The organism is Amycolatopsis sp. CFH S0740 (genome assembly GCF_004522315.1).
GTDB lineage: Bacteria > Actinomycetota > Actinomycetes > Mycobacteriales > Pseudonocardiaceae > Amycolatopsis > Amycolatopsis nivea.
Genome location: NZ_SDLS01000016.1, coordinates 173,014 through 217,501 on the forward strand (window position 1 = coordinate 173,014; position 44,488 = coordinate 217,501).

General features: G+C 66.4%; 46 protein-coding genes (1 of these 46 cut by a window edge). 24 read left to right on the plus strand and 22 right to left on the minus strand.

What is annotated here, in order from left to right; genetic code table 11:
* The 3 genes in view from EIZ45_RS26075 to EIZ45_RS26085 are tightly spaced (at most 10 nt apart) and all read right to left on the minus strand, a layout consistent with a single transcriptional unit that may run on beyond the window.
* Positions 1-1,846 carry the 5' portion of a dipeptide/oligopeptide/nickel ABC transporter permease/ATP-binding protein gene (locus EIZ45_RS26075; protein ID WP_051171843.1) on the minus strand. It extends 83 nt beyond the left edge of the window, so 1,846 of the gene's 1,929 nt are visible here — the first part of the coding sequence; the start codon lies at positions 1,844-1,846; its stop codon lies off the left edge, out of view.
* The gene (locus EIZ45_RS26080; protein ID WP_037817424.1) at positions 1,843-2,781 is read right to left on the minus strand and encodes an ABC transporter permease; all 939 of its coding nucleotides are present in this window, start codon (positions 2,779-2,781) and stop codon (positions 1,843-1,845) included. Before EIZ45_RS26080 ends, EIZ45_RS26075 begins: the two co-directional genes overlap by 4 nt.
* A gap of 10 nt (positions 2,782-2,791) precedes the next feature.
* Entirely contained in the window at positions 2,792-4,375 is a 1,584-nt protein-coding gene (locus EIZ45_RS26085) for an ABC transporter substrate-binding protein (protein ID WP_158242529.1), read from the minus strand.
* 380 nt (positions 4,376-4,755) lie between these two features.
* On the opposite strand from EIZ45_RS26085, the gene EIZ45_RS26090 reads away from it, so the two are divergent.
* The 4 genes from EIZ45_RS26090 (at position 4,756) to EIZ45_RS46935 (ending at position 8,226) form a co-directional block, all read left to right on the plus strand.
* Complete coding sequence (locus tag EIZ45_RS26090; protein ID WP_037817322.1) at positions 4,756-5,781, plus strand: LacI family DNA-binding transcriptional regulator; 1,026 nt, start codon at positions 4,756-4,758, stop codon at positions 5,779-5,781.
* A 69-nt stretch (positions 5,782-5,850) separates the two neighbouring features.
* A complete protein-coding gene (locus EIZ45_RS26095) occupies positions 5,851-6,840 on the plus strand; it encodes a glycosyl hydrolase family 32 (protein ID WP_078870641.1) in 990 nt (329 codons plus the stop codon).
* Positions 6,818-7,768, plus strand: a complete 951-nt coding sequence (locus tag EIZ45_RS26100; protein WP_037817323.1) for an alpha/beta hydrolase — start codon at positions 6,818-6,820, stop codon at positions 7,766-7,768. Before EIZ45_RS26095 ends, EIZ45_RS26100 begins: the two co-directional genes overlap by 23 nt.
* A 284-nt stretch (positions 7,769-8,052) precedes the next feature.
* Positions 8,053-8,226 carry a hypothetical protein gene (locus tag EIZ45_RS46935; protein WP_199817961.1) on the plus strand — a complete coding sequence of 58 codons (174 nt, stop codon included), beginning with the start codon at positions 8,053-8,055 and terminating at the stop codon, positions 8,224-8,226.
* A gap of 526 nt (positions 8,227-8,752) precedes the next feature.
* On the opposite strand, the gene EIZ45_RS26110 is transcribed toward EIZ45_RS46935, so the two are convergent.
* The 18 genes from EIZ45_RS26110 to EIZ45_RS26195 form a co-directional block, all read right to left on the minus strand.
* Positions 8,753-9,310, minus strand: coding sequence for a helix-turn-helix transcriptional regulator (locus EIZ45_RS26110; protein WP_037817324.1), 558 nt, complete (start codon positions 9,308-9,310; stop codon positions 8,753-8,755).
* A gap of 74 nt (positions 9,311-9,384) precedes the next feature.
* A complete protein-coding gene (locus EIZ45_RS26115) occupies positions 9,385-10,296 on the minus strand; it encodes a Scr1 family TA system antitoxin-like transcriptional regulator (RefSeq protein ID WP_037817326.1) in 912 nt (303 codons plus the stop codon).
* A complete protein-coding gene (locus EIZ45_RS26120) occupies positions 10,293-10,754 on the minus strand; it encodes a hypothetical protein (protein WP_205671779.1) in 462 nt (153 codons plus the stop codon). The genes EIZ45_RS26115 and EIZ45_RS26120 overlap by 4 nt, the downstream gene beginning before the upstream one ends.
* Positions 10,751-11,740, minus strand: coding sequence for a hypothetical protein (locus EIZ45_RS26125; protein WP_134662603.1), 990 nt, complete (start codon positions 11,738-11,740; stop codon positions 10,751-10,753). The genes EIZ45_RS26120 and EIZ45_RS26125 overlap by 4 nt, the downstream gene beginning before the upstream one ends.
* The gene (locus EIZ45_RS26130) at positions 11,707-12,039 is read right to left on the minus strand and encodes a hypothetical protein (protein ID WP_037817329.1); all 333 of its coding nucleotides are present in this window, start codon (positions 12,037-12,039) and stop codon (positions 11,707-11,709) included. Before EIZ45_RS26130 ends, EIZ45_RS26125 begins: the two co-directional genes overlap by 34 nt.
* Before the next feature lie 239 nt (positions 12,040-12,278).
* On the minus strand, positions 12,279-13,112 hold the full coding sequence (locus EIZ45_RS26135; protein ID WP_134662602.1) for a hypothetical protein: 834 nt from the start codon (positions 13,110-13,112) through the stop codon (positions 12,279-12,281).
* 54 nt (positions 13,113-13,166) lie between these two features.
* Positions 13,167-13,607 carry a hypothetical protein gene (locus tag EIZ45_RS26140; protein ID WP_037817333.1) on the minus strand — a complete coding sequence of 147 codons (441 nt, stop codon included), beginning with the start codon at positions 13,605-13,607 and terminating at the stop codon, positions 13,167-13,169.
* A 713-nt stretch (positions 13,608-14,320) separates the two neighbouring features.
* Complete coding sequence (locus EIZ45_RS26145; protein WP_037817335.1) at positions 14,321-14,668, minus strand: hypothetical protein; 348 nt, start codon at positions 14,666-14,668, stop codon at positions 14,321-14,323.
* 602 nt (positions 14,669-15,270) lie between these two features.
* Positions 15,271-15,915, minus strand: a complete 645-nt coding sequence (gene tmk / locus EIZ45_RS26150; protein WP_037817337.1) for a dTMP kinase — start codon at positions 15,913-15,915, stop codon at positions 15,271-15,273.
* Positions 15,896-16,471, minus strand: a complete 576-nt coding sequence (locus tag EIZ45_RS26155; RefSeq protein ID WP_037817339.1) for a PolC-type DNA polymerase III — start codon at positions 16,469-16,471, stop codon at positions 15,896-15,898. Before EIZ45_RS26155 ends, tmk begins: the two co-directional genes overlap by 20 nt.
* On the minus strand, positions 16,468-17,619 hold the full coding sequence (locus EIZ45_RS26160) for a hypothetical protein (protein ID WP_063697754.1): 1,152 nt from the start codon (positions 17,617-17,619) through the stop codon (positions 16,468-16,470). The genes EIZ45_RS26155 and EIZ45_RS26160 overlap by 4 nt, the downstream gene beginning before the upstream one ends.
* A 128-nt stretch (positions 17,620-17,747) precedes the next feature.
* Entirely contained in the window at positions 17,748-18,659 is a 912-nt protein-coding gene (locus EIZ45_RS26165; RefSeq protein WP_051172796.1) for a helix-turn-helix transcriptional regulator, read from the minus strand.
* On the minus strand, positions 18,601-19,056 hold the full coding sequence (locus EIZ45_RS26170) for a DUF6879 family protein (RefSeq protein WP_235146981.1): 456 nt from the start codon (positions 19,054-19,056) through the stop codon (positions 18,601-18,603). Before EIZ45_RS26170 ends, EIZ45_RS26165 begins: the two co-directional genes overlap by 59 nt.
* Before the next feature lie 64 nt (positions 19,057-19,120).
* Positions 19,121-19,372: a hypothetical protein gene (locus EIZ45_RS26175; protein ID WP_240690585.1), complete on the minus strand. Its 252-nt coding sequence runs from the start codon at positions 19,370-19,372 to the stop codon at positions 19,121-19,123.
* 136 nt (positions 19,373-19,508) lie between these two features.
* Positions 19,509-20,738 carry an FAD-dependent monooxygenase gene (locus EIZ45_RS26180; RefSeq protein WP_051729333.1) on the minus strand — a complete coding sequence of 410 codons (1,230 nt, stop codon included), beginning with the start codon at positions 20,736-20,738 and terminating at the stop codon, positions 19,509-19,511.
* Positions 20,735-21,880, minus strand: a complete 1,146-nt coding sequence (locus EIZ45_RS26185) for an MAB_1171c family putative transporter (RefSeq protein WP_043836227.1) — start codon at positions 21,878-21,880, stop codon at positions 20,735-20,737. Before EIZ45_RS26185 ends, EIZ45_RS26180 begins: the two co-directional genes overlap by 4 nt.
* Positions 21,877-22,431, minus strand: a complete 555-nt coding sequence (locus EIZ45_RS26190) for a hypothetical protein (RefSeq protein WP_037817345.1) — start codon at positions 22,429-22,431, stop codon at positions 21,877-21,879. Before EIZ45_RS26190 ends, EIZ45_RS26185 begins: the two co-directional genes overlap by 4 nt.
* Positions 22,432-22,510: 79 nt before the next feature.
* Positions 22,511-23,005, minus strand: coding sequence for a helix-turn-helix domain-containing protein (locus EIZ45_RS26195; protein WP_235146979.1), 495 nt, complete (start codon positions 23,003-23,005; stop codon positions 22,511-22,513).
* Positions 23,006-23,192: 187 nt separating this feature from the next.
* Here EIZ45_RS26195 and EIZ45_RS26200 point away from each other — a divergent pair, with 187 nt between their 5' ends.
* Both EIZ45_RS26200 and EIZ45_RS26205 read left to right on the plus strand, forming a co-directional pair.
* Positions 23,193-23,813: a GGDEF domain-containing protein gene (locus EIZ45_RS26200; RefSeq protein WP_081685026.1), complete on the plus strand. Its 621-nt coding sequence runs from the start codon at positions 23,193-23,195 to the stop codon at positions 23,811-23,813.
* Positions 23,814-23,979: 166 nt separating this feature from the next.
* Positions 23,980-24,510 carry a helix-turn-helix domain-containing protein gene (locus EIZ45_RS26205; RefSeq protein WP_199817963.1) on the plus strand — a complete coding sequence of 177 codons (531 nt, stop codon included), beginning with the start codon at positions 23,980-23,982 and terminating at the stop codon, positions 24,508-24,510.
* Between the two features lie 147 nt (positions 24,511-24,657).
* On the opposite strand, the gene EIZ45_RS26210 is transcribed toward EIZ45_RS26205, so the two are convergent.
* Positions 24,658-25,308, minus strand: coding sequence for a prepilin peptidase (locus EIZ45_RS26210; RefSeq protein WP_051172788.1), 651 nt, complete (start codon positions 25,306-25,308; stop codon positions 24,658-24,660).
* A 307-nt stretch (positions 25,309-25,615) separates the two neighbouring features.
* Here EIZ45_RS26210 and EIZ45_RS26215 point away from each other — a divergent pair, with 307 nt between their 5' ends.
* The 18 genes from EIZ45_RS26215 (at position 25,616) to EIZ45_RS26305 (ending at position 44,468) form a co-directional block, all read left to right on the plus strand.
* Positions 25,616-26,173, plus strand: coding sequence for a hypothetical protein (locus EIZ45_RS26215; protein ID WP_199817964.1), 558 nt, complete (start codon positions 25,616-25,618; stop codon positions 26,171-26,173).
* A gap of 1,173 nt (positions 26,174-27,346) precedes the next feature.
* Positions 27,347-28,072, plus strand: coding sequence for a hypothetical protein (locus EIZ45_RS26225; RefSeq protein ID WP_037817354.1), 726 nt, complete (start codon positions 27,347-27,349; stop codon positions 28,070-28,072).
* An 820-nt stretch (positions 28,073-28,892) separates the two neighbouring features.
* A complete protein-coding gene (locus tag EIZ45_RS26235) occupies positions 28,893-30,368 on the plus strand; it encodes a CpaF family protein (protein ID WP_235146977.1) in 1,476 nt (491 codons plus the stop codon).
* Positions 30,365-31,270: a type II secretion system F family protein gene (locus EIZ45_RS26240; protein WP_199817965.1), complete on the plus strand. Its 906-nt coding sequence runs from the start codon at positions 30,365-30,367 to the stop codon at positions 31,268-31,270. Before EIZ45_RS26235 ends, EIZ45_RS26240 begins: the two co-directional genes overlap by 4 nt.
* Entirely contained in the window at positions 31,267-32,160 is an 894-nt protein-coding gene (locus EIZ45_RS26245) for a type II secretion system F family protein (protein ID WP_037817356.1), read from the plus strand. Before EIZ45_RS26240 ends, EIZ45_RS26245 begins: the two co-directional genes overlap by 4 nt.
* A 93-nt stretch (positions 32,161-32,253) precedes the next feature.
* Positions 32,254-32,385, plus strand: coding sequence for a hypothetical protein (locus tag EIZ45_RS47405; RefSeq protein ID WP_255443401.1), 132 nt, complete (start codon positions 32,254-32,256; stop codon positions 32,383-32,385).
* Complete coding sequence (locus EIZ45_RS26255) at positions 32,382-32,858, plus strand: TadE/TadG family type IV pilus assembly protein (protein ID WP_235146976.1); 477 nt, start codon at positions 32,382-32,384, stop codon at positions 32,856-32,858. The genes EIZ45_RS47405 and EIZ45_RS26255 overlap by 4 nt, the downstream gene beginning before the upstream one ends.
* Positions 32,855-33,325, plus strand: a complete 471-nt coding sequence (locus EIZ45_RS26260; protein WP_078870644.1) for a TadE family protein — start codon at positions 32,855-32,857, stop codon at positions 33,323-33,325. The genes EIZ45_RS26255 and EIZ45_RS26260 overlap by 4 nt, the downstream gene beginning before the upstream one ends.
* On the plus strand, positions 33,325-33,771 hold the full coding sequence (locus EIZ45_RS26265; protein ID WP_051172783.1) for a hypothetical protein: 447 nt from the start codon (positions 33,325-33,327) through the stop codon (positions 33,769-33,771). Before EIZ45_RS26260 ends, EIZ45_RS26265 begins: the two co-directional genes overlap by 1 nt.
* 36 nt (positions 33,772-33,807) lie before the next feature.
* The gene (locus tag EIZ45_RS26270) at positions 33,808-34,737 is read left to right on the plus strand and encodes a hypothetical protein (RefSeq protein ID WP_134662601.1); all 930 of its coding nucleotides are present in this window, start codon (positions 33,808-33,810) and stop codon (positions 34,735-34,737) included.
* Between the two features lie 163 nt (positions 34,738-34,900).
* Positions 34,901-35,311: a hypothetical protein gene (locus EIZ45_RS26275; protein WP_078870645.1), complete on the plus strand. Its 411-nt coding sequence runs from the start codon at positions 34,901-34,903 to the stop codon at positions 35,309-35,311.
* Positions 35,312-35,361: 50 nt separating this feature from the next.
* Positions 35,362-38,442 carry a BTAD domain-containing putative transcriptional regulator gene (locus EIZ45_RS26280; RefSeq protein ID WP_158242530.1) on the plus strand — a complete coding sequence of 1,027 codons (3,081 nt, stop codon included), beginning with the start codon at positions 35,362-35,364 and terminating at the stop codon, positions 38,440-38,442.
* A 1,853-nt stretch (positions 38,443-40,295) separates the two neighbouring features.
* Positions 40,296-40,454 carry a hypothetical protein gene (locus tag EIZ45_RS46220; RefSeq protein ID WP_158242531.1) on the plus strand — a complete coding sequence of 53 codons (159 nt, stop codon included), beginning with the start codon at positions 40,296-40,298 and terminating at the stop codon, positions 40,452-40,454.
* A 35-nt stretch (positions 40,455-40,489) separates the two neighbouring features.
* Complete coding sequence (locus EIZ45_RS26285) at positions 40,490-41,245, plus strand: hypothetical protein (protein WP_134662600.1); 756 nt, start codon at positions 40,490-40,492, stop codon at positions 41,243-41,245.
* Positions 41,246-41,402: 157 nt separating this feature from the next.
* Positions 41,403-42,407, plus strand: coding sequence for a DUF932 domain-containing protein (locus EIZ45_RS26290; protein ID WP_037817361.1), 1,005 nt, complete (start codon positions 41,403-41,405; stop codon positions 42,405-42,407).
* Positions 42,408-42,537: 130 nt separating this feature from the next.
* Positions 42,538-42,990, plus strand: a complete 453-nt coding sequence (locus EIZ45_RS26295) for a hypothetical protein (RefSeq protein ID WP_043836101.1) — start codon at positions 42,538-42,540, stop codon at positions 42,988-42,990.
* A gap of 245 nt (positions 42,991-43,235) precedes the next feature.
* On the plus strand, positions 43,236-43,817 hold the full coding sequence (locus EIZ45_RS26300; protein ID WP_134662599.1) for a hypothetical protein: 582 nt from the start codon (positions 43,236-43,238) through the stop codon (positions 43,815-43,817).
* A 75-nt stretch (positions 43,818-43,892) separates the two neighbouring features.
* Entirely contained in the window at positions 43,893-44,468 is a 576-nt protein-coding gene (locus EIZ45_RS26305) for a DUF3560 domain-containing protein (RefSeq protein ID WP_043836097.1), read from the plus strand.
* The last annotated feature ends 20 nt before the right edge of the window (positions 44,469-44,488 follow it).

Here is a 44,488-nt window from a genome sequence, read left to right on the forward strand (position 1 = left end):
GAACTTCTCCGGCGGTGCACACGTCGCGGACGTGGGCGCACCGTGCCGCGAACCGGCAGCCGGACGGCCACGAGCCCGGCGGCGGGACCCGACCGGGCAGCGTGGGCAGGCGCGCGCCCTCCGGCGCGCTGTTCGGGTCGGCCGCCAAAAGCGCCGCGCTGTAAGGGAACCGGGGTGCTCGGAACAGCGTGTCCACATCGGACTGTTCGACGACCTCGCCGGCGTACATGACGACGGCGCGGTCGGCGATGTCGGCCACCACGCCCCAGTCGTGGGTGATCAGCAGGATCGCCATGCCGGTGTCTTCCTGGAGTTCGCGCAGCAGGCGCAGGATCTCCGCCTGCACGGTCACGTCCAGCGCGGTGGTCGGCTCGTCGGCGATCACCAGCCTGGGCCGTCCGGCGAGCGCCAGCGCGATGTTGACCCGCTGCGCCATGCCGCCGGAGATCTCGTGCGGGTAGGAGGCGAGCACGCGGTCGGTGTCGGTGAGGTTGACCTGGTTGAGCAGCTCGACGGCCCGGGCGCGGGTGTCCCGCGCGGAGAGCCGGTCGTGGCAGCCGATGACTTCCTTGAGGTGGCTGCCGATCGTGTGCGTGGGGTCGAGGCTGCCCAGCGCGTCCTGGGCGATGTAGGCGATGCCGGATCCGCGCACCGCGCGGTACGCCTTCGGCCCGCCGGCCACGAGGTCGGTGCTGTCGAAGATCACTTCCCCGCCGTCCGCCCGCACCGCGGCGGGGAGCAGGCCGAGCACGGCCAGCGCGGTCATCGTCTTGCCGCATCCGGACTCGCCGACGAGCGCGACCGTCTCGCCGGCCCGAACCTGGAAGGTCGCATCGCTGACCAGCGCGGTGCCTGCCCCAGCGGAGACGTTGAGACCCCGGACGTTCAGCAGGGCATCGCTCGTCGCGTCCACAATAGACAACTTCGGCTTCGGATCACGGGCTTGCTTGGCGGTCCGCCTGGTGACGGTCGCGGGTTCTCCGGATGTCAGGTCGCGAATGGAGTCCCCGAGCACGCCGAACGCCAGAACGGTGAACGCGATCGCCAGACCAGGGGGGACGAGCAGCCAGGGGTTCGTGGTGATCACGGTCGAGGCGTCGCCGATCATCGCGCCCCAGCTCGGGCGGTCGCCCCCGGACGTCACGCCGAGAAAAGCCAGTGCGGCCTGGAAGGCGAGGCTGATGCCGGCGAACACCGACGCCTGCACCAGCACTGGTCCGAGCGTGCGGCGCAGCACGTGGCCGCTCATGATCCGCCACGGCCGCACGCCGGCCACGCGGGCGGCGGTGACGAAAAGCTCCTCACGGACCACGAGAGTCACGCCGCGGGTGACGCGAGTCAGGCCGGGCGCGCCGAGCACTCCGAGGGCCACCATCGCAGCGGTGGGGCTGGAGGAGAACACGGCGAGCACGACCAGCACGATGATGATCGCGGGGATGCCGAGGGCCAGTTCGGCGATCCGGCTGATCGTCGCGTCGATCCATCCGCCCCGGTAACCGGCGAGGATGCCGAAGGGGACGCCGAGCGCCAGGAACACCACCAGCGCGGTGACCGTGTTCACCAGCGAAGGATCGATCCCGTACAGCAGTCGGCTGAGCACGTCCCGGCCGAGGCTGTCGGAGCCCAGCCAATGCGCGGCGGACGGTCCGCTGAGGACAGTGGTGAGGTCCTGCGCCTGCGGGTCGTACGGCGCGAGCGCGGGGGCGAGCAGCCCGGCCAGCACGAGCAGGATCAGGTAGCCGACCGCTGCCACGCCCAGCGGCTGGTGGCGCAGCGCGCGCCGCAGCCAGTGCGGGCCCGCTCCGGAGGAGGCAGGGCGGACGTCCATGGTGAGGGTGGTGGTCATGACCGGCGGGTCCTCGGGTTCAGGTAGCCATAGGCCACGTCGACGAGCAGGTTGACCGCGATGACGATGAGCGTGAAATACACGACGACGCCCTGGATCAGGGGCAGGTCGTGCGCGGAGGTCGCTTGGACGGCGGTGCCGCCGAGTCCGGGGATGGCGAAGATGAACTCGACGGCGACCGTTCCGCCGAGCGCGCCGACGAACACCATTCCGATCACGGTCAGCACGGGGATGGCGGCGTTCTTCAGCGCGTGCCGGTAGACCACTGAGAACTCCGTCACGCCCGCGGCGCGCAAGGTCCGCACGAACGTCTGGTCCAGCGCGCTCGCGACGGCGTCCCGGGTCTGTTTGGCGATCACCGCGGTAGCCGGGACCGCGAGCGTGACGACCGGCAGCACCAGCGAATTCAGCCATCCCGCCGGATTCTCGCCGAGCGGGACGTAGCCGGTGGGCGGGAACACCGCCAGCTTGACCGCGAACAGCACGACCAGCATCAGGCCCAGCCAGAAGTCCGGCAACGCGAGCCCGACGATGGCCCCGGTCTGCACGATCCTCCCCAGCGCGCCCCGGCGGGCGGCCCGCACGCCGAGCAGGACGCCCACCAGCGTGGCGACCAGCACCGCGCCGATGATCAGCGACAGCGACGGGCCGAGCCGGTCGTTCAGCTGCTCGGCCACCGGCTGCCGGTTGATCAGCGAGCTGCCGAGGTCGCCCCGCACGGCTCCGGACAGCCATTTCCCGTACTGGACCCACAACGGCTGGTCCAGGCCCAGCTGCTGGCGGGCCGCGTCCAGTTGCTCCGGGGTCGCGTTCGGGCCCAGCAGCGAGCGGGCGGCATCGCCGGGCAGCAGCGCCACCAGGACGAACGAGACCACGGAGGCCACGAGAGCCAATGGCACCGACCACGCCAGCCGGCGTGCGACGAGTTTCAGCATCATGGCCGCCTCAGGCGCCCGGCCGCAGCTCGGTCAGCCACGGGACGCCGGAATTCGCCGCCGTCGCGTCGAGACCGGTGACGCCCTTGGCCAGGTAGTAGCTCAGCGGCGCACCCACCACCGGCAGCGTCCAGGCCTGCTGCACCAGGTAGGCGTTGATCTGCTTTTCCAGCGCGGCGCCCTTCTGCGCGTTGGCCGCGAAGTACTGCTGATACAACGCGTCCAGCTTCGGATCGGCCGTGTGGAACGGGTTGAACGGTCCCTTCGGGTTGACGAACCCGACGTACAGCGAGGCCATGTTCGCCAGCCCGTACGGAATGGCGGTCGCCGGGAACTGTCCCGACTGCAGCGCGACGAAGAAGTCGTTGGCCGTCGCCTTCGTGGTCACCTGCAGCTTGACGCCGACCTTCTCCAACTGGCCGCCGACCGCCTGCACCATCTTGTCGAGCCCGACGAGCGTGGAATCCACGACCGGCAACGTGAACCCGTTGGCGTACCCGGCTTCGGCGAGCAACTGCTTGGCCCGGTCCGGGTCGTAGGGGTAGGTGTTGTTCAGCGAAGGGTCGTAGCCGGCCTGGCCGGGCAGGGCGTACTGGCTGATCGTGAGGTTCTCGTCGCCGTAGAGGGCCTTGGCGATCGCCTTGCGGTCGACCGCGTAGTTCAACGCCTGCCGCACCCGCACGTCGCTCAGCGGCTTGGCCAGCGTTCCCGCCCGGTCAGCCAGGTTGAGCCCGGTCATCGCCTGCGGCGGGGCCAGCACGGTGAGCCCGGCGCCCTTCGCGGCCTGCAACGTCGTCGGGTCGCCCAAGGCGGCCTGGACCTGGCCGGCCCGCATCGCCTGGATCATCGACGACGGGTTGGGAATGACCCGGATCGTCACCGTTTTCCAGTGCTGGCGGCCCTTGTTCCAATAGTTCGGGTTCGGCACGAACGTGTAGTGGTCCCCCGCCACGGTCCGCGCCGCGTCCAGCATGTACGGGCCGGCGCCGGCGGTGCCCTTGTCGAGCGCCGCGGGAGCGGCCACCGCCTTCGGGCTCGCGATGTTCCCGGCCCCGAACGCCTGCGCGAAGTTGAAGGTCAGGCTGGGGTCGGACTTGCTCAGGCTGAGCCGCACCGTCCGCGGTCCGGTCACCTCGACCGAGGAGACATTGGCCAGCAGTTGGGCCGTGGAGCCGGTCTTCTGGGTCCGCTCGTAGTCCAGAAAGGTCTTCAGCGCCTGCGCGTCGAGCACAGTGCCGTCGCTGAACTTGACCCCGTCCCGCAGCGTGAGTTCGTAGGTGCGGTTGCCTTCGCCGACATAGCCCCACTTGACCGCCAGCCCGGGGCCGAACGTGCCGTCTGGCTGCATCACCACGAGCGGGTCGTAAGCCCACTGGTAGAAGGCGTCGTAAGCAGGATCGCCGACGGCCGGGTTCAGGCTCGGCGGCGACAGCGGGGAACCGAAGACGAGCTCGCCGCTTGCCGCACTGCCGCTCGCCGACGACCCGCCTCCCCCGCAGGCAGCGGTGGCCAGTGCCACGGCGGCGGTCAAGGCGACCGCGGCCAGCCGGGTTCGGCGGACTCGGCGCCCGCCTTGGGACAGAAGACCAGACACAGTCATCTCCACATCGAGATAGGTGCTGAAACAGTTGAGCCCCGGCTCCCCGGGTCGTGCCCGAGCCGGTCGCAGGTGGCAACCGGACAACGGCGGAGGAAGGACGAGCCGCGCGACACGAAGACACGACCGTCCGCAATGGACGGACGGCGGCGAGCCGCCCCGGCCCGCCTTCCCGGCGGGCGGCCATGCACTGCGATCGACCACTTCTTCGCGGCCATGAAAGTCCTTCGTTTTTGCTGCTGCCCCGCGGTAGCGGGCCGTGATACGGTTTGCGCAATGGATTTAGCAGAAGGATGCGTGTCGGGAACCGGGATGTCAACCCCGCGTAGGATGTGCGGGATTCACGACCTCGGGGCACGACAAGGGCGGAGAGGTGCATGGCTCAGCGAAGGGTGACGCTGGCGGACGTGGCCGAGCGGGCCGGGCTGTCCACCACCGCGGCCTCGCGGGTGCTCAACGGACGCGAGGGCACCCGGCTCTCCGAGGACGCGAGGCAGCGCGTGCTCGCGGCGGCCAAAGAGCTCGGCTACCGGCCCAATCCCGCGGCCCGCAGCCTGCGGCTGAACAAGACCGCGACCATCGCGCTGATCTCGGACACGGTGGTCACCACGCGCTTCGCGGGCGCGATGATCCGCGGCGCCCTCAACGCCGCCCGCGAACGGGACCACGTCGTGCTGATCACCGAAACCCAGGGCGATCCCGACATCGAGCGCGACGCGATCGACGCGATGCTGCACCGGCAGGTCGACGGCGTCATCTACGCGGCGATGTCCAGCAGGCGGATCACCGTGCCGCCCCAGCTGCTCACGCTGCCGACCGTACTGCTCAACGCCACCAGCAACCGCCGACTCCCCGCTGTCCTGCCCGCCGAAGAGGAAGCGGCCTACGCCGTGACCTCGGCAGTCCTCGATCGGGGACACCGGAACGTGGCGGTCCTCGGGCGCAACGAGGCGTACGAACGCGATGCTCACCTGTCCCTCGCGGCGAAACTTCGCATGCAGGGTATCCGGAAAGCGCTGGCGGATCACGGCCACCGGCTCGCCGCATCGGAGTACACCGAGGACTGGGACGTTCCCGGCGGCTTCGACGGCATGACCGCCCTGCTGCGCCGCCCCAACCGCCCCACGGCAGTCATCTGCATGAACGACCGGCTCGCCGTGGGCGCGTACAACGCGGCCAGCGAAGCCGGGCTGAGCATCCCCGCCGATCTCTCGGTCGTGTCCTTCGACGACGACCCGATCGCCGAAGCGTTGCGCCCCGGGCTCACGACCGCCGCGCTGCCCCATGAGGCAATGGGCCAGCTCGCGGCCGAGCTCGTGCTCGACGCGAACCCCGAACCAGGCATCCGCTGGGTGCCGATGCCGCTGCGCGAACGCTCCTCCGTAGCCCCTCCGGCAGGCTGAGCTGCGCCGCCCGCCGCTTGCCGATCTCACGCACCCCTGTGCTAAATCGATTAATCTAGGAGAACTGCGATGCTGCGCCTGCCTGATTCGTGGATCTGGGACAGCTGGTACACGCGCGACGACGACGAACGCCATCACGCGTTCTTCCTCCGCGCCTCTCGCGCCCTGCTCGATCCCGAGCGCCGCCACCGGCGCGCCTCGATCGGCCACGCCGTGTCCGACGACCTGCGCACCTGGGACCTGCGCGCCGACGCACTCGTCCCGTCCGACGGACCCGCCTGGGACGACCTCGCCACCTGGACCGGCAACGTCGTCCGCGGACCGGACCAGCGGTGGTACCTCTTCTACACCGGCGTCACCCAGTCCCGCGACCGTGCCGTGCAGCGCATCGGGCTGGCGATCTCCGACGATCTGGAAACCTGGCACCGCCACGGAAACAGACCGCTGGTCGAACCAGACCCGGCCTGGTACGAGGACCACGACGCGAGCGACTGGGCCGGCGAGGCCTGGCGCGACCCCTGGGTCTTCCCCGACCCCGCCGGAGACGGCTGGCACATGCTCGTCACCGCGCACGCCAAGGACGCCCCGCCGGGCAGCCGCGGCGTCGTCGGGCACGCCCGCTCGGCAGACCTGCTGCACTGGGACGTCGGTCCGCCGTTGACCGAACCGGCCGGGTTCGGCCACCTCGAGGTCCCCCAGGCCGCCGTCGTCGACGGCCAGCCGCTGCTGTTGTTCTGCAGCAACCTGTCCGAACGCGACGACGCCGACCAGCTGCTGTGGACGGTGCCCGGCGCCTCGGTCACCGGCCCGTGGGACCTGTCGCTGGCCCGGCCGGTGCCGGTGCCCAACCTGTACGCCCCCCGGCTCGTGCAGGACGCAGCCGGCTCCTGGTGCCTCCTCGGTTTCGTCGAGCGCCGCGAGGGCCGGTTCGCCGGCGAACTGTCCGACCCCGTCCGCGTCCGCTGCGCCAACGGATCCCTCACCCCGGTCAACCCGGTCCGGGACCGCCTGTCACTGCTCGAGACCAGGAGGCACGATGCCGCTCGATCCCTTCGCTGAATCCCTGCTCCTCTCGCTCGAACCGCTGCCGGAGCAGATCGACTTCCCCGCCTTCCGCGCGAAAGAAGCGGCCCAAGCAGCCGCTCTCGCCCAGCAGCTCGCACAACCCGGGCCCCCGATCAAGGAACGCCGCGAGGTCACCATCCCGGTCGACGGCGGAACCGTCGACCTCGTGATCCACCGGCCCATCGCCGACACTCGCCTGCCCGCCCACCTGTACCTCCACGGCGGCGGCTGGATCGGCGGCAGCGCCAAGAACCCCTTCATCGACATCCTGGGACAAGAACGCGCCGCAGGCGCCGGGTGCGTCGTCATCGCCGTCGACTACCGCAAAGCACCGGAACACAAATACCCCACCGAACTCAACGACTGCTACGCCGCACTGCTCTGGACCGCCGAGCACGCCGAGGAAATCGGAATCCGCCCCGACCTCATCACCGTCGGCGGCGGCTCCGCAGGCGCCAACCTCGCCGCGGCACTGACCTTGAAGGTGCGCGACGAGGGCGGCCCGCGGATCGCCTTCCAACTGCTCGAAGTGCCGTGCGTCGACCTCACCGGCAGCTTGCCGTCCCACCGGTCCAACGGCACCGGGTACGGCCTCACCACAGCCGACATCACGAGGCTGCTCGACTACTACCTGCCGTCCCCCGAGGAAATCAACGCGCCGTACGTCTCGCCGCTCCTGGCCCCCGACCTCTCCGGATTGCCGCCGGCACACATCATGTCCGCCGAATACGACCCACTGCGCGACGACGGCGAAGCATACGCACAACGCCTCAACGACGCCGGCGTCCCCGCGACATTCACCCTCGGCCGAGGCCACATCCACATCAGCCCTCCCTTCACGAAAACGATGGCGAGCGCACGAGCCTGGCGCGACGAAGCTGTCGCCGTCCTCCGCCAAGCACACCGCTCCCACTCGTCCTGAACGAGGGCCATTGGGATCAGGGTGAGCAGGTTCTGCTTCCACAGTTAAATCGCCTTGCGGGCCATTTCTGCGAATGTGTTGGCGCGCCGTTCGCCCGACGGGCCTTGTCAGTCATATTCACGGCCTTGCTCAGTTTTACTGGCTTCAGGCGAGGCGCGAGCAGGTCGGTGCCGGAGTCGCGCCGCAAGTCCGGTCTTCCGCCTCACCGGCAATTGGCGCTGGCAGTAGGCGCGCCAGGACGGCTCTAGTCGCGGATGGCTGCCCGGAAGGCCATTTTGTGGCCGATGACGTTCCCCAACGACCGGCCGGCGGAGGCGAAGTTCGACATGCCAGTTGTCTTGGAGAGGATCGAGGGGGCTGTGCTGCTGCGCGTGTCGGGCGACGTTGACAATGTGACGATGCCGCAGCTCAAGGCAGCGTTCCTGCGGCGCTGGCTGAGCGTCCGGCACCGCGTGTGATCGATTTACAGGAGGTGACGTTCTTCGGCTCGGCGGGGCTGACCTTGCTGGTCGAGGCAAAGAGCGGGGCAGAGGAGGGGACTTGGGTGCGCGTTGTTGCTTCGTCGGCGGCGTTGCGACCAGTGCAGCTGTCCGGGCTCGAAGGCGCCTGGAGATCTATTCCACCGCCGGTCAGGCGCTGGCCGATCCTCCTGGCCGTGTAGGTCGATGAGCGGCTGGCGAGCCTGGCAGGCGTGGCAGGCACACCACAATCGAGCGATATGCTTCGAATTCGGTCGTGCGAGCCTATAGTCGCCGTGCTCGGACAGGAGGTCGATGTGGGGTCGGCGAGGGTTTCGGCGATGTAGACGAGCTTGACGTTGAGGGCCCGCGACGGGCAGCTGCGCTGGTCCCGGGATCCGCGTGTGCTGCAATGCGCGTCGGCGGGCCGCCCAGACAGACCGAGTCTGCGGACAGGATTCCGGTTGTCCGCAAGGGTCCCGGCGTGCCTTGGCCGGCGGCGATGCGCTTGGGTTTGGTGCCGCCGTCACACGGATCGGGTGTACGGGTCGCGCACGTGGGGTGTGTAGGCCTTGCCTTCGTGGGCGTACCGGTCACGGCGGAGCTGGTCGCACATGGCCACGATCAGCAGCTCCGTGCGCGGCAGGTCCAGGGCGTCGGCGATCTTCACGACGGTGGGGATTGACGGCGCGGCCGTCATGCGTTCGATTCGTGACAGCCGTAAGCGGTCGGTGTCCGACAGTCGGGCGACGTGGGTCAGAGTGCGATGGTGCTTGGTGCGCCACAGGTAGAGCACTTCGCCGAAGCAGACCGCGGATCGGCGCGGGCTCGCGATGTCGGCCACGGTCGTGGGGCGGTGTTCCCGGCCGCGGTCTGAGTGCGAAGCTGGCGGGAAACCGCGGCCTGCGGCGATCACGAGCGAGTACGGGTCGGCTTTCAGGGCATAGGCCAAGGCGGCCGTGGTCCACAGCGATCGCAGTGGGGTGCGACCCCGTTCGAGGATCCCGATGGTGGAAGCGCTGATTCCGGAGCGGCCGGCGAGGTCGTCGATGCTCAGGTTTAACGCCTGCCGGTGCCTGCGCACGAACGCTCCCGCTGTCTCGACCGGTTCGCCAGCAGCATCCGGTGTGCCCGTGTCACCGACGGCGGAGCGGGGTGTCATGAGCGGGCCTCGCTCGCCGCGGGCGTGCAGGGAGGTTCTGTCGCCGGGGAGGGTGTGTCGAGTTCCTGGATGCGGTCGTTGATCGCCTGCCGAGAGTCGTTTGTGGACAGTGCGAGCAGGCGCAGGTCTGCGGTCAGTCGTCGGTAGGCTCCGTGGTCGGGGGCGAAGACGCCGGCGCTGTGGTGCGCGAAGTAGGCGACCGGGCCGGCGGATGTCTCGTAGCAGGTGAACGGGTGCCCCAGCGTCGGGCGGGCGCAGATTTCCGGTGAAAGGACGCGCACCCTGACCATGGGGTTCGCGTTTCCCAGTGCGCGCAGGAATCGGAGCTGGCCGAGGATGATGTCCGGTGCCGGGGCGGGGCCGGACAGGGCGGGTTCGCCGATGAAGATCTCGACTTGTTTCCTGCGCGATTGCGTGGTCGGGGTCTGCAGAAGCCGTCGCTGTGCCGCCTGGGCGTTGACGAACTCCCCGATCTCTCCGGGGGTGGCGCCGTGGTCTTTCAGGACGGCGCGTGCGTAGTCGGATGTCCACACAGACGCGGGTATCAGCGTGGGATGGTAGTCCACGAAGGACCTGGCGAGTTGGTTGAAGTGTTTTCGTGCCTCGGCATGGTGGCGGTGGTGTGCCGGTTGGAGGATGACCACGCTGGGGTCGGTGGTCCTTGCGAGGCTGGAGATGTAGGCATGGTCGTCTGGGCAGATGCGCAGGGCGCACAGGATTCCTCCCACGTGCTCGGCGTCGGGCTTGCGGACGCCGAGTTCCCACTGCGCGATTTGCGCGTGGTGTTTGTGGATCAAGTTCCCTACCTCGCGCAGAGTCATCCTGGTCGTGCTGCGTTGTGCGTGCAGGACGGCGCCGAGCAACAGGTGCCGCGGCGATGGCTGAGATGTGTTGTGGCTCTTCGTCACGAATATGTCCATGTTCTTGCGCTGCTGTCGACGTCGGACTTGCGCGGGCCGGTCCCGCGGCGGTGCGGCTTACCGGTTTCGCCGCCTGCGACCGGCGGAGGCGGCTGGCACCGTGCCGCCGGGGTGATTGCGTTTTGTCCGCCGTGGGGCCGGATGGCGACTTTTTCGCGCAGGAGCAGTCGGCGGATCGTGCCGTAGGAGGCGTGGTGGGTATCCGCAACGGTCTGGATGGTGGCTCCGTGCTGATAGTCGCGGACGACTTGCGCGACGTTGAGTTTGCGTTTCACCCCTTGTCGCACAGGAGGCATGGCGATGCCCTGCTGCCGGAGGATCCGGCCGGTCCAGCTCAGCGACAGCCCGTAGGCGGCGGCGATCCACGTGATCGTTTTGCCGTCCCGGTAGTCCTGCGCCATTTGTTCGTTACGGCTCTGCCGCTCAGGGATACGGGTCGGCATCACGGCAGCCGGTCCTCGGTGCGATCCCGCGACGGCTGGTGTCGCGGTGCGCGCGACCCTTCGCGCAATAGGTCCCGGTGCGTGCGGGCCCACTGTAGGGTGCCGCGCAGCACCACGTGCCGACACCCGCCGATGTCCAAGCCCTGTGGGAAGAACCTCCGCCAGCGTCCGGAAGCGACGTTTTCTTCGTAGGCAGCGACCCACGCGGTCAGCTCGTCGTTGCGGGTTGCGGCGGTGATTCCGGAGGATGCGGGGTCTTTCTCGAACCAGTCGCCGGCGTACATGCCGAGCACCAGGTCGTCGTCGGAGAAAGCCGACGCGAGGTGCTCGCGGATCCGGCGGCGGGCCAGCTCGCCCGGGCCGCGGACCTGGTACGGCTCTGCGGGGTCAGCGGCGAGCAGCGGTGGTGCCAGGCCGGCGATCTCGTGCAGTGCGCGGTTCGCGGCGGCGGTGGTCACGCACGGGATCGCCCACCAGGCGGTCCGGTCCGGCAGGTCTCCTTCGGCGATGCACGCGGTCAGGTCGCCGGTGTCCAGGTGCAGGGTCACCGCGACGCCTGAGGCGTGCTGTCGGCCCGGGAGGTGCCGGTGCAGACTGGTCGGTGCGGCTTCGTTGAGCAGTTGGATTCGTGCTTCGGTCGAGGGACGCGCTCCGGCGCGCCGCGGTGGTCTCGCACGGTCGCGCGCGTCCGCGTTGATCAGCGCGGCGGCGGCGTCGAATTCCCGGCCGTCTCCGGTGTGCGGAACGAAGGCGATCTGATCGAGCGCGGCGAGCGGGGCTAGTCGCCATCCTCGGGGATGCGGGTCGCGGGACGTGCCGGCGTCGGCGAACCACATCCGCCATGTTCGTCCGCAATGGTCGGGGGTTTCGTGGACGAAGCCGGGAGCGTCGTAAAGCCGTCGCCATGCCAGCGATGCGGTTCGGTCCCTCGCAACTGGGGTCCCGTGATCGGCCATCAGCAGCTGATCCGGCGTGTACTGGTCGGGCATTTCGTGAGTCCGTGTCTTGTGGTGGTCAGTTCCGTCGTGTTCCATCCGGTTGCCCTGTCGGTCGTGCGCGACCACACCGCGGTGACTGTCTGCGCGGCATCGCCGAGGCCGTAGAGGCCGCACGCGCACGAGATCGAGGCATCGGGTTCGTCAAAGTTGTTGGTGCAGAATTCCTTGTGGTGCGTGTTGCACGTCCAGCCGTTCGGACCGTGGACACTGGTGATCTCGAGGTAGGCGAGCCGGATCGTCCTGGGTTCGGCGCGGTCGGATTCCGCGTCCGCCTTGATTTCCTGGGACAAGGAGCGCAGTCCGCAGCGGCAGGCGTTCAGCGGGTCCCGTCGGCTCTCGTTGGCCGTTGCCGGCCTTCGGTGACCGAGTGCTTCCTGTCGCGGGACATCGTGTCTGTCGCGCAGACGGCGTGTCCCGGCGGTCTTTGCCAGTGGCTGCAATGGTTTCTCTCCTCCTGTCCTTTTCCGGCGGGCCACGCAGGATCTGGCACGGACAGCAGCCCAGCGGCTGCCGTCCGGACGGCAGCGTGCTAGTCCTTGCCGTCGGTTGCCCGCACCGGATTCGTCGTCGGCCGGACGGCCTCGGCGAATACCTCCAGGTCTTCCGGCCAGGGCGCTGGGGGTTCGGTCATGTCTGGGCCGTCGTCCTCAGCGGAGTCCATAGCCGTGTCCTTCTGCGCGTGTTGCGAGAACAGGTTGAGCGGCGGGCTCGGGTGGTTCTCGTCGAACGACCAGTACGTGTCGAGCATGTCGCGGACTGGCACCGAAACTCCTTGTGGCCCCAGGGGAACGGTGACGTCGTCGAGGACCTGCCACAGCGCCCGATCGGCCGGCTCGGGATCGAAGGCGGTGCCCACGGCGCGGCGGTGGCAGTCGATGGCCTTGGCGAGCATCCGCACGGCGTTGCGGTGCCGATGGTTCAGAGCGGCTGCTCTGTGGTTTTCGTCGGCCGTGGCGGCGCGTGTCTGGGACAGCCTGGTCTCGACGAGGCGTTTGAACACGGTGACGCGGCCACGCCACTGGTCGTATCTCTGTTCGTAGGGCGACGTCAGGTCGAGGCCCAGCTTGCTGCGCCGTTCGCTGCGTCTCGATCGTCGTGTGCGGAGGTCGTTGTCGATTCTGTGCTGTGTCGCTACCAAGATCGCCCGGACACGGCCGAGCAGCGGTGGGGCGATCAGGGACTCCCACAGCCCGGCTGCGTCCGGGCCGAGGTTGGCAAGCACCAGTTCTTCCAGTTGCTCGTCGCTGAGCTGGGTCAGCTTTGCGATGTCCGGAAGGACGTCCGTCGCGGCGGTGCGTCGACGGTTCCCTGTCGCTGAAGGTGACGTCAATTGGGCTCCTCCTGCGTGCTTGAGTGCGGGCAATCCGTTGTCCTGCCTCGGCCCGTGAGCGACGGCAGGAGACGGTTCTGGATGCGGTCACGGTGTCCACGCCCGCCAGGGAGCGCCTGCGGATAGGTCGCCGGACCTGAGCGCGTCGGCGATCATTGCCGGACGCAGCAATGCGACATCAGTCTCGCCGGCCCACCGATGCGCATGAGGCCGGCGAGCGGCGATGCGGTCGGTGTCGTCGAGCGTCACGTCAAACAAGAACGCCAGCTCAGACAACGAATTGGGCGGCTCTTTGCTAGCTTCGTGTTCGATCACGGCGCAGAATTCCAGTCCGGCGATCGTTCCGTCGATCTGGTCGCGCAGGGTGCGGCGGAGTGCGTGCTCGACTGGTTCGCCGTCGGGGACCGGGCCGCCCGGCAAGACGAGCGCGCCGGTGTCGTCGGTGATGAACAGGAGGTCTTCTTCACGGCCGATCAGCGCATAGGCCACGACACGCGGACCATGCTCGTGGATGGCGTCGTTGCGCATAACTGGTCTCCGATCACGTCGTGCGGGCTTCAGCCGATAGGTGTGTCCGGGCGAAGCTGGCGGACAACGCCGCCTCGGCTGCGCATGCGGATTCCGGACTCGGACAAAACCGGTGCACGAAGCCGTACGAGCGCCCGTATTCCTGGGGCAAACGAACGAATGCCGGTGCCTTCCTCGTTGTGGACGGAGGAGGCAGAGTTCCTGTCGCGAAATCTCCAGGTGCCCCCGGCCTCGGCGCAGCGCAGGCAACCCTCGCTGTTAGCGGGTGACCGGCAGGAGGTCGAAATCTCCGACCGGCCACGCGATCCCCGTGGCAATCCAGTCGTCCAGAGGGCGCGGGCACGTCACGGAGGGCAGCTCCATCTCGTCCGGTTGGCCCGGGGGTTCTGCGCGTCCTGGGGGAATTCGTGCCGCGTCCTGCGCGGTATGGGGCCAGGCGGTCACGGCTGCTGGCTCCTCTCCTACGCGAGGCGGGCACAGTGCCCGCCGGGAAACATTTGATGCACCACATCGGAACGAGGCCGCCGGGAGGCTCCCCGTCGGCAAGGCACATGACTCCGCATTCGCTGGTCCCGAGCCAGGTGTGTCCGCGGCACAGGATCCGGAGGAGCTTCTGCGAAACCTTGTGCATGACTGCCTCGCGGCGAAGAACGAAAGGGAGAAACCCGAGACACACCTTGTAAGACGCCGCAGGAGGGCTGGTCCCGGGCATGTCAGGCTGCCTTCAGCTCAGCGAGCAGTCGGTTCCTGTTGCGTCCGAACAGTTCGGCGAGCATGTCTTGCGCGGGCAGGCTAACGGGCAGTCGGCCCGTCGAGTACGAGGGAAGCTCCCGCAACCGAAGATCAGCCCAACATGCGAGCAGGTGCCTGGACCGTGCCAATTCCGCCAAGTCCAGAACCAGGATGCCATCGGTGGTCGCCTCGTTGTACACCCGCGCCCTGCCGAGGATTTTCAGGAACTTCGCTTCGCCTTCCGCGGTGCAGTCCCGCTCCCGAACGAGAATCGGCGCGGCAGTCTCGCGTGCGCGGTTGGTCTGCGTTGGCTTGTCGCCGTTGGTCATGACGCCCTCCAAGCATGCTGGCTTCGCCCGTGAACGCGGCGTGGCCAGCGAATCGACCGGGGCCGGCGATGCCGCCCTTCCTGCCCGTCCTTGATGAGCACCAGAACGGCACGCTGCATCTCGCACTGCCGTTCACGCGACTGCTGAACGATTCGAGCGCACGCCGCACACGGGGCACCGGGTGCCGAGATCGCAAGCGAGCACTCCAACTCCCGACCGCAGACGGCGACGAGGGCGACGCCGCGCTGGCGAGCGGCTCGAAACGCCTCATCGGTGATCTCGTGCTGCAGGCCATCGCGCCCGCATGTGTAGGGCGTGGTCCACAGGCGTCGTGTTGCTGGTCCGGCCATTCCGGACACCTCTCGTTCAGGGTGGAACGCGGCGGAGGCGACCGGTCGGGGTCAGCCGCCTCCGCCGCGGCAAAGGGGGCGGCGGACGGGAGAGGGTGCCTGGGCGTGCTGCTACGGGCAGAATGGGCACGCCGTCGGGCTCGACCGCACCCGTCCGCCGCCGATGTCCCCGGAAGGCGTGCGCGCCGTGCAGCAGGCGCAAGAGGCCGCCGGGGTGGCTGCTGCGTCGAAGCCGGACATTGCCGTCACCGATCAGTTTGCTGCGTCAACGGGTTCGATCAGGGCATTCAGTTCGTCGCGGATGATCGCGGCCGAACGCTCGGGCGGACGGTTGGAGCAGTCCACGGCCAGAGTGTGAAAACCCGCCTCGTCCAGCATTTCGTGCGCTTGCCGGTAGAACCTGGTTTCGAGGAGGCTGCTGCCTTGCTGGCGCTGGAATCGGTTGTGCGGCCCGCGTGCTTCCAACCGCTCGGCGATTACGTCGGGGTCGGCATCGAGGATGACCGCGAGGTCCGGTCGTTCGACCTCTTCGTTGAGCTGCCACAAAAACACCGGATCGACGCCATCGAAGCGTTGGACGACCAGCCCCGATGCCAGGAATCGGTCGGAGATCACGATGTGGCCAGCCTGGATGCGCGGCTTGATCTCCGTTTCCACGTGGTGGTACCGGTCAGCCGCGTACAGGCACGCGAGCGCGTGCCCGGTAACAGTCGGCGTCAGCTCGACGGCCAGCTTCCCGATCGGACCGCTCGACGGCTCCGCCGTCACGTGCACCTGCCGGCCCTCCGCGAGGAGCAGCTGTGCCAGATGCCGGACGATCGTCGTCTTTCCCGCTCCGCCCGGGCCGTCGACGCTGACGAGCAGGCCGCGACGGGGATCAGAAGAGGGACGGTTCATCGTCGCCTCCCCGTTTCGACTGGCCCCGGAGTTCCTCGAGTGACCGGCTGCTCGCGAGATGAGCGAAGAGCCGAGCGGTCACGATCGTGTCGTACTCCGCGCGATGCGGTTTCTGCATGTCGGCCAGCCCGTGGTCAAGCCCGAATGCCTCGACGAGCGAGCCGAGTTTGTAGCTCGGCCGGCCGGGCAGGAGGCGTCGCGCGAGCTTGAGCGTGTCGAACACCTCAGGGCATTCCCAATCGCCGAGTTCGCGTTCCAGCACACCGACGTCAACATGAGCGTTGTGGGCGACGAGCGCTGGGGCGTCCAGAGCTTTCCGCACCTCGGCGCTGACCTCGGCGAACGCGGGAGCCGCTGCTACGTGCTCGTTGGCGATCCCGTGGATCTGCTTCGCAAAAGGCGTGATCGGCCGGGGCGGCCGCACCAACCACGAGGCGGGATCGCCGAGGTGCCCGTGTTCAATCCGTACCGCTGCAAGCTCGACCAGGTCCGGCGGTCGCTGTCCGTTGCCCTCGACATCGACGACGACGTAGCTGAGCGCAGCCCAGTCGGTCATGCAGGAACTCCTGTCCATCCGATGTCGGCGCGACCGTGCCGGTGCGCACGGTGCGGATGCTTCACGTCGTGCACCTGGAATCCCAACGCGTGCTGCAGGAAGTACCGCGGCTGCTCGTTTTCCAGACCGGACACGACGACGGCCCGGTCAGAGATGTCTACGACGTTGACGCCGCCCGCCTCTGGCAACACGCTGGCGCAACGGTGTACGTCTTCCGCTCTTGGCACCCGGTGCGCCCCGGCGCATAGTTCGAGCTGGGACAGCGGGCAGATGTCGCAGAGCTCCCGGATGCCGTAGTGACCGTTGTAGTCGGGCAGGCCGTGCACGTACGAGACGGCGCAGGAAGTCTTGCGGAACAAGGCAGTCGAGCTGGCGAACGCGTCGAGCACGCGACGTTCCAGCGTTTCGGGCACGATCTTGCGTCGTGCGGTGTCCGGGTAGGGTTCGGGGAGGCGGTTGGCCTTGTAGTACGCGGCGATCTGGTCGCGGTAAAAGAGCCCGGTGAACACCGTAGCGTCGGCATGCGTGCTCAATTCGCGGGCCACGGCGAGATGCTGATCGGTGTCGTTCAGACCCGGGACGAGCGGACGCCAGTAGAGGATCGTCCGGTACATCCGCGATGCGGGCGCGCTCATCATCTTCAACGACTCGGCTGCGACGTGCGAAGGGTACGGTTCGATCTTCGGGTCGCCGATCCCTGAATAGGTGAACAGCAGCGTCACTTTGAGGTGACGAAGCTGGTTCAACCGGTCGATGTCGTAGGGCTTGAGCTGGTGGCGGGTGATGACCAGCACGTGATTGGTCAGTTCGCGCTCGTCCAGCTCTTCAAGCACCGCAAAGGTGTGCGGGCGGACCCTCGGCAAGAAGGGCTCAGTGGCCCGGTTGAACAACTGGACCGGCGTGACGTGCGGCCGGAAATACTGGTGGTGGACCAATTCTTCCACTGCTTGCGCATCGGACATCAGCGCAACCGGCTGATCCTTGTCCCACAACCCGTAGGTATGCCGGATGCAGTAGGCGCATCCCAGCGAGCATCCCTGGATGTGGTTCAGGCTCAGCCCGCTCTTGCGGTATTCGACCACCTCGCGTGCGCGGTCGGAGAGTTGGTCTATCCGGTCCTTGCTGAGCAGAGGTACTGGGGTGATCACGTCGCTCGTCTCCAAGGTCGGCCGGGGCGGACTCAGGGAGAGTAGGAGGAGATACGATCGCAACGGAAGCAAGTTGCTCATTGTTGCTCGCAACAAACGAGACCGTCGCCTATCAGTGCAACTCAGCGCTAGTCCTGGGGCAGCTGCCCTGCCAGGTCGTCCATGACGCGCGTGATGACGGCGCGGGCGGCCCGGCCGTAGCTTGCGACGGCGGCCAGCTCGCCGAAGACGTTCGAGTAAAGCTCGATCTCCTGGGGCTGGGCGAGATTGAGAGCCGCGGAGTATGTCTCCACTAGGACCTTTTCATCGTCGTACAACCAGAACCCGTGCCACGGCGCCGCGGTGTACTGAGTGTCGAAGCCGATGATCCCGAGCTTGACGTTGGGGAGTGCGGAGATGGAGACCAGGCGGTCCAGCTGGCCGAGCATGACCGGCACAGACGACAGCCGGAAGCGCAGAGCAGCTTCGGTGAGAACGAAGTGGAAGCGCTTGTCCGGCCGGTAGAAGATGTCCTGGCGCTTCATGCGGCCCGCGACTGCGTCGTTGATGTCGTTGGCAAGCTTGAAGACGCGGATGCTTTCCGCGAAGCGCGCGCGAGCGTACTCGGAGGTCTGCAGCAGCCCGGGAATCACGGTGGATTCGAAGACCCGGAACAGCTGTGTCTTTTGATCCAGTTCGGCAAGCGAGTTCTGTCGCGGCCGGATGCCGCCGCGCAGAATTCGCTGCCACTCGGCGTGCTGAACCTCCAGCGTGCGGAGCGAGGCGAGCAGCGCCGGTGCTTCGCCCTCGTGCCCAGTTGCCTTTGTCCAGGCCGTTATGTCGCTCTCGCTGGGTTTCTGCTTCCCGTTTTCGATCTTGGAGACCTTCGAGAAGTGCCACGACAGCGACTCCGCGAGCTTCCTGCCGGTCAGGCCGGCCTGTTCGCGCAGCTCACGGAGCCGACCGCCGAGCGCCATGCGCGCCTCATGGACGTTCGATGGGTCAGAGGCTTTGTTGCTTGGCAAAATCGTCCCGCCGTATGGCGTGATGCCAGGCAGCATCGCGCCAGTAGTTATGGTGCACTACCTGCTCTGGGTCTTCGACGACCTCACCGCCCAAGAATCCCATGTCATCGTCGAAGTGCATCCGAACCAGCTTGCGTGAGTCGAACAACCAGTAGTCGTGCTTCGGCAACCGGTCGGCAAGGCCGCGCGGCAGGTAGCGGATGTCCTCGCCCGCCCCGCCGGTGAACTGCGAACACCACACGCCGAAGCGGCTGTAGTCCGTGAGCGGCATCGAGACGATGCGCACACGGCTGAAGATCCGTCCCTTTGCCTTCGCCTCGCGGATCATGTCGAGCCAGCTCTGCATCCAAGGCAGGTCGTCCGGCTCGCCGGCGAGGAACTTGCGCAGCGACTCGTTCTCGTACGTCGCGTCGTACTGGTCGAAGGTCTCCAAGCGGAAAGCTGTGTGCTCGAAGGTGTGGAAGAGCTGCCTGAACTCTGGTCCCGGCTTGATCAGCTCAGTCAGCGTGCTCCTCCTCCGGCTTGTCCGACGCGTAGCGACGAGCATAGAACTTCAGGACGTCTTCGGGGATCTCGATCAGGGTCTCATGGTCAGGGACCGGGCCGATCGAGGCCAGCGCTTGCGGGTCCGTCACCTTCCATCCTTGTGCGATGTAGGTGACGCGGTCCGTCCGGTCGGTGGCGTAGAGCGTCGGCGAGTTGTCGACCTGCGATTCGGGGTCCTTGCCGAGGAACTTGACGTGCATCATGCCTCCGTTTCGAGCAACTTGCTTCTTGTTGCTCCCATCGTGACGCACGACACCACGGCAGTCAACGGCCTGGAACGGTGAACCGCGCGGAGACGAATGGGCGGCCGTCGGCGTCGCTGATGAACTCGAGCGTCGTTCAGGAACGGTGCGGCGGCGTTTCGACCCGGGTGTCGTCTGGTTGCCTGATGGACTGATTCCAGTCAACGTGGTGGTCAGTGAGCCAGGACGCGGTGTTGCGCGGCCCTTTCTTCAGTTTCCGGGGGAGGACGGCGTCTCGGATCATCCGTTTGACGGGGCCGGGAGTTGCGTTGCCGCCCATGCGAGCACTGGTAGCGACGACCCGTTCGACGCGGGGGCGGCGAATGCGTTCGTAGGCGCTAAAGGCTTGTGCAGCAGGTAGATCGCGCAGACATTGGGCGAGGATGACGCCGTCTTCGATCGCCATGGAGGCGCCGTGGCCGGCATTGGGTGCGGAGACATGGGCGGCATCGCCGATGATGATTGTCGCTCCGGTGTGCCAGGTGGGTGTAGTCGCGATGTCGTAGCCGTTGGCACCGGTGATGCTCCTGTCGCTGGCCCGGACGATGTCGGCAGCTGGTGTCCGGTCGCGTGCGAGGAGTCCGGCGACACGCTGTTGCCATTCCTCGGAGGTGGTGCTGGCGAGTTGTTCTTTGGTGAGTTCGGCGCTGTGGTGGGGGAGGTTGGCGAACCACCAGGTCTGACCGTCCGGTGCGGTGAGGTAGGCGAAGAATACCTTGCGGCCGTAGGTCATCCGAAAGGTGCCGGGTTCGGTCGTGGCCGGAGCGTGGCTCGCGTATCCGCAGACCGTGATGACTCCGGTATAGCGCGGTTTCGGAGCAGCTGGGTCGATGAGCGCGCGAGTGACGGAATGGATGCCGTCCGCTCCGATCAGCAGATCGCCCTCCGCTTCGGTGCCATCGGCGAATTCCGCGGTGACTGGATCGCCGGGTGTGGTGGTCGCGTGGGTGAGGCGTTTGCCGTGGTGGACGGTGACGCCGCGGCGGCTGGCTTCGTCGAGGAGCTCGCGGTAGAGCGTGGACCGTTTGATCATTCGCGGTCCGCGGTCGCCAGCGGACCCGCCGATTGGGGCTTCACCGAGCCGAGTGCCGCGGTGGTTGAAGAATTCAACCTTGCTGGCGGGGAACGAATTTTCGCGCACGACGTCCGCCGCGTCGACGGCGGCGAGAGCGTCGAGTCCGTTGTGCATGATGCTGAGAAACGCGCCGACTCCGTCCGCGCTGGTCGGGTACGCCTCGTAGATTGTCGAGTCGATCCCGGCTTTCTGCAGCGCCATCCCCGTGACGGGCCCGGCGATTCCCCCGCCGATGATCAAGGCCGTGGTCATTTGTCTCCTGTCGAAGTCATGGCAAGCGAGAGGGACACGAGTTCGCGGACATCCGCGTCGAGGCCATCCGCGGTCGCGACGACGACTGGCATCGCGTGGCTCGACCGGGCCGGCTGGCCCGCAGCCCGAGCGGCGAGCGCGTGCTTCAGCGAGCGCGCGAGATCCTCGTAGCGGTGGTTGTCTTCGCGGACGCGAGACGGCAGGTGCGGGCTGATGCGTACCAGGCCGTCGCGGCACTCCACGACACGACGGTAGTAGCGCCGGTGTATGCCGCGGAGCCGGAATACGTCGCGCCAAGGATTCGGGGTGACCCGTCGCAGCTCGTCGTCGGGAAAGTGTTTGTGCAGAATCGTCCACAATGGACCGAGCTGGCGGTAGACGCGACGGTGGCCTGCCCAGACCCGAAGGGCGGTGACGCGCATCGCTGCGGCGGGATAAATGATGCCGGCCAGGAAGATGACCACGCCCGGGAGAAGGAAGACGGCTGCGGCTATCGCGCCGAGAACGGTGGCGGCGGCACCGCTGGTCTCAGCCAGCGCGGAGGGGGACGATGCACCTGCCCAGCGCAGGATGATCTCCGGGATGAACACGCAGTTCGCGACCACGATTGCCGCGAGCCCGACTGAAGCGATTTTCAAGCCGCGCGCGAGCCGTGGGTTGGCTTCGCGAGCGTAGCGGCGTGCCCAGAGGAACGCTGTGGCGAAGCCAAAGGCCAGATACAGGTCCGCAGTGATGGTGAACACCGCGCCCGCGGGCGATGAACTGCTGTGGACGCTGGGAGGGGCGAGTGCCGCCGTGACGACCAAGATGGCTTCGGCCGCGACGAGCGGCACGGCGAAGCGGCGCGCTCGCGGCCACGCCTTGTGCTGTTCGAGAGCAGAGAAGAGGAAGAAGAAAACGAGGCACGTCACCCCAATCAGCAGTGCGCCGTGCTGAATCAGGCGGGACATCATCGGCGGGAGTCCGACCACGGTCGCCTCGCGGTCGGCGGCGAGGCCGAAGGGGAAGGCGATAGCGAGGCAGGCCGCGAGCCCGGTGAGGGCGCGCAGCGGAAGGTTCTGTGGTGTCCGGCTCAGTCGCAAGCCCAGCCAGGCCAGCACCGCGGTGGCGGCGATGCCGTAGGCGAGGACGAGGTAGGTCACAGCCACCCCAGCCGGTCGCTCAACGCGGTTTCTATCCGGTGTGCCGTGTTGCTGCGCGCGGCGGGTGTCCAGACACGGTCGAGGACAGACGCCCATTCCAGGATGATGGTGGCGACGGTTTCTGCCTCGTATTCCTGGACGGTGTCGTAAGAGGTGCGGCGGAGTGCGCGCCGGACCGCGTCCGGTGCAAGGTCGGGGTACTCGGTGCGCAGAGACTCGGTCGACGAGTCCGGGTACAGCTCTGCGAGCAGCGTGTTGTCGGGTTCACCGCTGTCGTGCCCGGCCAGCATGTGGCCAAGTTCGTGCAGGATGATGTGGTCTTGGTGCGGCTTGCTCGTTTCCTGTTGGTAGAAGATGTAATCGGCTGATGCCGCGGAGATCCAGGCTCCGAAGGGGCCGGGGACTGGGATCGGGTGCGCCCGCAACCTGATCGGCTTGCCGCGCTGGATCCCGACACGGCGGCACAGTTCGGCGACATCCAACGGAGGTTGGATGTCGAGGTCGGTCAAGAGCTGCCGGCAGCGACGGCGCAGCTGCCGTTCAGACGTCACCTGCTCCCTCCCTCCAAGCTCAGGACGAGACGGCACCTACGACAACGGTGCCGGACTGTTCCGGAGCCTTCCACCGTGTTCACCCCGTTGGTGATTGACCTCGCTCGGCCTGCTCGTCGCGATAGACCACGTCGAGCAGGTCCATCACCAGACGCCGCCGCTCGGGCGAAAGCGCGTCTGCGCGCATCGCGATCAGCTTGGCCTCGCTTGTGTTCGCGATCGCGGTCAGGCTCTCTTGTGCGGCCTGCAGCTTCTGCAGCTGTTCGTCGACCCGGTCAGTCACCGTGTCGTCGAAGAAGTACGACGCCGGCACGCCGAAGAACGCTGCCAGGGCGTAAAGGTGGCGCAATGTCGGGTTGTCCTTACGCGCCTTGCGCAGGTGCCAGATGTAGCTCCCCGAGATCCCGACGCCCGTGGCGCTGATCTCCGCTGCGACGAAGTCGTTGGTGTACTCCTGGCCGCTGCGCGGTTTCATCGTCGCGAACAGCCGGTTCAATCTCGCGGCAAGGATCTCCGCGAAGTTGTCCGGCAGGCTCGCCGGAAGATGCCCGTCCGGATACGCCGGCGTGGCCATGCGACCTCCAACCCCGACTGCTTTCACTCAGGTGAACACCCGAACGAGTGGTGCTCCTGATGTTGGTTGAACTCGTCCGCGCGACCAGCCTAAACTCGCGGCCATAGTCATTTCAACTCCAGAACAACGGTAGCGAACTCGACGCCTTCACGTCAGTCAAAGCCACTCGTTCGGAGGAAGATCGACAATGGCATCTACCTCGGCGTCCGTTGCTGGGCATGGCCAGTGCTGCTCCGCATGCGGACAGCCGCTCGGCTCGTGGGGCATCGACAAGTACACCGGACTGCTCAACCGGGAAGGGTGGGACGTCCGGGCCATGTCAGCGCTCGGCGGGCTGTTCGATCGTTCCATCGCGCTGCTCATCCTCGACCTTGACCGTTTCAAAGCTGTCAACGACCGATACGGCCACCCCGCCGGCGATGCCGTCCTTCGCGTTGTCGCCGCGACGGTCGCGGCCGCGGTGCGCCGCGAGGACATTGTCGGTCGGTATGGCGGCGACGAATTCATGGCGCTCCTTGTCGGTGCCGACCAGGCGTGTGCGAAGGCGATCGCGGAACGGATCTGCGGGCGAATACGGAGTGCGGTCGTCGAGGTGCTGTCGGCGGATGGCAGCCGGGTGGTCATCAAGGGCCTCGCCGCGTCAGTCGGCGGCGTCGCCCTGAACCTCCGCGGCGGCGTCGACCTTGCAGACCTTTTCCGGCGTGCGGACTCAAACCTGTTGCGCGCAAAGCGGTTCGGCAAGGACCGCGTGCTGATAGCGGGAGACCGCGGCCTGCCGAGAGGCACGTGCTGCGCCAGACTCAGGTAAGAGTTCACCGTGCCTGCGTCTTTTTGACAGTTGAAGATCAGCTCGAAGGGGCCTACGCTCGCTCTATGGACGTTGCGCGTTCTGCGGTCTGATCTCCCTTCCCGGCCGGCTGCACGAACGGGCAAGCCCGTCATCGAATATGCGATCTAGCCGCCGGGAGGAAGCGATGACCGAGCTGTCGAACCGGGCAGGACAAAACCAATTGGTGCGCGGCCGCACCATGCGGTCCTCTGTGAAGCACTGCCGACTGGCTCGCGGTGACGCGAACGCTCCGGCTTGCGTCCCGCACGATGATGCCTGGCGTGAGGGCTGGGAGGCCGAACAGCTGCGCAAGCTGTCGGATGTGAAGCGGCTCTTCAGCGGTGACTGGATGCACGCGGTCATCGTCGCTCTCGCCACCGGGCCAAAACACTACACAGAGCTTCTCGACACGATCAGGACCTTGTCCGACGCAGGACAGGCTCAGGGGCGCCGCCGCACTCTGCATGAAAGCGTCCTCGCGCGCACGCTCAAGACAATGACTGCTGACGGATTGATCATTCGCCGCCAGGAGTCCACGGCGTTCCCGCCTTCTGTGCAGTACTCGTTAAGCCCCGCGACAGCTGAAGCTCTCGACGCGATGATGCCGATGGTCGCTTGGGCGACCAAGCATGCTGACCTCATCCGACGTTCCCGTGAACGACGATGCACAGCCTAGGCGACAGCGAGCGCTGAAGGTCGCAAGGTTCTCCCGCGCTGCAAGAGTCGGTGGCCGACGAGCGGCGGCATGGTCGGGCTCCGTCCCGTGTCAGTCCGAAACCGCATGTCATCGGGCACGCGAGAGCAGGTAAAAGCGTCAAAACAGTCAATGCGCAGTAGGCCAAAACCCGGAAAGCGCGACGCATAACAGAGTTCCAGCTAACAGGAACGGTCCGAGCGGGATATCCCGAATTGCTCCGCGACTCTTCACGATTCTCGCGACTCCAATGGTGATACCTCCGAGGAGCCAGCCCGCCGAGAGGCCGAGCCAGGTCGCTTCCCAGCTGATCCAGCCGAGTGCAGCCCCGAGCAGCCCGGCCAGCTTCAGATCGCCTCCGCCGATCATGCCCGCGGCATACAGGGCTCCGTGGGCCACCAGGGCGATGGCCGCAGCTATGGCTGCCCGAGTCAGGTCGCCTCCGTGCGCGTTGAGGGCAGCGTCCGCCCCCAGTGCGATTCCGAGAACGCCGGTTGCCCCGCCGAGAAGCATGTTCGGCAGCTTGCGCGCGATCAGGTCGACTGTCGCCAGGGGTATGCCGAATCCGCCAAGGCTGCTGTACGCGAGCAATTCCAGGGACTGGCCGAAGCGGTACGCGAGCGCGGCGAACACGACGGCTGTCGCGGCTTCGAGAACACCGTAGGGTGGCGGTCCTGCAGCCGGCTCGGTCGCGGCGGCATATCGGACGACGAACGGGCGCAGAGCCACTGCGAGTGCTGCGCCGACAAGCGCCCAGCCCAGGACCGTAGCGGTCTGCATAAGAATCACATTCTGCGAAAATTCGTCATGTTTGGACTCTGGCGGTTCAGGAGGCGGCCGAATGGTTCGGTACAGGCCATTTCAGCACTACCAGACTTGCTGCTCGACGGTGAGGAATCGCGCCAAAATTTACGCCAAGTAGGTGAATATTGGGCGGAATTGCCATCCCGGCTTCCGGTTGGTGCTTTCACACCTTGCAGTCGGTATGGGATCACGGGGTAGACCTGATCTAGGCACCCATTAACGGTTCGGGTGAGTGGAGTGAGGGGTGGAGTCAGTGGTCTCTACAAGGACGTGCCGGTCAGCAATGACGCTGTCGAGCTTCGTTGTCGCCGTACTGGCGGCTGGATGCAGCTCGGGCTCGCCGTCTGACCCTGCTCCTGCCAGCTCCGCGGATTCCGCTCAGGCGTCTTCGTCGGCGAGCGCACCGCCGGCATCGACATCACCGGCGGACGTCGCGCGCAAGGGTGCGATCTCGGCATATCTGGGGATGTGGAAAGACATGGCCGTCGCGGCAGAGACATCAAACTGGCAGGACGCGCGGTTGGGGCAGCACGCCACTGCCACCGCCCTGACCAACATCACCCGCGGCCTATACGCGGACAAGGCAAACGGCCTGGTTACCAAGGGACAGCCCAAGAATTCACCTACGGTGTCGTCCGTCGAGCCACCCTCGGCCCCGATAAAGGTGATCGTCGCCGACTGCGGCGACGACAGCAACTGGCAGCACTATCGCGCGGACAACGGGCAGTTGGCCAACGACGGCCCTAGCGGGCGCCGGCAGATCAACGCCGTTGTCGAGCGGCAGCAAGACGGCACATGGCGTGTGACCGACTTCGGAATCCACAAGGTCGGATCATGCTGAGGAAAATCGCGCTGATCGCTGGAACGACGGGATCGCTGGTGCTCGCAGGAGCAGCCCCGGCGCTGGCGGGCGGTCCTTGGGGATCGGCGGACTGCCAGCAGACTCCGTCCCCGGCGTGCCAGCTCGGCGCGGGCCAAGGCGGCACCGACGGCGGTCGTGGGCGCGTCCCGTCGGCGCCTGGCAAGAAGCCGAAGCCGCGGGGTGGCAACCAGGGCGACGACCGGCCGGATGCCGGGGACCGCGTCATCGGACCGAGCGATAAGACCGCTGACTGCGGATACCAGCGTTCGGATTACCAGCCCCCGGCAGGAGGAACCATCACGGCCGCGTACCGGCCATCCACCCATGACCGAGGCACTGAGGTTCAGCCCGCAGTCTTCCGCCCGGCGAGCCTACGGACTGCACCGTTGGCGCTCACCGTCGCGCGGTCTTGGCCGGCGCAAGCACAGCCGGGTCAGGGGCCAGGCGCGTGGTACCTGTACAAGTGCTCCGGTCCTGGTTTCTCAGACGCGTTGTACCGGACGCCGATCTGGATTCCCGACGGACGAGCACCTGCACCTGGGCCGGTGCCGCCGCCGTCGCCCGCAGAATTGGCGCAGGCGGCGCGCAGCCAGCTTCGGTTGCCGAGCCCGTCGATCGCGGCGAACCCGCGCGGAGACCAACTGGTGACCCTGCCGACGTGGTTGTGGCTGTCGAGCGGTTGGGATCAGCAATCGGCCACGGCCGCTGTCCCCGGCGTCTCAGTGACTGCGATCGCGAAGCCGACTTCGCTCGTGTGGTCCATGGGCGACGGATCGACAGTGACGTGCGAAAACGGCGGGACTCCGTTCCCGGCTGGAGGCGATCCGAAGGCGGCGTCGCCGGATTGCGGGCACACCTACCGGACGTCTTCGGCTGGGCAACCGAACAACGCGTACCCGGTGACAGCCACCGTGCACTGGTCGATCTCATGGTCTGGGGCCGACCAATCCGGAACCTTTCCTGACATGACGACTGCAGCCAATGCGGCGTTCCGGGTAGCGGAAAGCCAGGCGCTGAACACCGGCAGACGGTGATTCGCATGGGGCGCAGCCCCTGCGCTGACAACCACAGAACTCAATCCGTGTAGCCACCGCGCAGCAGACGGCGTCGCGGCGCGGTGGCCCATGCCCGAAACCAGAAGGGAGGCTGGCCATGAGCACGTCCGTCTCGACCCACCCGGACACCGCTGACAGGGCGACCGCGCCGCCGGACGCCTGGGCACAGCGAAGCGGCAAACAGGAGCCGCCGTCGCGCTGGAAGACCGTTCGCCCCTCACGCCGGGTTCCGTACCTGCTGCTCGGCGTCGTACTAGTGATTGCTTGCGCAGCGGCGGCGGTGATCGTGTCCATGCAGCTTGATAACCGCCAGCCGGTCCTGGTGTTGGCTCGTCCGGTGACCGTTGGTCATCTATTGTCCGGACAGGACTTCCGGCAGCTGTCCGTTTCCTCCGATGTCGGACTCGACGCGGTACCGGCCGCAGAATCGTCCACTGTGGTCGGCCGCCCGGTGGCGTTCAGCTTGCCTGCTGGAGCGCTGCTGACCCGTGGTTCGCTGGGGCCGCCCGCGATCCCGGTTGCCGGCCAGGCGGTCGCCGCAGTGGCGCTGAAGGCCGGGCAGTTCCCGCCAGCGCTCGCACCCGGTGCGCGGGTCGCTGTACTGGTGTCACCTGGTGCAGCTGCGACAGGGACGCCGAGCACCGCCGGGCAGGTCGCGCCCCCGCTCGCGCAGTGGACTGCGACGGTGAGCGACGTCTGCGCTGGAGCGGACCAGCAAAGCACGGTCGTGTCGTTGCAACTGCCGGAGGCGAACGCACGCCAGCTCGCTGCAGCTCCGGCGGGTCAGATCAGTCTCGTCGCGTTGAGCGGAGGCGGCGGCTGATGTTGATTGCGCTGTGTTCCCTGAAGGGATCGCCTGGGGTGACGACTACCGCTCTCGCGTTGGCAGCGCGGTGGCCGGCCGAGCAGACCCCGGTCGTAGTCGAGTGCGATCCTGCAGGCGGTGACCTGGCTGCGCGGTTCCGATTGCCCTCGACGCCGGGGCTGGTGAGCTTGGCTGCCGCGGCACGCAAGAGCATGGAAGCATCGGTCCTGTGGCAGCACGTCCAACGGCTACCCGCTGGCCTAACAGTTGTCGCCGGTCCGGTTGGGGCGGAGCAAGCTCGCGCTGCCTTAGGCATTCTGGCACCGCGGGGAACATCGGTCTTGCGCGCTGCGGGCGATCAGCCAGGCGTGGTGGTCCTGGCCGACTGTGGCCGAGTAGACCCGGGTTCGACGACGCTGCCGATCATCCGAGCTGCAGATGCGATGGTGCTTTTTGCCCATGCCCGCGACGACGAGCTGTCTCATGTCGCTAGCAAGATCCGGACCGCCGCAACCTGGAATCCACGACCAGGCTTTGTACTGGTCGGTGACGGCTACCCCACGACCGAGGTCGAGCACGAACTCCACATCGGGGTCTTGGACAGGATTCCCCACGATCCCAAGGGAGCCGCAGTGCTGTGCGGGTACCGCCGAAGCGGGCCGAGTCCCGACCACTCAGCACTGGGGCGTGCGGCATTGCGGCTAGCGAGTGGGCTCGGCTTCATGCACCGTCCGCATGGCGCGCCGAGCGCGTCACCTCGGGTCGGCGGGCATCTGGCCGCCGCAGCACCAGCAAATCAGCCCGATGTGCCAGTCGGCACGCCGCAGCCTCCGCAGCAATGGCAGTCGTCGGCGGACGGGACGCGCCCATGACCTCGCCACACATCCAACCCGGCCAGCGTGCTTCCCGTAACGGTGCGGTCATGCGACCAGATCTGGCACCGTCCACGTCCTCCGTTCCAGGGCCAGCGAGTGTTCCCGGCGTCGATCCTCACGTGGCCGCGGCAATGGAGCGGCTGCGTGTTCGTCTTCGCCGCGAATTGTCTCAGCAGTTGTCCTCGCGCATCCAGGCTGACGACGATGCCGGCCGACCCGCGCTGGAAGCGGGCGAACGGCGCCGGATGGCTCAAGCGATTCTTGCTGATGCCGCAGAAAAGCAAGCGCAGCACGAACTCGACACCGGTGGAGCAGTGGTGCCGCAGGACGTCGAGCGTCGCGTTCTTTCCGCCGTGTTGGACGAGATTTTCGGCATGGCCGGCCTCGAGCCGCTGCTCGCCAACCCGGACATCGAGAACGTCAACATCAACGGAGACCGGGTATTCGTCCGCTACGCCTCGGGCAGGCGGGAACGCCTGGCTCCGATTACCGGCTCGGATGCCGAACTCGTAGAGCTGATCCGCGACCTCGCCGCACGCTCCGGCGTGGAGGAACGGCGCTTCGACCGCGGCAGTCCGATCGTCAACTTCTCCCTGCCTGGCGGGGAACGCGCGTCGGCAGTGATGGCAGTGACCGCCAGGCCGTCGCTGTCGATCCGGCACCATCGGTTCGCCCGGGTGACGTTGCGGGAACTGAGGGAGAACGGAACGCTCGACCTGGCGCTGGAGAACTTTCTCGGCGCGATGGTGCGGGCTCGCAAGAACGTACTCGTGACCGGTGGCGTCGCGATTGGCAAGACGACCCTCCTGAGGGCGCTGGCCTCGGCGATCCCGCCGCACGAGCGTCTGGTCACCATCGAGGATGTCTTCGAACTGGGGCTGGATCACGATCCCGGCCACCCGGATGTGGTCGCGATGCAGGCCCGCGAAGCCAACGTCGAAGGCCAGGGCGAGATTTCACAGTCCGAGCTGGTGTGGCAGTCGTTGCGGATGAGCCCGGACCGGGTCATCGTCGGCGAGGTCCGCGGGCCGGTCGTCATCCCCCTCACCAACGCCATGTCCATGGGCAACGACGGCTCGATGGGCACGCTCCATTCGTCCCTGTCCAGTGGTGTGTTCACGAAACTCGCCGCCTACGCGGTCCAAGGGCCTGAACGCCTGTCGCTGGAAGCCACGAACCTGTTGGTCGCTTCTGCGCTGCATTTCGTGGTCCACCTGGAGAAACCGCGAGGTGCGGACAGCAAACGAGTCGTGTCCTCGATCCGCGAAGTCGTCGGCGCGGACGGCACTCAAGTGATCTCGAACGAGGTGTGGCGTCCAGCAGTTGACCTCCGCGCGATTCCGGGTGTCCCGCTGCGCACGGCCACAGTCGATGAGCTCATCGACGCGGGCTTCGACCCGGATCTGCTGGACCGGGCGGAAGGGTGGTGGAAGCCGTGAACACCACCACCGCGCTGATGGGGCTGCTCGGCACTGGTGTCGGACTCGGCCTGCTGCTGATTGCGGCCGGCTGGCGGGGCATCACCATGCGCTGGCCCCGGTGGGGTGGACGCAACAGCGGAGAGACCGGACGCGATCCACTCCGGGCGCGGTGGCTGCTCGCGGCCGGGGCCGCGGGCATCATGGTCGCCATTGGCACAGGATGGCTCGTCGGCGGCGTCCTTGCGGCGATGGCGACCTGGGGCCTGCCGCGTGTGCTCGGCTCGAACAAGCAGCACGCCCGAGCTGTGGCGCGCATCGAAGCGATCGCTTCGTGGAGCGAGATGTTGCGCGACACTCTCGCCGCGGCGGCAGGGTTGGAGCAAGCCATAGTCGCCACCGCAGAAACCGTGCCCGAGGCGATTCGCCCGGAGATTCACGAGCTGACGTTCCGCCTCGAACGCGGCGACCGGCTCGCTCGCAGCCTCCGGCACCTGGCCGACCAGCTCGCCGATCCGACGGCGGACTTGCTCATCAGTGCTCTCGTTCTGGCCTCCGAGAAGCAAGCTCGCCAGCTGGCCGAGCTGCTCGGCGAACTCGCGACCGAGACCCGTGAGCAGGTGTCCATGCGGCTGCGGGTCGAAGCCGGCCGCGCTCGCACCCGGACCAGCGTCCGGATGATCGTCGGCGTCACGATGGCATTCGCCACGGGGCTGACCGTGCTCAACCGCGGCTACCTCGCTCCCTTCGACTCCGCTCTCGGACAGATCGTGCTCGCCGTGGTCGGAGCGCTATTCACCTTGTCCTTCCTGTGGCTCGCACGCATGGCTCGTTACCAAACCCCAGACCGATTCCTGACCGGCCTAGACGCACTGCACAGCCACGACGGAGCAACGGCGTCTGCCGAGGAGGTGCAAGCATGATCACCGCGCTGGTAATCGGTGTTGGGTTCGGGCTGGGCATTTGGGCCATCTTCGTGTGGGCAGTGCCGCCGCGCCCCGGACTGGCCTCGCTACTGAGGCAACTTGATAACACGCCAGCGCCACCACCGATCACGCCGCAGGAACGGCCCGGATGGGCGGCCACGCTGGGGAAGCCGTTCGTCAGGCTGCTGACCGCACTCGGTCTGCCCAGCCCCAGCCTGCGCAGAGACCTCGCTATCACCGGTAAACCCGTTCCCTCCCACTTGGCCGACAAAGCAGCACTCGCGATCGCAGGACTGCTTCTGCCGACCCTCGTCTCGATCGCAGTAGCCCTGCTGGGTATGCCCTTGGCCTGGGAGGCATCGCTGATCGCGAGCCTGCTCGTAGCGTTCATGGGCTTTCTGCTGCCGGACATCACGGTTCGGCGCGATGCCGCCCGTCGTCGTGCTGACTTCCGTCTCGCGCTGAGCGCCTATCTCAACCTGATCCGGGTCACCCTCGCCGGAGGTGCTGGAGTGGAAGGCGCGCTCACCGATGCCGCCACAGTCGGACGTGGCCGCTCGTTCAACCAGATCCGACGTGCGCTGACCATCGCGAAGGTCACACGCGTTACTCCGTGGGCCACTCTTCGTGCGCTCGGCGATGAACTCGATGTCCGCGAACTCGCCGAGCTCTCCTCCTCGGTCAGCCTTGCGGGCACTGAGGGCGCCCGCGTCCGCGCGTCCCTGCAGGCGAAGGCTTCCGCTTTGCGGACACGGGAGCTCACCGATGCCGAAGGCGATGCTCAAGCCGCTACGGAACGGATGAGCTTGCCCGTGATCGTGCTGTTCATCGGGTTCTTGTTGTTCATCGGCTACCCGGCTGTGGCCGCAGTGCTAGGAGGATTCTGACTTATCTATCCACAGTGGACATTTCATGAGAGGAAAATGATGTTAACGCCCATTATTCTGTTGTGGACATTCACCAAGGAGCACGTGCGGCGCTTGCGCGAGGATGAAGGCGGATACACCACTGAAACCGTACTCGTCACTGCCGCGCTCGTCGCGCTGGCCTTGGTCGTGATCGCGCTGCTGGTGAAAGTGGTCACCGACAAGGCCAACAGCATCCACATGTGAACTCGACGATGGCTATCGATGGTTCCGGCTCTCCGGTCGCGACGACGCCTTCGACGCCGCGACTGGTGTCGCGCGCAGGCTTGCGTCGACTCATGGCGGACGAACGAGGCGCGGCCACGGCAGAACTCGTGCTCGCGACACCTTTATTGCTGCTGCTCATCATGTCGATCGCGCAGTTCGCGTTATGGATGCACGCGTCCCACGTCGCCCAGGCTGCCGCATCTCAAGCGCTGTCGGCCACACGCGTGCAAGGCGGTACCGCCGCGCGCGGACAGAACGCAGCCGATCAGATCCTTCAGCAGTTGGGCCGCGGCCCGCTGCGTGATCCGCACGTCACCGTAATCCGTAGCCCGGAGCGAGCGTCCGTGCACGTGGAAGGTGCCGTGATCCAAGTCCTTCCCTTCTTGACGCTGATGGCCGACGGCGACGCGGCTGGACCGGTCGAACGATTCCGCAGCGGAGCACAGCCGTGAGCGCTCAGAAGAACCGATATGGACAGTGGTGGCGTTCGCTACGCGACGACGAGCGAGGATCGGCCACTGCAGAACTGGTACTGCTTACTCCGGCTTTGATCATAATGCTGCTGTTCGTCGTCTTCTGCGGACGATTGGCAGACGCCAACCTTCGGCTCGAAGACGCCGCACATCAAGCAGCACGCGCCGCGTCTCTCGCCCGCAGCATGACAAACGCGCAGAACGACGCGCGCAACACCGCGTCCGCGGCCCTGGCCAACGCCGGAATCACCTGTCAGGGCCTGGCTGTCACCGTCAATACGGCGGGATTCCGGCCAGGTGCCGTTGCCAGCGTGGAAGTCAGGTGCACGGTGGGACTGTCGGACCTTGCACTTCTCGGCGTGCCGGGAAGTGTCCGGATTTCCGCGTCGTTCTCGTCCCCTGTGGACACATACCGTGGCGTCGCAGCGAACGCAGGGGGTTCCTGATGCTTGCCACATTGCCGGCGTGGCTGCGGCGACTGCGCGAGGACGAAGACGGACGAGTCACCGCGTTCGTCGTCGTGCTGGTTACGGCGGTCATCGCCTTCAGCGGCTTGGTGTTGGACGGCGGTCTGGCCCTGGCAAGCAAAATTCGAGCGATCGGTGAGGCCCAAGAAGCTGCCCGCGCCGGAGCGCAAGCCATCGATTTGTCTGCCTATCGCTCCAATGGCACCTTGCGCCTGGTTCCCGGCCAAGCAACCGCTCTGGCGCACCAGTACCTCGCCGCTACCGGCCACGGCGGCAGTGTGTCCGTCGCTGACAACACCGTCACAGTGACCGTCACCGTCAGCCAATCGACTCAACTGCTCGGGTTCGTGGGAATCGGCTCGATCACAGTCACAGGGATTGGACAGGCCCGGCCACAGCGAGGGATATCCGACACCTCCGGCTAGCCAGCGAATTCTGATGCGGTCGAAAGGAAACCTCCGATGAAACAACAGAACCAATGCGCTACGCCGACACCAGTGCGCGCGGCTACGTTCCCGGACGGACCCGACGCGATTCTGCTGAACCCCGATGTCGCGCCGTCGCGATGGCGTCGCGAGCGTATGTGTGCGGCACTGCGCCCGTGGGTGGTAGTCGGCGTGCTGGGCGGTATCGCGGGGACGGTCGTTGCGGTGACAGCGGAGGTGGGAGTCGCTGTGATCTGCGTTGGTGGCCTGGTCGTGGGGTTTAGTGCGATCGTCGGCTGGGAGCGCGCCGCAGGGCTGCTCGCCGAGCACGGACATCATGACGCATCGTCGTGCCGACTGGAAGTCCGGCGGGGAGAGTTTTTCGTCCGCCGACGCGATCTCATTGGCCTCGGTGCCGATACTGCGGTACGGGCACTGATCGCAGGCGTGGACGAACTCCACCGCAGCCCGGCTCGTGCTTGGCTCGGCCCCGCCGTTCCGCGCGAGGTGCACCGCATCGTCTGGCAGGCACTGGAATTGCTGGACCACACTCGTACGGCCCGGCGCGTGGCCGACGAACTCGCCGCCGACCCCGACTACGCGGCCAGCGAGCTGGCCGCCGATGCCCGTGCGGCGATCGCCGAGGTCGACGACGCCCTCGGCGAGGTCGCGCAGCATGTGGACTGCTGCATCGCGCTTGTCAGGGCCTGGGAAGGGAAACTCCGCCACGTCGAGCTGGCCGCCCGCGCAGAGGCTGCCCTCGCAGTGCTGCCCGGCCGTGGCGATGTCCGTCGGCTCCCGCAGGCGGCGGAAGCGTTGCCGCAGACAGTGTTCGCCTACATCACGGCCGCCCGCGACACGGTCGATGCCGGAGAGTTTCCATGGGAACAACCGGCATCGTTCTGGTCTAACAGCGTGGCGTCGCAGCGACTTGCTGCGGGCACGGCATCGGCCCAGGGCCGGTGAGCGCGTTGCTGGGGAGAGCCCAATGAGAGAAGGGCCCGCAGTGACCTGTCCTGGACCAGGAGCGCGCGACAGCAGCCCCTTGGTATCGACCGCCAGCGAGGTTGTCGACATGTCGTACTGGTCAAGCCAGGAAGTACGGCGCGTCAACGGAGAGGGGAGGAAAATGGCCACCAGCGAGGAGATCGAGCGCCGCGTCGTGGAAGCTGATTCTGCTCGTAGCGCAAGGCGTGCAGCCACAGCGAAACGGATCGGAGACCTGGCGCAGCGGCGAGCCGGCGTCGCCGACCAGCTGAACGAAATCGAAAGAGAACTCGGCGAAACCCTGGCCGCCGCCAACGACGTTATTGGCATCGATGAACTTGCGCAGTTCACTGATGTGCCGGCCGCGGATCTGGCTCAATGGTTCGATGGCCGGAAGCCATCCCGCGCCAAACGGAAGCGATCGACTGCCGGCGCGGCGGCTGCGAAGACAGGCACCGACCACCGGCCGGCTTCCACGAAGACGCCAGCGACCCGTCAAGAGGTGGCAGTACCTAGCGCCAGTTCGGTGGGCACGTCTGCAACGGTGACCTGACCTTCGCGCCGTCCTGACATCGCCCGCACCACCAAGGAATCGAGCACGTCATGACCGCAACATCAGACCTGGCGCAGCGGCAAACGGACCGATCGTTCAGCACTGGTCCTTGCTATTGGTCGCTCCTCGCCGCCGTAGCTCGGGTGCTCCGGCGTGTGATGCGCGCCCTGTTCGCGGTCGTCGTCCTGCTTGCTCTGATGGTCGGCCTGCCCGCAGCCTTGGTTCATTTCATCGGATGGCCATTGCCTGACCACATCCCTGCCTGGGACGAGATCCGGAGCATCCTGCTAACACCGATGTCACCACAGTTCCTGCTCGACGTCCTGGCCTGTGCGCTGTGGCCCTTGTGGGCCCGGTTCGCGTTCGACGTGCTGGCCGTAATCTTGCACACAGCGCACTCCACGCCCTGGCACCGTTCAGCGCACGACGTCCGCCATGGCCCGCTACGCACAGCAGCGGGCGTGCTCGTCGGAGCGATCGTGTTCTCCGTCCTCAGCAGTCGGACACCCACCTCGGTCACGCCGACCCAGGCTGCCACGACCGCGCTTTCCGCAGGCGGACACACGACAATCGCCACGGCGCTCCACCACGTCGAAACGTCGACGGAGGCGACCGTGGCCGAGGATGGGCCGGGGATCGTCACCGCTGCAGTGCACACTCGAGCCGCCACGGCGACCCCGCGGGGCCTGGAAACCGTGCGGTCACCTGAGCACGGGGTGCACGACAGCCTCTGGCGGGTCGCGCAACGTTGCCTCGGTGACGGCAATCGCTGGCCGGAGATCTGGAAGCTGAACCGAGGTACCACGCAGACCGACGGGACGGTATTCACCACACCGAGTCTCATCCGACCAGGTTGGCAACTACGGCTGCCCGTGCTGGCACCCAGCTCTCCCGCGTCGCCACCTGTCGTAGCACCCCCAGCTCCGTACGTCCCGCCACAGGCGTCTGGCCCCGACAAGCAACCCAACACGCAGGCGCCGTCAAAGCAACAATCGTCCGCTCCCGGGACCCCAGCCGAAGCCGTTCCTCCCACTGCGACAGCGAGTCCTGCCCTCGGCATCTCGCTGTCTACCGGTGCGTTCGTCGGCCTGGGTCTTGCCGCGCTCATCACCGTCGCAATGATCAGCGTGCGCCTGCGCCGCCGCAGCCGTTACCGGCCCGGCACCGTGGAAACCGACGATCCGGGCGTGGCCCCGGTCGTACGTGCTCTGCGGATCGCGCACGACTCCGTAAGGTTGCCCCACGACGAAGAGGCGACCTCTCCCGCCTCGCAGGATATGAGGCCGGCTGACCTCGATACGCGCGCCCGCGCCCAAGCCACCGCCCGCGCACTGCTGTCCACGCAAGAGACGACCGCGGTCGGCCTCCGCGAGGGACAGACCGTCGCGCTCGATCTCGCCCGCAGTAACGGTCTTGGGCTCATCGGCCCCGGTGCCTACGCCGCTGCACGTGCGCTGATCGTCGCCCTGCTCGCGCAGCCCGCGAACGACGGCCAAGGTGCCATCGTGGTCATTCCAGCCGCTGACGCCGAAGCTGTGCTCGGAACCGACCTATCGCGACGAGTGCCTGCGCGGCTCCGCATCGTCGACGACCTGCCGGCCGCTCTGTCAGTCTTGGAAGCAGAACTCCTGACACGCGTCCGTGACGAGGACGAAGCCGACCAGGAGCTTGCGCCGCGCACCTACGACAGCCCCGTGCATGCGGTGCTGGTCGCATCGCCAACGCCAGACACCGGCCGGCGAATGCAAGCCATCCTCGACAACGGCGCAGGTTTCGGCCTGGCTGGCGTGCTGCTCGGCCAATGGCACCCCGGCGGCACCGCCCGGGTCCGAGATGACGGCACGATCGGAGCGACCAGCCCGAGCCTGACCGATGCCCTGGCCGGCACCCGCTTATTCACCCTGCCCGGAACCGACACCGCTGAGCTGCTCGCGTTGCTCCATGCCGCAGAACCCGCTGGCTTCGACCAGCCCGCGACCAAGAGCACCTCAGTTTCCCAGACCGAAGACGATCCCCGGCGCAATGAACGAACTGCAGCTACTCGCGCGGCCAGCGCGGACAGCCGGGAGCACTGCACCAAGTATGAGTTCGTCACCGCGGAGTCACACGAACCCGCGCCCGAAACCCCGCCAGCGCGTGTCGTGATCGACGTTCCCTCCCCGGCCCGCACTGCCACGCACGAACTCACAGACCTTCAGCCCAAGGGCGAACCACAACCCGCGCCGCACGCAGTGAGCACAGCGCAGCAAGTCGAAACGTCGGAGGGCGGCGAGCGTGCCACGTCAGGGGGCGACGATCGCCTGATGCCGCGGACACCGGCCTCCGTCTCCGTCCAGCCGAGGGCTTGCGAGGCCGCGCCGCTGCGCCTGCAGGTGCTCGGCCGACTGCATTTGACTCGCACCGAACCGGATCCCACCGACCTCATCGAATCTCTCGCGCCGCGCCAGCGCGAGATCCTGGTCTATCTCGCGTTGCACCCCGAGGGCAGCCGTCGCGAAGTGCTCACCGCGGCACTCTGGCCTAACGCACCAGGCGACCGCCCCTACAACTCGTTCCATGCAACCCTTTCCCAGCTGCGTCGCGGACTGCGCACAGCCACACGGAACGAGATCGCCAACATCACCGTCAATGACGACGGGCACTACGCGCTCGACCGCTCCGTAGTCACGGTGGATCTCTGGCAACTGCTCGACGCGTTAGCGATACGTCGCCACGCAGCCACCGAGGGCGAGGCCCTCACGGCGCTGCGACGCGTGGCCGAGTTGTACAGGGGCGACCTTGCTGACAGCATTTCCGCAGACTGGATTGACGGTCCCCGCGAAGCACTCCGCAGGGACGTCCTCGATGCCCTCAGCGCTCTGATCCGCAGGATCGGCGACGGCGACCCCGATCAGACGCTCGTCTTGCTTGAACAGGCCCGAAATCTCGACCCCTACAACGAGGCCATCTACCGCGACCTCATGCGGACCCAGGCCCGGCTCGGACAGTACGACAGCATTCAGCGCACGCTGAGTCTCTTGACCACCTCGTTAGCGACGCTGGACCAGCACCCCGCCCGCGACACCGTCGGACTCGCCGACTCCCTCCTTCGGCTTCACAGCAGCCAGCTACGGGACCGGAAGGCGAGCTGAGCAGCAGATCCTGATCTAGTCCCGCGGCCAAACATTGGTTAGCCGGTCCTCGGCGCCACAGCGACGCCGCTGCACACGCTTAATCAGCTCGCTGTGCTTCTCCGCCCATCTGACCGGATCTTCCAGCCTCGAGAGCAGCTCTTCAGCGACTGCGTTGAGTACAACGCCACCGGCGGAAACAATCTGCGCCTACCCTGGGGTGCGACTGACATTTCTCGTGGTTGCGTGCGGGCTCGCGGTTTTGAAAGCCGACGAATCAGCGTAAGCTGCGAACGGGGTTGCCACCGCCTCTTATGTTCGACACTGTCGGAGCCGTTTACGTTAAGCCCCTCTCGGCTTGGCGTTCGGTAGGTTTCTACGCATGCTAGGCGAGATCGCGTAACTCATGTGAGCATGCAGTGCGTGCCGCGCTGGGGCGAACGTTGACTGCCTGTCCCACTTCCTCTCCGCCTTCTTCTCTGGTTTCTCTTCCGGGGTCTCGCTAGAGAAGAAGGGGGAGCTTCGTCACTTGTTGCAGGTTGGTCGCTCGATGCGCCTGCCACCGTGGCTCCAGACTTCGGTGCCGGCAGGCACATGAACAGTCGGCTTGGGTGGCGTGTTGGCCGTCTGATGCTCGCATTGCCTCCGTTCGCGCGTTCTGTTCTGTTGTGGGTAACTTTCCCTATATCATTAGGCTCCTTCATAGTTCTTCCTCTCATTTTTCTTCTTGGTCTTCAACTATCATGCGGCGGTTCCTGTCTATTTCTTGCGGTCAAGACAAAGTCTAACGATGCGAAAAACATGAGTCGCAGGCATTGACAACCACGTGGGCGGCGTAGTGGCAAGCGGCTCGAGTCGGAAACCGCGAGATTATTAAAAGAATTCTTGCAGACCGCCAAGGCCTGTCGCGGGCGCGGGTGCTGGGTGCCGCTGTGCGGGTGGCGGGCGCGGGTGCTGGGTGCCGCTGTGCGGGTCGCGGGCGCGGGTGCTGGGTGCCGCTGTGCGGGTCGCGGGCGCGGGTGCTGGGTGCCGCTGCGCGATCTTCTCTTCCTATGCGTCTTCCCAGCTCAAGGGCTTGGCCAGCCCTGAACAGCAAGGCCGACGCCGAAGGTAACGGCGAGATAACGGAACCCGGCTGAAGATTGAAAGTGTCTAGGCAGTGTGTCAACCTAGACATGTAGCCGAGACAGATTGAAGGGGATGAGGCAGAGAAGGGCGTGAGGACCGGGGCACGGCGTCCCGCGAGCGATCTCCTTCCTTTCTTTTCCTCAAAGGTTTGGTCTTTATGAAATATAAGACCCGCACAGCGCGGGCAGCGGCTTGGGCCGCGCGGACAGCAGCGAAACCGTGCAGGGCAGTAGTGGGGAACGACGCGTAGCCAAACGCGCATTTCTAGTCTGAGATGCGTAGTAACTGCGCTTGCAGCCCCGTTATGTGAATCCCTTGCTATAGAGCGGAGTAGCGCGCATAAAAGGCATGCCTGCCAGAGGTGTGTCCCCAAGATAACTACATGGTGGTCTAGCACCGACAAACGTCACAACGTGTGGGCGTCCGGATTGTGTAAAGCGGTTGCCGACATTGAACGGCCCTCTCAAGCGCGTCGCGCTTTTGCTGTTCATAGCACGCTATGTCTTACGGGCATGGTTCCCTGCGTTGTGCCCTAGACATAACGGCTTTCCCTTTTGGGGAGGTTCGGGGAATGCGCTACCGGTCGACCGGGCCCTATCGCTTGTGATTTCGCATCGCACGGACATAGAAGATGATCCCCTTTGCGCGAATCGCATCCGACGTGTCCACATTTCGGCCCGTACCAGTTCGCAACTGGCCTGAACCGCCAAACAACCTGCAACTACAACACCATTGGAGGTTCTGTCATGACGCGTAAAGACTTCAAAGAAATTGCTGATTCCGTACGCAGGGAAGTTGTCGTCGACGACGAACGAAAAGCGCTCGCCGACGCCTTGTGCGCGTACTTCAAATCGGTAAACCCCCGATTCGACCGAGACCGCTTCTTTGCCGCATGCGGTCTGTGACCCGCACTAATCCGCGCCCACTGGGAGTGTCAATCATGAACAACCCTGAAATTTCATTTTCCGAAGATGCGAATCTGTATTTCGGGCATAACTTTCGCTATGGGACATGGGACGGTGAAGACTGCGCCCGAGATAATGACTGGTCCGGATTCGGATTCGTGCTCGGATCGGGTGGTGATCCGCTGCCAATTCCCGGCGACTACCTCACCGGGCACCAGTGCGCCCACCTGGCGGACGTGTCCAACGGGCACGCGGCGGTGCGACTCATGGAGGAAGCGGCACCCGGGAAAGCGGCTGAGTGGAACGGCCTTCTTGCCTACGACTACGGCGATTCCACCGCATGTGAGGCAGCCGACCGTATCGGTGCCGCTCTCGCCGGATACCCGCTGCTCGACGACGAAGACCTGTCCGAGCGGGAATCCGAGAATGCCGCGCGCGTGCTGGTCGACTGCTACGACGTGCCCGAGGAAATCGCGGCGGAGGTCGTTTCGGCGCTGAGCGATGACGGACAGACCTTGTGCACCGACTGCCACGGCTGGAATATCGACCACATCATGTACGAGCTGGGATATCGGCAATGCGCCGAGTGTGGCAAGTGGCTCGAAAGCGCTTGTGATGAGCCACTGCACTACGACTGCGCCGAATGCTACGCGGAAGACAGTTGCGAATGCGTTTCGGTCATGGTCGACGGATATCGGCACGGCAATCACATCGTAACTATGTCGGACGTTCGCGAAACATTGCGTGGCTGCGAACGCTGTTACCCCGTTGTCCACCCCAACGGCAAATGAGCCTGACCGTGCGTGATCTTGCCGAATTGATGCAATCTCATTGTCGTAACTAGTCGCAACCGTGTTGTGGGGTTTCGGTGCCGCGCGCGTTCGCGTGCGGACGCCGTGACCGCGCAACGGTTTCCTTATCGCCTCCGATAACGAAAGTGGGTTAGTCATGTCCAAAGAAACCAGCGAATGGCTCAACAACAACGTGCTGATCGGGTTCACCGACAAGCGCGGGCAGGCGTGGCACTACCGGGCGTCCGCGCAGGGGAGCGAGCCGAACCATTACCCCGGCGCTATCCCGGTCGACGATGTGCAGCGCCGTCTGTTCCACTGGACCGCCGAACCGGAATCGGTGCTCGTCGCGGGCAAGTTCGGCCTTCGCCGCGTGCCCAACAAGCAAGCCATCGCCGCATCGGATACCGGCGACGTCCTCGGAATCTTCGCCGACGGATACACCGTGCACCAGTACCAGGAATGGCTGCTCGACAAGGTCGGCACGATCCTTGACGACGGACTGTCGATCGGTTCCGCGGGCCTGCTGCGCGACCGCCGGCAAGCATGGGTGAGCGTGGAAGTGCCCGAGAACATCACCACCCCGGAAGGTGTGGAGTTCCGGCCGAACCTGGTTGCCTGCACCAGCCACGACGGCAGCCTTGCGACCACCTACAAGCGGACCGTCACCAACGTGGTGTGCGACAACACGATGTCGGCCGGGCTGCGCGAGTACGGCCAACAGTTCAAGGTCAAGCACTCCAAGAACGGCAAGTTCCGCATTGTGGAGGCCCGCGACGCGCTCGCGATGGTCCACACCGTGGCCGAGGAGTTTGCCGCCGAGGTCAAGGCCCTCTGCGAAACGACCGTGACCGACCAGGCATGGCACGCCTTCCTGGACGCACATACACCGATGCCCGAGGAGAAAGGACGTGCCCGCACCACTGCGACGAACGAACGGGCCGCGCTCAACCGATTGTGGAACACCGACAACCGGGTCAGCCCGTGGCGCGGTACCGCGTGGGGAGTGGTGCAGGCCATCAACACCTACACCCATCACGAAGCGATCGTGCGCAACGCCTCCCGCGCCGAACGCAACATGTCCCGCGCGGTGGACGGAAAAGCCGACGCGCTCGACCAGGAAACCGTGACGACGCTCGGCAAGGTGCTGGCTTCGGTCTGAAAGGGACCGCCGCCGCTTCGGTGCCCGCGCGGCCACGCGCCGCGCGGGTGCCGTGGCCGCGAGATGGCCACAACCCGCGACCGAACGATTCCGACGCACATGAAACCCAGGCACAGGAAGGAAAACACACATGGACATGCAGGCATTCGCAGCAGCGATGGCGCAAGCGCTCGACGGGACGTGGACGGTCGAACCGGGCCACCACGGTTACGGCGACCGGTACCTCATCGGCCCAGATGGTGAAGAGCTTCACGTGTGCTACTCCGATTGGGAGAAGACACCACGGGTCAGGCTGTCCGCCAGCCTCCCGGCCACACTGGCGACAATCCGGCACTGCCATGGAAACCCGCTGCCATCACACGAAATCACGGTGTCCCCGGCCAAGACACCCGAAACGGTTGCCGCCGAGACTGCCCGGCGGCTGCTGCCCGGCTATCGGGTCACCCTCGCGGAAACCCGCGAGCTGAAACAACGACTCGATGACCAGGCCGCCGCGCGCGACCAGCTCGCGCACGCCATCGCGGCCCCGCTCGGCGCGACTGTCCAAACTCCCGGACCCAGCCCGCTCGGTCACGACCCGTAGGAAGCCATCGTGCGCTATCAGGGGCCGCTGGCCGGCACCGCCACGGTGCCCCGCAACGGCAGGCACGTGGCGTTCGCCTTTTCGGTCGCTTCGGACGACGCCGCCGAGGTCGCCGCGTTCCTCGCGACGTTCCCGCACACCGACCAGCCGGCCGAGCCCGAACCGGAGAGGACACCGACACCGACGGACTCGGAGACGCCGCACTTCAGTCGCAACCAGGTTTCTGCGGGTGCGACAACCTCGGCATGGGGATCTCCATTCCGGTGTCCCGGCCCAGCGTCTACCGGTGCAGCACGTGTCTGGACTGCATCAACGCGCTGGCCCCGCGCTGGACACCCGGTATGACCGACTGCGACGCCTACGACGCCCGTACCGACGCGATCGGCGAGATGGACGCGGACACCCTCCGCAGCGAGGCGGCACCGACCCTGGTGCGACTCACCGCCGCGCGTGACGCATACGCCCGGCTGGCCGACCTGATCGGCGCCACCGCTACACGAGGCCTCGTGAGCGCAATCGTCGACGCCGGAGACCGCGTCATCGACGTCATGGTCACCAACTGGTGGGCCGCGTACCGCTGGCCCGAACACCCCCGCGCCACCGTCCCGGAGCATGAGCGGTTCGCGTTCACCCACGCATGCCCGATCACGGTCAACGGACTCGGCATCGACACCGTCCGCCGCATAACCGAAGGGGACTGCGAGCGCTACACCGTCCGCGACCTCACCGGCAGCAGCATCCGGCCCGACCTTCCTGCCGCCGGCGAGGAACCCACCTACGACACCGCACGAGGCAGCGCGCGCATGGGTTGGGACCAGGGCCACTGACCCGCCCGGGATTCCGGCGGACTGAACAGGACGGCCCGCACCACAGGCGAAACGAAGTGAAGGAGGCACATCACCATGTCCTTGGGAACTCTGACCATCCACCACGACTACGAGTCTGGCACCACCGTCGAGGGAACCACCCGCAACAGTCCCGCGCACCTGGCGCTGAAGGCCCATCCGTCGTGGACCTGGTCTCGCTACTCCACAGCGTGGCTGCTGCGATCCTCTCGGCATCGCCAGTCCAAGCCGTACGCCCTCGCAGACATCGAGCGCGTGCTCACCGAGGCGGGCTACACGGTCGAGCGCGACATTGACGACACGATGCCCAGCGTCGAGCAGCAGGAGACCAATCTCGCCGACCGGATGGACGACCGGGTCGACCGGCTCACTGAGCGCTCTGGGAAGCACCAGACCAAGGCCGACGCCACGCGGGCGAAAGCCGACTACGTTTTCCACAACATCCCGATGGGTCAGCCGCTGCTGGTCGACCACTACAGCTACAAGGCTGACCGCAACCGTCGCGAGCGCGCGTGGAACAACCTCGGCAAATCCATCAAGCAGGGTGAGTACGCCGACGAGTTGGCGCGCCGAGCCGAGACCGCGTCGCACCACATGGGTGCCCGCCACAACCCTGGGATTGACCCGTTTTGACGGACAGGGTCGTTGAGGTG

Coding starts and splice junctions, on each gene's coding strand:
- EIZ45_RS26295 (WP_043836101.1), top strand. CDS start 42,538: ATGGACATGCAGGCATTCGCAGCAGCGATGGCGCAAGCGCTCGACGGG.
- EIZ45_RS26245 (WP_037817356.1), top strand. CDS start 31,267: ATGATCACCGCGCTGGTAATCGGTGTTGGGTTCGGGCTGGGCATTTGG.
- EIZ45_RS26200 (WP_081685026.1), top strand. CDS start 23,193: ATGGCATCTACCTCGGCGTCCGTTGCTGGGCATGGCCAGTGCTGCTCC.
- EIZ45_RS26080 (WP_037817424.1), bottom strand. CDS start 2,781: ATGCTGAAACTCGTCGCACGCCGGCTGGCGTGGTCGGTGCCATTGGCT.
- EIZ45_RS26285 (WP_134662600.1), top strand. CDS start 40,490: ATGAACAACCCTGAAATTTCATTTTCCGAAGATGCGAATCTGTATTTC.
- EIZ45_RS26300 (WP_134662599.1), top strand. CDS start 43,236: ATGGGGATCTCCATTCCGGTGTCCCGGCCCAGCGTCTACCGGTGCAGC.
- EIZ45_RS26270 (WP_134662601.1), top strand. CDS start 33,808: ATGAAACAACAGAACCAATGCGCTACGCCGACACCAGTGCGCGCGGCT.
- EIZ45_RS46935 (WP_199817961.1), top strand. CDS start 8,053: ATGACGTTCCCCAACGACCGGCCGGCGGAGGCGAAGTTCGACATGCCA.
- EIZ45_RS26195 (WP_235146979.1), bottom strand. CDS start 23,005: ATGGCCACGCCGGCGTATCCGGACGGGCATCTTCCGGCGAGCCTGCCG.
- EIZ45_RS26225 (WP_037817354.1), top strand. CDS start 27,347: ATGAGCACGTCCGTCTCGACCCACCCGGACACCGCTGACAGGGCGACC.
- EIZ45_RS26205 (WP_199817963.1), top strand. CDS start 23,980: ATGACCGAGCTGTCGAACCGGGCAGGACAAAACCAATTGGTGCGCGGC.
- EIZ45_RS26265 (WP_051172783.1), top strand. CDS start 33,325: ATGCTTGCCACATTGCCGGCGTGGCTGCGGCGACTGCGCGAGGACGAA.
- EIZ45_RS26305 (WP_043836097.1), top strand. CDS start 43,893: ATGTCCTTGGGAACTCTGACCATCCACCACGACTACGAGTCTGGCACC.
- EIZ45_RS26145 (WP_037817335.1), bottom strand. CDS start 14,668: ATGACCAACGGCGACAAGCCAACGCAGACCAACCGCGCACGCGAGACT.
- EIZ45_RS46220 (WP_158242531.1), top strand. CDS start 40,296: ATGACGCGTAAAGACTTCAAAGAAATTGCTGATTCCGTACGCAGGGAA.
- EIZ45_RS26175 (WP_240690585.1), bottom strand. CDS start 19,372: ATGATGCACGTCAAGTTCCTCGGCAAGGACCCCGAATCGCAGGTCGAC.
- EIZ45_RS26090 (WP_037817322.1), top strand. CDS start 4,756: ATGGCTCAGCGAAGGGTGACGCTGGCGGACGTGGCCGAGCGGGCCGGG.
- EIZ45_RS26235 (WP_235146977.1), top strand. CDS start 28,893: ATGGCAGTCGTCGGCGGACGGGACGCGCCCATGACCTCGCCACACATC.
- EIZ45_RS26095 (WP_078870641.1), top strand. CDS start 5,851: ATGCTGCGCCTGCCTGATTCGTGGATCTGGGACAGCTGGTACACGCGC.
- EIZ45_RS26100 (WP_037817323.1), top strand. CDS start 6,818: ATGCCGCTCGATCCCTTCGCTGAATCCCTGCTCCTCTCGCTCGAACCG.
- EIZ45_RS26275 (WP_078870645.1), top strand. CDS start 34,901: ATGGCCACCAGCGAGGAGATCGAGCGCCGCGTCGTGGAAGCTGATTCT.
- EIZ45_RS26180 (WP_051729333.1), bottom strand. CDS start 20,738: ATGACCACGGCCTTGATCATCGGCGGGGGAATCGCCGGGCCCGTCACG.
- tmk (WP_037817337.1), bottom strand. CDS start 15,915: ATGAACCGTCCCTCTTCTGATCCCCGTCGCGGCCTGCTCGTCAGCGTC.
- EIZ45_RS26125 (WP_134662603.1), bottom strand. CDS start 11,740: ATGCCCGACCAGTACACGCCGGATCAGCTGCTGATGGCCGATCACGGG.
- EIZ45_RS26290 (WP_037817361.1), top strand. CDS start 41,403: ATGTCCAAAGAAACCAGCGAATGGCTCAACAACAACGTGCTGATCGGG.
- EIZ45_RS26155 (WP_037817339.1), bottom strand. CDS start 16,471: ATGACCGACTGGGCTGCGCTCAGCTACGTCGTCGTCGATGTCGAGGGC.
- EIZ45_RS26215 (WP_199817964.1), top strand. CDS start 25,616: ATGACGCTGTCGAGCTTCGTTGTCGCCGTACTGGCGGCTGGATGCAGC.
- EIZ45_RS26280 (WP_158242530.1), top strand. CDS start 35,362: ATGACCGCAACATCAGACCTGGCGCAGCGGCAAACGGACCGATCGTTC.
- EIZ45_RS26165 (WP_051172796.1), bottom strand. CDS start 18,659: ATGCTGCCTGGCATCACGCCATACGGCGGGACGATTTTGCCAAGCAAC.
- EIZ45_RS26140 (WP_037817333.1), bottom strand. CDS start 13,607: ATGCGCAACGACGCCATCCACGAGCATGGTCCGCGTGTCGTGGCCTAT.
- EIZ45_RS26210 (WP_051172788.1), bottom strand. CDS start 25,308: ATGCAGACCGCTACGGTCCTGGGCTGGGCGCTTGTCGGCGCAGCACTC.